The sequence below is a fragment of the Pseudomonas sp. D2002 genome (genome assembly GCF_013385735.1).
In the GTDB taxonomy this organism is placed as follows: Bacteria; Pseudomonadota; Gammaproteobacteria; order Pseudomonadales; family Pseudomonadaceae; genus Aquipseudomonas.
Map to the genome: position 1 here is coordinate 249,127 of NZ_JACAPL010000011.1, position 48,903 is coordinate 298,029.

Below are 48,903 nucleotides of genomic sequence, written 5' to 3' on the forward strand. Positions count from 1 at the left end.
CGCTGTAAGAGCGGAACCATAAGCCGCCGTTACCGCAGCAACGGATATGCCCCCAACCAAAACCCAACGGAACTTTGCCAACAAATAACCGCCTGAATCCGGTAGGCTCACCCTTTTTATTCAAGGAGTTATTCCCCATGGCCAAAGCCACCGCCCGTCACATCCTCGTTTCCACTGAAGACAAGTGCAACGAACTCAAAGCCCAGATCGAAGGCGGCGCCGATTTCGCAGAAGTCGCCAAAGCCAACTCCAGCTGCCCTTCCAGCCGTCAAGGCGGCGACCTCGGTTCGTTCGGCCCAGGCCAGATGGTTAAAGAATTCGACACCGTCGTCTTCAGCGCCCCGGTCAACACCGTACAAGGCCCGGTGAAAACCCAGTTCGGCTACCACCTGCTGGAAGTCACCAGCCGCCAGGACTGATCCAGTCTGTGCTGATGCTATAAACAACGGCCCGCCTCTTGGCGGGCCGTTGTGCATGTGATGACTAGCAACGCTCAAGCCGTTAACGTACAAATCCCTAATCTTCACCCGGCGCTCAAGGCTGACAATGCGATTGGCTTTTTCCACAACATTCCTAAGCTCCGCCCTGGCCCTGCTGCTGGCCAGCACCGCCGTGAGCGCGGCCCCGCAGACCTACCTCACGGTCTACGGCGAACCGGCCAAATACCCCGCCGGCTTCACCCATTTCGACTACGCCAACCCCAACGCCCCCAAAGGCGGCAGCCTGCGCCGCTCGGCCATCGAGATCGGGCGTTTCGACCATGTGCTGCCCTATATCGACAAAGGCATCGGCGTCTCCCAGGTCGACGGCTGGCTCTATGCCCCGCTGGCCCAGCGTTCCCTGGATGAGCCCTATACCGTCTACGGCCTGGTCGCGGAAAAAATGGAACGCGCCGACGACGGCCTGTCGTTGCGCTTCTACCTGAACCCCAAGGCGCGCTTCGCCGACGGCACGCCAATCACCGCCGAAGACGTGCGCTACAGTTTCGACCTGCTGATGACCCAAGGCAGCCTGCGCTTTCGCACCCTGTTCGCCGACGTCAAGCACGTCGAAGTCGAAGGCGAGCGCCAGGTGCGCTTTGATTTCTCCAGCAATGAAAACCGTACCCTGCCCCTGGATATCGCCACCCTGCCGGTGTTCCCCGAGCACTGGTGGAAAACCCGCGACTTCGCCAACGGCGGCGGCTACGAAGCCCCGCTGGGCAGCGGCCCGTACAAGATCAGCAAGATCGACTCCGGCAGCACCATCACCTTTACCCGCGACCCCGACTGGTGGGGCAAGGACTTGCCCGTCAGCCGTGGCCTGTACAACTTCAATCACCTGAGCCTTGAGTACTTCGGCGACACCGAAGTGGCCCGCCAGGTGCTGCGCGGCGGCGCCTATGACTTCAACCGCGAGTTCTCCGCCACCGGCTATTCCATCGGCTACAACGGCCCGGCCCTCGACGATGGCCGCCTGCAACGTGCACACCTGGCCAAAGAGATGCCGCAACCGGCCCAGGGCTATGTGTTCAACGTGCAAAAGCCGATGTTCAAGGACCGCCGTGTGCGCCAGGCCCTGGCGATGCTGTGGGACTTCGAGTGGGCCAACCGGCAGATGATGCGCAATCTGTACATCCGCCAGCAGAGCTACTTCTCCAACAGCCCGCTGGCGGCGAGCCAGTTGCCGACGAAAGAGGAACTGGCGATTCTGGAGCCTCTGCGCGGGCAAATCCCCGATGAAGTCTTCACCCAGGTGTTCAAGGCCCCGGTCACCGACGGCAGCGGCATGATCCGCGACAAGCAGTTGCAAGCCCTGGCCCTGCTGGAAGAAGCCGGCTGGAAACCGGACGGCGACAAGCTGGTGAATGCCCAGGGCGAACCGCTGGAGTTCACCTTCCTCAACGCCCAGGCGGGCCTGGAGCGGCTGTTACTGCCGTACAAGCGCAACCTGGCGCAAATCGGCATCACCTTGAATATCCGCCGCATCGACTCCTCCCAGTACGTCAACCGCCTGATGACCCGTGACTACGACATGATCGTCACCGGCTTCCCGGTCACCACCTCGCCAGGCATGGAGCTGTACAACTATTTCGGCTCCGCCGCCGCGTTCGACTCGGGCGCCAACAACTACATGGTGCTGCGGGACCCGGCCGTCGACACGCTGATCAAGGGCCTGGTCAAGGCCGACACCCAGGCACAGATGCTCACCTACGCCCACGCCCTCGACCGCGTGCTGCAATGGAATTACCTGTGGATTCCCAACTACTACCCGCCCGGTACCTCCGCCGCGTGGTGGAACCGCTTCGGCCGCCCGGCCATTGAGGCCAAGAACGACGAAGCGCTGGAAACCTGGTGGGAAATCAGCCCTACGCCCCTGACCAATGAGCAAATGAACGCCGAGTTGAAAAAACGCGGAGGTACGCGCTGATGTTTGCCTATATCGTGCGGCGCCTGCTGCTGATCATCCCGACACTGGTGATCATCCTGCTGGTCAATTTCGTCATCGTCCAGGCCGCGCCTGGCGGCCCGGTCGAGCAAGCCATTGCCCACCTGCAAGGCATCGGCGGCGGTGGCGTCGGCGGTTCATCCGGCGAAGGCATCAGCAGCGGCTCGCGGGCCAGCCGTGGCCTGGACCCGAAGCTGATCAAGGACATCGAAAAACAATACGGCTTCGACAAGCCCGCCCCGGAACGCCTGTGGCTGATGCTCAAGAGCTATGCGCAACTGGATTTCGGCAACAGCTTCTTCCGCGGCAAAAGCGTGATCGACCTGATCCTGGAAAAGATGCCGGTGACCATTTCCCTCGGTTTATGGGCCACCTTGATTACCTACCTGGTGTCGATCCCGCTGGGCATTCGCAAGGCGGTGCGCCATGGCAGCAGCTTTGATGTGTGGAGCAGCACCGCCATCGTCATCGGCTACGCAATGCCGGCGTTCCTGTTTGCGATGTTCCTGATTGTGGTATTCGCCGGTGGCACCTCGTTGAACTGGTTCCCGGTGCGCGGGCTGGTCTCGGAGAACTTCGACGAGCTGAGCACCGTGGGCAAGGTTGCCGATTACTTCTGGCACCTGGTGCTGCCGGTTACGGCGTTGGTGATCGGCGGGTTCGCCACGCTGACCATCCTCACCAAAAACTCGTTCTTGAATGAAATCACTCGCCAATACGTGGTCACCGCCCGCGCCAAGGGCTTGAGCGAACGCCGCGTGCTTTACGGCCATGTGTTCCGCAACGCGATGCTGCTGGTGATTTCGGGAATTCCCCAGGCCTTTATCAGCGTGTTTTTCGCCGGTTCCCTGCTGATCGAAGTGATCTTCTCCCTCGATGGCCTGGGCCGCATGAGCTATGAAGCCGCTGTGTCCCGCGACTATCCGGTGGTGTTCGGCTCGCTGTTTATCTTCACCTTGTTCGGCCTGCTGATAAAACTCATCGGTGACTTGTGCTACACCCTGGTGGACCCGCGTATCGACTTCGCCGCGAGGAACGCCTGATGCTTAACTTGTCTCCGGTGGCACGTCGGCGTTTCGAGCGCTTCAAGAAGAACCGTCGCGGCTGGTGGTCGCTGTGGTTGTTTATCGGCCTGTTTATCCTGACCCTGGGCGGCGAGTTGATCGCCAATGACAAGCCCTTGGTGCTCAGCTTCAAGAACGAGCTGTATTTCCCGGTGTTCAAGCGTTACACCGAGCAGCAGTTCGGCGGGCAGTTGCCGTTCCAGGCCGACTACCGCAGTGACTACGTGCAGAAGCTGATCAAGCAGGACGGCGGCTGGATGCTGTTCCCGCCGATTCCGTTCAGCGATGACACGCCCAATTACGAACTGACCCGCCCTGCCCCCAGCCCGCCCTCGGCGGTGAACTGGCTGGGCACCGACGACCAGTCACGGGATGTGCTGGCGCGGGTGATCTTTGGCGCGCGGGTGTCGATCCTGTTCGCCCTGGCCCTTACCGCGATCAGCGCCGCCATCGGCATTGCCGCAGGCGCCTTGCAGGGTTACTACGGCGGCTGGGTGGATTTGCTCGGCCAGCGCATTCTGGAAGTGTGGTCCGGGTTGCCGGTGTTGTACCTGCTGATCATCTTGTCGGGCTTTGTCGAGCCAAACTTCTGGTGGCTGCTGGGGATCATGGCGCTGTTTTCCTGGCTGGCGCTGGTGGACGTGGTGCGCGCCGAGTTCCTGCGCGGGCGCAACCTGGAATACGTCAAGGCCGCGCGTGCCCTGGGCCTGGGCGACGGCAAGATCATTCGCCGGCATATCCTGCCGAACGCGATGACCGCCACATTGAGTTACCTGCCGTTTATTTTGACCGGGGCGATTTCCACCTTGAGCGCCCTGGATTTCCTCGGTTTCGGCATGCCCGCCGGCAGCGCGTCGCTGGGCGAACTGATCGCCCAGGGCAAGCAGAACCTGCAAGCGCCATGGCTCGGCCTGACGGCGTTTTTCACCCTGGCGCTGATCCTGTCGCTGCTGGTCTTTATCGGCGAGGCATTACGTGATGCCTTCGACCCACGTTCATGAGTGACTGCAGATGAACCTGATCGAAATCCGCGACCTCAGTGTCGCCTTCAGCGGCCAGACCGTGGTGCGCAACCTGAGCCTGGACGTGCGCCCTGGCGAATGCCTGGCGCTGGTCGGCGAGTCGGGCTCGGGCAAGTCGGTGACGGCCCATTCGATTCTGCAACTGCTGCCCGAAGCCGGCACGCAAACCACGGGCTCGGTGAAGTACCGCGGCCAGGAGTTGATCGGCGCGTCTGCCGCCACGTTGCAGAAGCTACGTGGCAACCGCATTGCGATGATCTTCCAGGAGCCGATGACCTCGCTCAACCCGCTGCACAGCATCGAAAAGCAGATCGGCGAAACCCTGCTGTTGCACAAGGGCCTGGGCGGCAAAGCGGCGCAGGCGCGCATCCTCGAATTGCTCGAATTGGTAGGCATTCAGAAACCCCAGGAGCGGCTCAAGGCCTATCCGCACCAACTCTCCGGCGGCCAGCGCCAACGGGTGATGATCGCCATGGCCCTGGCCTGTGAGCCGGAATTGTTGATCGCCGACGAGCCAACTACCGCGCTGGACGTGACCGTGCAGCGCAAGATCCTGTTGCTGCTCAAATCCTTGCAACAGCGCCTGGGCATGTCGCTGCTGCTGATCAGCCACGACCTCAACCTGGTGCGCAGTATCGCCCAACGCGTGTGCGTAATGCGTGCCGGGGAAATTGTCGAGCAGGCTGACTGCCAGACGCTGTTCAACGCACCGCAACACCCTTACAGCCGCCTGCTGTTGGACGCCGAACCGGCCGGTGATGTGCTGTGCAGCGATGAGCGCGAGACGGTATTGCAGGTGGACGACCTGACTGTGCAATTCCCCCTCAGTGGCGGCCTGTTCCGGCGTAAAACCTACTTGCGCGCCGTCGACGGCATCAGCCTCAGCGTGCAGCGCGGCAAGACCTTGGGGATTGTCGGCGAGTCCGGCTCGGGCAAGTCGACCCTAGGCCAGGCGATCCTGCGCCTGCTCGACTCCACCGGCAGCATTCGCTTTCAGGGCGAAGCCCTCGACCCGCTCAACAACCAGCAAATGCGCCCATGGCGCAAGCAGATGCAGGTGGTGTTCCAGGACCCTTATGGCAGCCTTAGCCCGCGCATGTCGGTCGAACAGATCATCAGCGAAGGCCTGGAAGTGCACGCGCCGTGCAGCCTGGCTGACCGCGACGCGCAAGTGATCCAGGTGCTCAAGGACGTGGGCCTCGACCCCGACAGCCGCCACCGTTACCCCCATGAGTTTTCCGGTGGGCAACGCCAACGCATCGCCATCGCCCGCGCCCTGGTGCTCAAGCCGGCGCTGATGCTGCTGGATGAACCGACCTCGGCCCTGGATCGCACGGTGCAGAAACAAGTGGTGGCGCTGTTGCGTGAGTTGCAGGAAAAGTACGGCCTGACCTACCTGTTTATCAGCCATGACCTGGCGGTGGTGCGGGCCATGGCCCACGACATGATCGTGATCAAGGACGGCAAGGTGGTGGAACGCGGCGCGAGCCATGAGGTGTTTGAAGCGCCGCAGCATCCCTACACCAAAGAACTGCTGGCGGCGGTGCACCTCCCTTTGTAGGAGCACTCTCTCCCCTGTGGGAGCGGGCTTGCTCGCGAAGGCGGCGTGTCAGCCAATACCTCCGGCACTGATACACCGCTTTCGCGAGCAAGCCCGCTCCCACAGGATTGCGACTCCACCCTCCATTTGTGTTGACGGCATAAATATGAACATCAGCGAAAGCCTCAAGGACTACCAACAGGTTCGCGGCCTGGCCATCCAGTCGCTGTTCGAGATTATCGAGCAGTCCAGCGAAGGCACGGTGATTGTCGACCGTGACGCCAATATCGTGTGGATGAACGAACGCTACGCCAAGCGTTTTGGCCTCAAGAGCGCCGATGAAGCCATCGGCCAGCCTTGCGAACAGGTGATCGCCAACAGCCTGTTGCGCCAGGTGGTGCGTAACGACCAGCCGATCCTGCTGGATATCCAGGACACGCCCAAAGGCCCGTTGGTGGTGATGCGCCTGCCGATCCACGACGACGCAGGCTTGGTGATCGGCGCGATCGGGTTTGCGCTGTTCGATGAGTTGCGCAACCTCTCGCCGTTGATTGAGCGCTACCTGAGCATGCAACAGGAGTTGGCCTCCACGCGCTCGCTGTTGCGGTCGCGGCAGAGCAAATACAATTTTGCGCATTTTATCGGCACCAGCGCGGCCAGCCTGGAAGTCAAACGCCGGGCGCGGCGCAGTGCGAGCGCCGAGTCGCCGGTGTTGCTGCTGGGCGAAACCGGCACCGGTAAAGAGTTGCTGGCCCAGGCCATCCACGGCGCTTCGCCCCGAGCGCACAAAGCCTTTGTCAGCATCAACAGCGCGGCAATTCCCCATGACCTGCTCGAAGCCGAGTTCTTCGGCACCGCGCCGGGCGCGTTTACTGGCGCCGACCGCAAGGGCCGTCCGGGCAAATTACAGATCGCCCAGGGCGGCACGCTGTTCCTCGACGAGATCGGCGACATGCCGTTGCCGCTGCAAAGCAAACTGCTGCGGGTGTTGCAGGAAAAGGAATACGAGCCCGTAGGCTCCAATGAAATGCTCCACAGCGATGTGCGGGTGATTGCCGCCACGTCGATGGACCTGGAAGCGGCGATCAAGCGCGGCGAGTTTCGCGCGGATTTGTATTACCGCCTGAATGTGTTGCCGATCCAGGTGCCGCCGCTGCGGGAGCGCCTGGACGATATTCCGGCGTTGAGCGAGGCGATTCTGGAAGAGCTGCGCAGCCAGCATGAACTGGCGCCTGAGGCACTGGCGCTGCTGGCCCGGCATGCGTGGCCGGGAAATATCCGCGAGCTGCGCAATGTGCTGGAGCGCGCGGCGTTGTTGAGTGATGACCTGGTGTTGGATGCCCAGGAGATTCGCGCGGCGATTGGCACGTTCAGCCCAGTGGCGCGTGGCGCGGTGGAGACGGTTGCGGGCGAGACGTTTGCGGCGGCGCGGGAGCGCTTTGATCGGCAGGTGATTGGCGCAGCGTTGGCGGCGTGTGAAGGCAATGTGGTGGAGGCAGCCAAGCGGTTGGGGCTGGGCAGGTCGACGCTGTACAAGAAGATGGTGGCTTTGGGCATTGCCTAATCTCTATAAAGAGACACAAATCTCAATACCAAGACACTCTAATGTGGGAGCGGGCTTGCTCGCGAATGCGGTGTGTCAGCCAGCAAATTTGCTACTGGACCACCGCATTCGCGAGCAAGCCCGCTCCCACATTGGATCGTCATCAGTCTCAAAATTGAGATAAAACTCAGCACCCCTGTCTAAAAATACAAGAATATCTATATATATCAATTGGTTAACCAGTTGGCACAGATCTCGCTACAGCCCTCTCCAAAGCCTCACCCCACAAAAATAACAATTCGATCTGGAGACACACCATGAGTGTGATCATCGCCCTGGCAGCTCTCGCGCTGCTGATGTTGGCTGCCTACCGTGGCTACAGCGTCATCCTGTTTGCCCCCATCGCCGCCCTCGGCGCTGTCCTGTTGACCGACCCGTCCGCCGTCGCGCCTGCGTTTACCGGGGTGTTCATGGAGAAAATGGTCGGCTTTATCAAACTGTATTTCCCGGTGTTCCTGCTCGGCGCAGTGTTCGGCAAGCTGATTGAGTTGTCGGGCTTTTCGCGCTCGATTGTGGCGGCGGCGATCCGTTTGCTCGGCACGCGCCAGGCGATGCTGGTGATCGTGCTGGTCTGCGCCCTGCTCACCTACGGCGGCGTGTCGCTGTTTGTGGTGGTGTTTGCGGTGTATCCGTTTGCGGCGGAGATGTTCCGCCAGAGCAATATCCCCAAGCGCCTGATCCCGGCGACCATCGCCCTCGGTGCGTTTTCGTTCACCATGGACGCCCTGCCCGGCACGCCGCAGATCCAGAACATCATCCCCAGCACCTTCTTCAACACCACCGCCTGGGCCGCGCCATGGCTGGGCCTGATCGGCACAATCTTCGTGTTCTGCACCGGCATGCTCTACCTGGCGCGCCAGCGCAACAAGGCCCAGCGAGCCGGTGAAGGCTATGGCACCGAGCTGCGCAATGAGCCGGAAACCGCTGACAACCTCGCCCTGCCCAACCCATGGATCGCGCTGTCGCCGCTGATTCTGGTCGGCGTGATGAACCTGCTGTTCACCCACTGGATCCCGCAGTGGTACGGCAAGACCCACAGCCTCAGCCTGCCCGGCATGAGCGCGCCGGTGACCACCGAAATCGCCAAGCTCACGGCAATCTGGGCGGTGCAGGCGGCGTTGCTGGTGGGCATCGTCATGGTGCTGGTGTTTGGCTGGTCGGCGATCAAAAGCAAACTCGCCGAAGGCAGTAAAAGCGCGGTCAGCGGTGCGCTGCTGGCGGCGATGAATACCGCGTCGGAATACGGCTTTGGTGCGGTCATCGCCTCGCTGCCGGGCTTTCTGGTGCTGGCGGACTGGCTCAAGGGCATTCCCAACCCGCTGGTCAACGAAGCGATTACCGTGACCCTGCTGGCCGGCATCACCGGTTCGGCGTCCGGCGGCATGAGCATCGCCCTGGCGGCAATGTCCGAGAGCTTTATTTCGGCGGCGCATGCGGCCAATATTCCCCTTGAAGTGCTGCACCGCGTCGCGGCCATGGCCAGCGGCGGCATGGACACCCTGCCCCACAACGGCGCGGTGATCACGCTGCTGGCGGTGACCGGGCTGACCCACCGCGAAGCCTACAAGGACATTTTCGGCATCACGATCATCAAGACCCTCGCGGTGTTCGTGGTGATCGGTACTTTCTACGCCACCGGCATTGTGTGAGGTTTTCATGACGACATTGAACGGCAAGACCGCCCTGGTTACCGGCTCCACCAGCGGCATCGGCTTGGGGATAGCCCTGAGCCTGGCAAAGGCCGGCGCCAACCTGATCCTCAACGGCTTCGGCGACGCCAGCGCGGTGATCGCCCAAGTGCAGGCGTTCGGCGGCAAGGTCGGCCATCACCCGGCGGACGTCAGCGACCCGGCGCAGATCGCCGACATGATCGCCTACGCCGAGCGTGAGTTCGGTGGCGTGGATATCCTGGTCAACAACGCCGGCATTCAGCATGTGTCGGCGGTGGAAGACTTTCCGGCCGAGCGTTGGGACTCGATTATCGCGATCAATCTGTCGTCAGTGTTCCACAGCACGCGCTTGAGCCTGCCGGGCATGAAGGCCAAGGGTTGGGGGCGTATCGTCAATATTGCCTCGGTGCATGGCCTGGTCGGTTCGGTGGGCAAGGCTGCGTATGTGGCGGCCAAGCATGGCGTGATCGGTTTGACCAAGGTGGTTGGCCTGGAAACTGCGACCAGTAACGTCACCTGCAACGCCATCTGCCCGGGCTGGGTGCTGACGCCGCTGGTGCAGAAGCAGATTGATGACCGCGCAGCCAAAGGCGTCGATCCGCAGCAGGCGCAGCATGACTTGCTCGCGGAGAAGCAGCCGTCGCTGGAGTTTGTGACGCCGCCGCAGCTGGGTGAGTTGGTGTTGTTTTTGTGCAGTGAGGCGGGTGCGCAGGTGCGCGGGGCGGCGTGGAATATTGATGGCGGCTGGCTGGCGCAATAAACCCCAGACCTCCCAAACACAGGAGATCAAAATGTGGGAGCGGGCTTGCTCGCGAAGGCGGAGTGTCAGCCAGAAAGTTTGTACCTGACCCACCGCATTCGCGAGCAAGTCGAATCGTCGCACCGCCGCTCCCACATTGGCTCAGTGTTGTTTGGTAGATTTCACCTAAGAACAAGAGACTCCCGCATGTCCGAAATCCTCTGGCAACCCTCCCCCGAACGCATCCGCAACACGCGGATGGACCAGTTCCGGCGCTTCGTCAACCGGCGCTACAGCCTGCAGCTCAGCGACTACCCGGCCCTGCACCAGTGGAGCATCGACCAGCGCCCCGACTTCTGGCAGGCCATCGTTGCGTACTTCGAGGTGCAATTTCGCAGCCCGCCCACCGCGACGTTGATCGAAGAGGCCGAAATGCCCAGCGCCCAGTGGTTTCCCGGCGCCACCCTGAACTTTGCCGAACACCTGCTGCGCCGTCGCGATGACCACACGGCGGTGGTCGCGATCAGCGAGGACGGCCAGCGCGAACAACTCAGCTACGCCGAACTGGCTGCACATGTCGCGGGCCTGCAAAACAGCCTGCGCGCGGCCGGTGTCGGGGTGGGCGACCGCGTCGCCGCGTGCATGCCCAATACCTGGCAAACCCTGGTCGGCATGCTCGCTACCACCAGCCTGGGCGCGATCTGGTCGTGTTCATCGCCGGACTTCGGCACCCAAGGCGTGATCGACCGGTTCGGCCAGATCGAGCCCAAGGTGCTGATCACCTGCGCGGGTTATCGCTACGCCGGCAAAGACATCGACCAGACGGCCAAGCTGAATGAAATCCTCGAACGCCTGCCGTCCCTCGAACAGTTGATCATCGTGCCTTACGCGCGGCCTCAAGCGCGTGTCGAGGACTACCAGACTCACGCCAGGGTCGCGCTGTGGAACGGCGTTTACCAACCCGGCGGCGAGCCTGAGTTCGTCGCGGTGCCGTTCGATCACCCGCTGTACATTCTCTATTCCAGCGGCACCACCGGCGTGCCCAAGTGCATCATCCACGGCACCGGCGGCGTGCTGCTCACCCACCTCAAGGAACACGGCCTGCACGCCGACCTGTCGCGCGACGACTGCCTGTTCTACTACACCACCTGCGGCTGGATGATGTGGAACTGGCTGGTGTCGGTGCTCGCGCTCGGCGCCACGGCGGTGCTGTATGACGGCTCGCCGTTTCACCCCGGGCCTGCGCGCTTGATCGACCTGATCGACGCGGAACGGATCAGCGTGTTCGGCACCAGCCCCAAGTTCCTCGCCACCCTGGAAAAGGCCGGGCTGCAGCCACGCCTGAGCCACGCTCTGGGTAGCCTCAAAGGCCTGATCTCCACCGGCTCGCCCCTGTCACCGCAGAGCTACGACTACGTGTACCGCGAGATCAAGGCCGAGCTGTGCCTGTCGTCGATGTCCGGCGGCACCGATATCGTCTCCTGCTTTGTGATCGGCAACCCGGTGCTGCCGGTGCGCCGCGGCGAAATGCAGTGCAAGAGCCTGGCGATGGCCATCGAAGTGTGGGACGACCAGGGCCAGCCGTTGGTCGGCGAAAAAGGCGAGCTGGTGTGCACCCGGCACTTTCCGGCGATGCCGATTGGTCTGTGGAACGACCCGGATCAGACCAGGCTGCGCGCCTCGTATTTCAGCCAGTTTCCCGGCGTATGGGCCCAGGGCGACTACGCCGAACAGCGCCCGAATGGCAGCCTGCTGATTCACGGGCGCTCCGACGCGGTGCTCAACCCAGGCGGCGTGCGCATCGGCACGGCGGAGATTTATCGCCAAGTGGAAAAAGTCCCGCAGGTGCTGGAAAGCCTGGCCATCGGCCAACGCTGGCAAGGCGATGTGCGCGTGGTGCTGTTTGTGCGCCTGGCTGACGGCATCGAACTGGATGAGGCGCTTGAACAACAGATTCGCCAGGTGATCCGCGCCAATACCACGCCACGTCATGTGCCGGCGAAGATCCTCGCCGTCACGGACATTCCACGCACCATCAGCGGCAAGATCGTTGAATTGGCGGTGCGTAATGTGGTGCATGGCGAGCCGGTCAAAAACACTGACGCACTGGCCAACCCGCAGGCCCTGGAGCAATTTCGCGACCGCCCTGAACTGGCGTAAAGATGAAAGGTTTCAGCTCCCAAGCACTCATTTGAAGACAAAACCCCAATGCATGCTATTTTTCGAGGGGTAGTCAGCCGCTCCCGTCTCGCGGGATAATCGGATTTTGTTGTACTTAAAAGTGTCAGGTGTAGGGCTTTTTCATGAATGGAACATCCACCGGTAGCGAAGCCGCTGCATTGATTGCGCGGCTGGACTGGGCGCAAAGCCCCCTCGGTGAGGCCAATGAATGGCCGCAAAGCCTGCGCACAGCCGTCGATATCGTGGTGCACTCACCGATGCCGATGCTGTTGCTGTGGGGCAGCCAACTCACGCAGCTCTATAACGACGGCTTCGCCAAGCTCGCGGGCAACAAGCACCCCGCCGCGCTCGGCCAACCGGCGCATGAGAGCTGGCCGGAACTGGCGAGCTTCACTGCGCCGGTCTACGACGCGGTCCTCGGCGGCGAGGTGCGCACGTTCAGCGAGCAGCGCTTCGTGCTGCAACGCAACCATCGCGACACCGAGATCTGGCTCGACCTGACCTACAGCCCGGTCCGCGACGAAAGCGGCACGGTGGCCGGCATCCTGGTCACCGCCATCGAAACCAACGAACGCCGCAGCAAAGCCCTGGAACTGCAGCAGCGCTCCGAAGACAGCCTCAAAGCCCAGCACAACAGCGAGCAGCGCCTGCAACTGGCACTGGCGGCGACGGACGCAGTCGGCACCTGGGACTGGGATATCGGCGAAGACCGCTTTATTGCCGACGCCCACTTCGCCTACCTGCACGGCGTTGACCCGAGTGACGCCGGCCTCTTGCCGATCAGCGAGTACCTGCAAGGCGTGCATCCTGAAGACCGTGGCATGGTGGCGCGCAGCATCAAGCATTGCATCACCTTCGGCACCGAATACGCCGAGGAATACCGCCTGCTGCAAGCCGATGGCCAGGTGCGCTGGGTGTTTGCCCGGGGCCGTTGCTACAAGGACCAGCATGGCCGCCCGGCACGCTTTTTAGGCGCCGCGCTGGACCTGACCGAGCGCAAGCACACCGAGCAGGCCCTGCGCCAAAGCCAGACCGAGCTGCAGTTGATCATCAACGCCATGCCGGTGCTGATCGGCTATGTCGATCACGAACAGCGTTTTCGCCTGAACAACAGCGCGTACCTGGAGTGGTACGGCATGACGCCGCAAGAGCTGTACGGCAAGAGCATCCGCGAAGTGCTCGGTGATGAGGTGTATGCCGGTCGCGCCGACAAGATCGCCGCCGCGCTGCGCGGCAAGGCCTGCAGCTTTATGACCATCACGCCGCACCACGACGGCCGCCCGCGCCATGCGTTGATGAAGTACCTGCCGCGCTTCAGCAATGACGGCTCGGTGAACGGTTTCTACATCTTTGTGATCGATGAAACCGAACGCAAACTCACCGAAGAAGCCCTGCGCCACCTCAATGAAAACCTCGAAGAACGCGTGGCCCAGCGCACCCAGGCGCTGGCCGAGGCCAACCAGCGCCTGCAAAACGAGATGTTCGAACGCGAGCGCGCCGAAGACGCGCTCCGCCATGCGCAGAAGATGGAAGCGGTGGGCCAGCTCACCGGCGGCATCGCCCATGACTTCAACAATATGCTCACCGGGATTATCGGCAGCCTGGACCTGATGCAGCGCTACATCGCGGCCGGGCGCAGCGACGAAATCGGCCGGTTTACCGATGCGGCGGTGTCTTCCGCCCACCGCGCGGCCGCCCTCACCCACCGGCTGCTGGCGTTCTCGCGGCGCCAGTCGCTGGACCGGCGCCCGCTGGACCCCAACCAGTTGGTGGCGTCGCTGGAAGAATTGTTCCGGCGTACCAAGGGCGCGCACATCACGCTCAAAGTGGAACTGGGCCGCGATATCTGGGCGGTGAACACCGACGCCAGCCAATTGGAAAACGCCCTGTTGAACCTGGTGATCAACGCGCGCGACGCCATGCCCGACGGCGGCGAATTGCTCATCGAAACCGCCAACAGTTACCTGGACGGCACCGACATCACCACGCTGGAACCGGTCAAGGCCGGCGATTATGTGATGCTCGGCGTGAGTGACAACGGCAGCGGCATGGCGCCGAAGATTCTGGCCAAGGCGTTCGACCCGTTTTTCACCACCAAGCCCATCGGCCAAGGCACTGGCCTTGGGTTGTCGATGATCTACGGGTTTGCCCAGCAATCCGGTGGCCACGTGACCATTCAAAGTGAGCCCGGCAAAGGTACCAGCGTGCGCCTGTACCTGCCGCGCCTGCATGGCACTGCGCTGGAAAGCAGCCTGCCGGCGCACATGAGTGAAGCCCCGCTGGCGCTGGCTGGCGAAGCCGTGGTGGTGGTCGAGGACGACCCCGCCGTGCGCATGCTGGTGGTCAATGTGCTGGATGAATTGGGCTACACCGCACACCAGGCGGCGGATGCACGCACGGCACTGCCGTTGCTGGAGTCGGATTTGCGTGTGGACCTGCTGGTGACCGATGTCGGCCTGCCGGGCATGAACGGCCGCCAATTGGCAGAAATCGCCCGCCAGCACCGGCCCGGCCTGCAAGTGTTGTTCATGACCGGTTACGCCGAAAAGGCCGCCGAACGCCAGGGTTTCCTTGAAGACGGAATGGACATGGTGGCCAAGCCGTTCTCCATCGACCTACTGGCGACGAAAATCCGCAGCATGATCAACGTTGACGAATGAGTTCAGGCATAATCGCGCGCCCTTCCGTTTGACCGTTGCAAGGTAACAACATGAAAGCCCAAGCCCGTCACATCCTGGTCAAGACCAGTGAAGAAGCCGAACAGCTCAAGCAGCGCATTGCCAAGGGCGAAGCGTTTGATGTGCTGGCCAAGAAATACTCGACCTGCCCGTCCGGCAAGCGCGGCGGTGATTTGGGTGAAGTGCGGCCGGGGCAGATGGTCGGGGCGATTGATGCGGTGATCTTCAAGAAGCCGGTGAAGGTGGTGCATGGGCCGATCAAGAGCAAGTTTGGGTATCACTTGGTGCAGGTGTTTTACCGCGACTGACCAGAGAGCGGACGCGGAGCGTCCGGTGAGGCATTCCCACGCGGAACGTGGGAACGATCAAGCCAGTTCCCACAGTTGAGCGCATTTCAACTGGAGGAATGCGGTCAAATGTGGGAGCTGGCTTGCCTGCGAACCGCCGCAGGCGGCCATTTACCGCGCAATTAAAGCCCCTGGCACCTGAATCACCCGGCTCGCCAACCGATGCCCAGCCAAGGCCGCCTCCTCAGGTGACTGACCTTTCAGCCGACTGGCCAGATACGCCGCACTGAACGAATCCCCCGCCGCCGTGGTGTCCACCACCTTCTCGACCTTCAACGCCGGCACGGCAAAGCGCTCGCCGTCACAGCGGATCAAGCAGTCATCCGCGCCGCGCTTGAGCACCACTTCGGCAATCGCCGGGTACGCCGCAAACACCTGTTCGCTGTCGGCATAGCCAAACAACGCACGTTCGTCGTCTTCGGTCAGCAAGGCGATATCCACCTCGGCCAACACCGCGTGATACGCCGCGCGCGCCGCTTCGACGCTGGCCCATAAACGCGGGCGGTAGTTATTGTCGAACACCACCTTGCCGCCGCGCCGGCGGGTTTCGATCAGGGTGTGCAGTAAACGCGCGCGCCCGACTTCACCGAGTACCGCCAGGGTGATGCCGCTGAAATACACCACGTCGTAACCCGGCAAAGCCGCCAGGATCGGCTCGGCGGCCGGGGTGGTGAAGCAGTCGCGCACGGCGGCTTCGTTGCGCCAGTAGAGGAATTTGCGCTCGCCGTTGGCGTCGGTCTGGATGCAGTACAAACCGGGTAGACGGCCGGGCAAGCGTTGGACCATGCCCAGGCCGAGGCCTTCGTCGGTCCATTGTTGGCACATGGCATCGCTGAAGCTGTCATCGCCCAGGGCGGTGACGTAGTCGACCGTGCCGACGCTGCCCAATTCGCGGCGCAGGTAGACGGCTGCGTTGAGGGTGTCGCCGCCGAAGCTCTGCTGCAGGCTGCCGTCGGCGCGGTGTTGGAGTTCGATCATGCATTCGCCGATGAGGGCGATGCGCGGTTGTGTGTTCATAGCCAGTGTCTCTCGGTGTTCTGGAGGGCCTCTTCGCGAGCAAGCCCGCTCCCACATTTGATTGCATTTCAACTGAAGGAACTCGGTCGAATGTGGGAGCGGGCTTGCCTGCGATGGGCGCGACGCGGTTTAGAAGCAGGTATGCAAGGACTCGATCACCTGCAACTGCTCATCCACCAGGCAGCCCACTTGCCATTTGTCGAAGGTCAGGCACGGGTGCGAGGTGCCGAAGGAGATGATGTCGCCGATACGCAGTTCAACCCCCGGCGCCACGCTCATGAACGCGTGCTGGTCCATCACTGCCGTGACCTTGCACGCAGTGACGTCATCGCCTTCGGCCGGCAAAATACCGGCCTTGTAGCGCTTGAGCGGCACCGGCAGGCCAGCGTCGTAGGCGACGTCGCGCTTGCCCAAGGCAATCACCGCAAAGCCCGGCTCTGGCAACGATTGCACATGCGCCCAGACTTCCAGCGCCGGGCGCAGGCCTTCGTTGAGGTCGCTGCGGCGGTCGAGCACGCAGCATTGCGCTTCTTTGTAGATGCCGTGGTCGTGGGCCACGTAGCTGCCAGGTCGCAGCACGCTGAGGAAGCGGCCAGCGGCGTTTTGTGCTTCAAACGACTCGGCAATCAGGTCATACCAGGCCGAGCCCGAGGCGGTGATGATCGGCTTGGGCAGGTCGAAAGAGCCGTTGTTTTGCAGGTCCACTGCCAGGCGCACCAGGCTGGCGGCAAAGTCGCGGATGCCGCTGACGGCATGTTCGCCGTGGATTACGCCTTCGTAGCCTTCAATACCGGTGAGGGCCAGGGCTGGCTGGGCCTTGATCGCCTTGGCCAGCTCGCGCACTTCCTGCTCGCTGCGGCAACCGCAACGGCCGCCGACCACGCCGTACTCGATCATCACGTTCAGGCGCAGGCCGCGGGCGGCGAAGAACAGGCCGAGGTCGGCGACGTTGTCCGGGTGATCGACCATGCAGTGGAAGTCAAAATCCTTGTCGGCCAACAAGTCGGCAATCAACGCCATGTTCGGCGCGCCGACCAGTTGGTTGGCCATCAATACGCGGCGCACGCCACCGGCATAAGCGGCGCGGGTTTGCACCGCGTTAGCCAGGGTGATGCCCCAGGCGCCGGCTTCGATCTGGCGTTGGAACAATGCCGGCATCATGCTGGTTTTGCCGTGGGGCGCGAGTTCTGCGCCGCTGTTGCTGACAAATGCCTGCATCCAGCGAATGTTGTGTTCCAGGGCGTCGCGGTGCAGCACCAGGGCCGGCAGGCTGACGTCGCGGACCAGGTGGGCGCCAACGGCGGCGGCGCCTTTTTCAACGGCATTGAGGGCAGACATAAAAACTCCTATTCGTTGATGCGACGGGCCAGGTTGTTGGCGCTGTCGATCAACACCCGGCGATAGTCGTTGTAATTTTTAATCGCGTCGGCCCGTGGGGCGACGATGCACAAAGTTGCGATGCTGATGCCTTGCGCGTCCCGCACCGGGGCGGCGAAGCAATGGGTAAAGGTGTCGGCCACACTGTCGAAAGAGAAGAACCCGTCGAGGGTGGCCTGACGGATTTGCGCCAGGAACGTTTCCAACGGCAGGCGCTGGCCGTCCGGCAGGATGAAGTCGTCGTAGTCGATCAGGTCGATGATTTGCTGGTCACTCAAGTGCCCCAGCAGCAGGCGCCCGGAGGCGGTCCACGGGATCGGTGCGTTTTCGCCGATGTCCGACGAAATGCGGAAATGCCGCTCGCCTTCGCGCATCAGCGCCACCGTGTATTTGCGCCCGTTGAGCAGGCACATCTGCGCGGTTTCGTGGGTTTGGCTGACGATTTCCTGCAAGGCGTGGTCGGCCTCGCGGGTCAGGTCGAAATGGCGCAGGTGCGCCTGGCCGAGGAAGTACAGCTGGCGGCCGAGGTAGACGTGGCCGTCCTTGCCCACCGTTTCGAGGATGCGCCGTTCAAGCAACGAGGCGACCAGTTCGTAGACGGTGGATTTGGGGCTGCCGATGCCGCTGGCAATATCATTCGGGCGCAGGGGCTGGCCGATTTCCTTGAGAAAATCGAGGATATCGAATGCACGGTCCAGTCCTTTGGCGCGGCGTTTGATGGTGTCTTCGGTCATGGCAGTAGTCGGTCCGGTCAAAGTGGTAATGCCGCACAGTGAACCCCTGTGGGAGCGGGCTTGCTCGCGAATGCGGTGTGTCAGTGAATGCATCTGTTACTGACCCACCGCATTCGCGAGCAAGCCCGCTCCCACATTGGATCTCCTATGGCTTTAAGAATGGGGCATTTAGCCTTTTTTCTTGTAGGCCACGCAATCGATCTCGACCTTGCAGTCCACCATCATGTTGGCCTGCACACAGGCGCGCGCCGGGGCGTGTTCGGGGGTGAAGTATTCGCCGAAGACTTTGTTGAAACTCCAGAAGTCCCGTGGGTCTTCCAGCCATACGCCGACGCGCACCACGTCTTTGAGTTCGTAGCCGGCCTCTTCCAAAATCGCCACCACGTTGCGCATGGTCTGGCGGGTTTGCTCGACGATGCCGCCGTTGATGATTTCACCGTCGACTGCCGGCACCTGGCCCGAGACGTAGAGCCAGCCGTCCGCTTCCACCGCGCGGGCGAAAGGACGAGGTTGGCCACCGCCGGCGGTGCTGCCGGTGCCGTAACGAGTAATGCTCATAAAGTTGCTCCTGATTAAAAACGAATGTTCTTCAAAAATTCCGCCAGGCGCGGCGATTGTGGGCGTTCGAAGATGTCTTTCGACGTGCCCTGCTCTTCAATGCGGCCCTGGTTCATGAATACGATCTTGTCCGACACTTCGTAGGCAAAACGCATTTCGTGGGTGACCAGCAACATGGTCATGCCCTCTTCCGCCAGGCCCTTTATCACGCTGAGCACTTCACCCACCAACTCGGGGTCGAGGGCCGAGGTGACTTCGTCGAACAGCATGAGGCTGGGGTTCATCGCAATCGCACGGGCAATCGCCACGCGCTGTTGCTGGCCGCCGGAGAGCTGGCCCGGAAAGTGGTTGCGTCGCTCCAGCAGGCCGACGCGGTCCAGCCATTTTTCCGCCAGGGCCACCGCTTCGTCCTTGCCCATCTTCTTGACCTTGAGCAAGCCAAGGGTGACGTTTTGCAACGCGGTAAGGTGCGGGAACAGGTTGAATTGCTGGAACGCCATGCCGGTCATCGCGCGGTGCTGGGCAATCACGCGCTCGGGGTGACGCACGCGTTTGCCGGCGATTTCGCTGTAGCCGATGGACTCGCCGTCCAGGGTGATCTGGCCGCCCTGGAATTCTTCCAGCAGGTTGACGCAACGCAGCAGCGTGGTCTTGCCCGAGCCGCTGGAGCCGATCAACGTCACCACGTTGCCGCGCTGCATGGACAGGTCGACGCCCTTGAGCACTTCTACCTGGCCGTACTGTTTACGCAGGCCGCGAATGTTCAGCAGCGGTTGGTTAGTTTGAGGTTGGTTCATGGCAAGGCCACCCGCTTTTCAATGTAGCGCCCGAATAACTCGATGGCGTAGTTGATGACAAAGAACAGAAACCCGGCGAACAGGTAGAACTCCAGGGTCATGAAGGTACGCGCGATCACTTGCTGGGTGCTCAGCAGCAATTCAGCCACGCCGATCACCGAGAGCAAGGTCGAGGCCTTGACGATTTCCGTGGAGGAATTGACCCAGGTCGGCAGGATCTGGCGCAACGCTTGAGGCAACAGCACGTAGCCCAGGGATTGGTAGAACGTCAGGCCAATCGCCTTGCCCGCTTCCAATTGCCCACGGGGAATGGCTTGCAGCGCACCGCGCACGATTTCCGAGACGTGGGAGCCGCAAAACAGCGTCAGCCCGACGGCGCCAGCCTGGAACGCGGTGATCTGCCAACCCAGCGCCGGCAGCATGTAGAAACACGCCAACACCAGCACAAACACCGGCGTGCCACGGATCAGGTCGACATACAGACGAAACGGCGCGCGCATCCAGAACCTGCCGTAGGTCAGGATCAAACCGGCGACAATGCCGATCAGCGTACCGAAAATAATCGCCAGCGCAGACACATACACGCTGGCTTGAAAGCCCGCCCAGAGGGTATCCCGGGCGATCCACAACTCATGCAACCAGCTGGGGGATTCGTACATGGAAACCTTCCTTAACGACGGATCGCCAGACGCTGTTCCAGGTAACGGAGCAGCATGGCAATGAGGTAACAGGCAGCCACGTAGAGCGCAGTCGTGACCAGCCAGGTTTCAATCACCCGGTAGCTTTCGACGTTGATCTTGCGGGCGTAGTAGGTCAGCTCCGGCACGGCAATCGCAGCCGCCAGCGAGGTGTCCTTGAACAGCGAGATAAAGTTGTTCGACAGCGCCGGCAACACATTGCGCAGCATCACCGGCACGGTGATGTAGGCGCGGATCCGCCACTCACCCAAGCCAATCGCCAAACCCGCTTCACGCAAGCCTTTGGGGATATTCAACAGCCCGGCGCGGAACACTTCGGTGAGGTAGGCACCGGCGTACAGCGACAAGGTGATGATGAACGAGGGAATTTTGTCGAGACGAATCCCCAATGACGGCAGTGCAAAGTAGATCAACAGGATCAGCACGAGGATCGGCGTATTGCGGATCACCGTCACATACACCGAGGCGAAGACTCGCAACGCGCGGTGTTTGGACAGCATGGCAAACGCCATCATCAGGCCGATCACGCAGCCAATCGCGATCGACAGCAGCGCCAGCTCAAGGCCCAGGCCGAGCCCCGCCAGCAAGCTGGGGAAATCACGCCACACGGCGGCAAAGTTCAACTGATAGTTCATGGTCGGCAGTACCTGATTGGGGCGCCGTCAGGGGCGCCCCAGGGTTTACGATTTACTTGAACTCAACCGGGAAACCGATCGCTGGTTCTGGCAAATCCACGCCGAACCATTGCTTGAACGAGGCCTTGTAGGTGGGGAATTCCACACCGGTCATGGCTTCATGCAACGCGGTGTTGACGAAGTTCAGCCAGTCCTGATCGCCACGCTTGACCGCGCACGCGTAGGTTTGCGGGCTCCAGGCGTAGGTCGGGCTGCGGTAGCGGCCGGGGTTCTGCACCATCAGGTACTTGACCGAGGATTGGTCGGTGGCGGCGGCATCGGCGCGGCCGGAGTTCACGGCCTGGTACATCAGGTCGACGCTGTCGTATTGGTCGACCTTGGCTTTGGGCAATGCCTGGTGCACCAGCTCTTCGGCGTAGACGTTTTGCAGCACGGCCACGGTGACGCTGTCGCCTGCGGCTTGCAGGTCTTCGATTTCCTTGTACTTGCTGTTGTTCGGCAACAGCAGGCCCACGCCTTCGCGGTAGTACGGCAAGGTAAATTCAACTTGCTGCGCACGGCTGGCCGTGACGGTGATGAACTGGCAACTCATGTCGACCTTGTCGGTCAGCAGGTTGGGAATACGTGCGTCGGACGACTGCACCACAAACTCGACTTTGCTCGGGTCGTTGAACAGACCTTTGGCGACGATACGGCCGATGTCGATATCAAAACCCTGCAACTTGCCATCCGCTCCCTGGAAGTGCCACGGCGCATTGGTACTGCCTGTACCCACGATGAGATGCCCACGCTTGAGCACATCATCGAGCTTGCTGTCCGCCGCCTGCACTACGCTTGCGAGGGAAGCCGATGCGGCGAAGAGAAAAACACACGCTTTGAACACGGAAGGTCGGTGATGCATGACAAGCACTCCAGGAGTTGTGTATTCCGCTATACCGGAACTTAGTATGTAACAACGGAATAGACAGCAGAAAGTGTGCCACACGCGGTAACAGAAAAATATGATTGGGGTAAATTCGTTTTGAATCATAGGGATAATGGTTTGTGCTGGGTGAGGTGCTTGGCCAGCGGCTGGAGGCAGTCTGCTACTCAGGGACACACAGTGACAGGTGGCGCACCAGGGTGGCGTTACCTTGCACCGTAGCGGGGCTGATATTGAACACCTGTGGGGGTGGGTTTGCCTGGGATGGCGGTGGGTCAGTCAACATTGATGGTGGCTGAGCTGACGCATTCGCGGGCAAGCCCGCTCCCACAGGGGATTTGCCACAGGGGATTTTCGTTGCTTTTGAGCTTTGTGTGGGTGTGGCTGATTTTTTGGGTTGGGCTAGGCTGGGGGTATCTGTGTGCAGGAGCCGGGCGTGATGAAGGTAAGAATTTTGGTGGTTGTGCTGTGTTGGTGGGTGGCCGGTACGGCCCTGGCCAGTAATGATCGGCGTGAATGCAAGGAGGAATTAACCAAGCTGAAAGAGGCTTTCAGCACCGATTACACCAGCCAGAACCATCATGGCTATCGCAAGGCGAAGGCGTCGCGGGACAATGAGGAATACAAGAAATGCGCGAGTCAGGCGCGCAAGGCCCGTGAACGCGTGGAACGTGACGCAGATGTTTAAGCGTGTCTACCTGTGAAGGTTGACAGTAGACGGGGGTGATCTCTCGGCTTAGCGTTGGCAGAAACCGCAAGCCGAGAGGGATTTCATCATGGCAACCACTAACGACGTCATTACCAGCCAGGCGGGCTATGAGTCCGCACTGAAACAGGGTCGAATCGTATTCACGCTATTTGTTTCAAAAAGCTGCCCGGCATGCGAGTACTACAGACCATTTTTTGAAAGCGCCGCCAAAGAGCATGACAGGTTTGTGGATAGCTATGTCATCGAGCCGACCGTTGCGCCTGAGCTGGGCAAGCCTGAACGCCGCAGTACTGAGAGGGTTACCGGCACACCTACGCTGGTAACGCATATCGACGGCGAGGTTCAGGAAGTCATCAGAGGGTTTGAAGACGAGAAAACCCTGACGCAAGAACTGAACAATATATTCAGCCGCTATGCCTAGCTGTAGGCTCCAGACGAACTTGCGTCACCCGCCGCTCCTCCACCGCTGCCACGGTAAGGCGCCAGCCTTGATGCTCAAGGCTGTCGCCGACCATCGGCAGGCGGTCCAGCAGGCTCATCACTAAACCTGCGAGGGTCTGATAATCGTCGGTGGCCACGGCCTTGAAGCCGGTGCGCTGGCGAATCTGGTTCAGGTTCACGGCGCCATTGGCACGAAAACCCTCGCCGTCCTCGACAATATCCGGCCCTTCAATCTCGCTGGCATCCGGCAATTCACCGGCGATGGACTCGAGAATGTCGGTCATGCTCAACACCCCCATAAAATCGCCGAATTCGTTGATCACGAACGCAATGTGGGTGGATTCCTGGCGCATCTGCTCCAGGGCGTTGAGGATCGAAAAACTCTCCAGCAGGTTGATCGCGCGGCGCGCCAAGTGCTCCAGGTTCGGCTCGTTGCCGGCCAGGTATTCCTTGAGCAACTCCTTCTTGTGCACGAAACCTAATGGCTCATCGATAGCGCCGTGGCGGATCAACGGCAGGCGCGAGTAGGACGAATGCATCAATTTCAGGCGAATAGTGTCGCGATCGTCCGACAGATCAATACAGTCGACCTTGGCCCGTGGCGTCATCAAGGTGCGAATCGGCCGCTCGGCCAATTGCAGCACGCCGCTGATCATCACGCGCTCGCGTCGATCAAACAACGGGCCTTGCGCTGCATCCGGCTCGCCCATCAGGTCAGCAACGTCGTCATCCATGCCTTCGACGGCCAGGCTGCGACCGCCGAGCAAACGCATCACCGCATGCGCGGTGCGCTGGCGCACCGGCAACGTGCCTTGCGCCGACTTCTTGCGGCGGGCGCGGGCAATCTGGTTGAACACCTCGATCAGGATCGAGAAACCAATCGCCGCATACAGATAGCCCTTGGGAATATGGAAGCCCAAGCCTTCGGCCGTCAGGGCGAAACCGATCATCATCAAGAAGCCCAGGCACAGCATGATCACCGTAGGGTGCGCGTTGACGAAGCGGGTCAGCGGTTTACTCGCCACGATCATCAAGCCGATGGACACGATCACCGCGATCATCATCACCGCCAGTTCATCCACCATGCCCACGGCCGTAATCACCGCGTCGAGGGAGAACACCGCGTCGAGCACCACGATCTGCGCCACGATCGGCCAGAACATCGCATACGCCACATTGCCCGAGCGCTGGGCCACATGGCCTTCCAGGCGCTCATGCAATTCCATGGTGGCCTTGAACAACAGGAACACACCGCCAAACAGCATGATCAGGTCACGGCCGGAGAAGCTCTTGTCGAACACCTCGAACAAAGGCTGGGTCAGCGTCACCAACCAGGAAATACTCGCCAGCAAGCCCAGGCGCATCAGCAACGCCAGGGACAAACCAATCAACCGCGCCCGGTCGCGCTGCTCCGGCGGCAACTTGTCCGCCAGGATCGCGATAAACACCAGGTTGTCGATGCCCAGCACCAGTTCCAGCACAATCAAGGTCAACAGGCCGAGCCAGGCCGTTGGATCCGCTAACCATTCCATTTATAGAGTCTCGTAATAGATTTCAGAATGCCGGACACGGCAAAGCGCGGTCAGTGGACCGGGACAAGGTTAGCAGTCGGAATACGGGGTGCTTTAACGGGAACAGCAGCAAATGTCTTGGGGAAAGACGACTGGGAGGCTCCAAGAGGGTGTTCATGCAAGTCCTGAAATAACAAAAGGACTTGGATCGTACAGGCGAAACCAAAATTTCCCACAACGCAAAACTATTACAAGATCTGTCCTTCAAGCACACAAAACCAATGTGAGAGCGGGCTTGCTCGCGAAAGCGGAGTGTCAGTCAGCACATGCATCAACTGAAACACCACATTCGCGAGCAAGCCCGCTCCCACATTTTTGATCTATGTTTAATCAGGTTTTGCGCGTCGCGTCGTCAAGCGCCAAAATCGTGTGCGCATTCGTCACCGTCGTCGCCAGCGTATTAATCACCCCCGAGCGCAACGCCCCCAAGGTCGCCGCCGCCTTGGTGTTCTCACTGGCAATCGCCACCACATCCGGGATGCGAAACAACTCCTGCACCGTCAGCCCGATCACCCGCCCCTGAATAGCGTTGACCGCCGGCTGCCCGTGTATGTCGATAAAGTCATAGCCCATCATGTCGCCCACCGTACCGGACAACCGCGCCTGGGCAATTTCCTGCGGCGAAAACCAGCCCATGCGCACCATGTTGCTGTTCTCGCTCATGTCACCAATGCCGATCAGCGCAATGTCCGCCCGCCGCGCCCGATCCAGGGTCGAGCGCACCGTGTCATTGTTGATCAACACCCCACGCAATTCCGGGTTTGCCACCAGCGCCGGGGCGTACAGGCTTTCACTCTCGCCACCAAAGCGCAGGGCCAGGCGCCGGCAGATATGGTCGGGGTTCATGTACTCGCCAGCCTTGAGCGAACCGCCGATAGCACAGACAAAGGTACAATTGCGCGTTACCGGCAAAAACACGTTATCCGCTACCGCCCCGACGTTACGCCCCATGCCGACAGCGACGATCATGCCGTCACTCAGGGTTTTATTCAGGTAGTTGGCCACCAGGCTGGCCACCGCCGAGCGCTGCGTGTCGGGGTCGCTGTGGTCGACGGCAATCAACGCGCGGTCAAGTTTGAAACGCTGCACCAGCGCCTGCTCAAGCTCGTTGTTCATCGCCGGGTGCTGCAACACGCGCACCTCGACGATCCCTTCATCGCGCGCACGTTTGAGCAGGCGGCTGACTTTCGCGCGTGACAGGTCGAAGCGTTTGGCAATGGCCTCCTGAGTGACGTTCTCGAGGTAATAGAGCATCGCCACTTCGGTCATCTGATCGATATCGCTGGCGATGCGCTGGGTACTGTCACTCATGGGGACGGGCTTCCGTTTCGGCGTCAAAGGCGCATTCTCCCGACTCTTGCCCCGTTCCGTCCACTATTGATGCCCATCGCGTTCGATCGCATTGATACGCGCCACCTTGGCCCCGGAACGCGCCGCCTCGAACTCAGAGGCCAGAAACGCGGTGACGATGCTTTTGGCCAGCTCGGCGCCAACCACCCGCGCGCCGATGGACAGGATCTGCGCATCGTTACTCTTGCGCGCGCGCTCCGCAGAATAGGTGTCATGCGCCTGCGCGGCGCGAATACCCAGCACTTTGTTGGCCGAGATGGCCATGCCAATCCCGGTGCCGCACACCAGCACGCCCAGGCGTTGCTGCCCGGCGTTAATGGCAGTGGCCACGGCCAGGGCGATATCCGGGTACAGCACCGGCGCCGTGGAGTGGGTGCCGAAGTCGGTCACCGGATAACCCAACGCCTCGATATGGCGCTTCAACAGCTCTTTGAGCTCAAAACCCGCTTCATCGCATCCGATAGCCACCGGGAAAGGTGTGTTCATGGCGTCTGGCTCCGCTGCCGTGATCCTACTTTACGACTGATCAATTGATCATTCAGTGAAATTTCGCTCAGTCATTTCGCGTGCATTAACACCCTCCTGTCAAGCGAGTTTTAACTGACCCCACAGTCAAAGCCCTTTAAAAGGGCATTCACTGCAAGCAAGGCGACATTTACAGCTTTTCATTGAAAGAGATTGACTGATCAGAATTTCATTTGGTACACATATGATCACAGCAAAACATGACTGTGCGACCTAATAAGAATTCACAGCACGAGGACACGCCGATGGCCACGCCATTACTGCTCCAGGCTGAACACGTCGCCAAGGCTTACGCCGGGGTCCCTGCCCTGCGTGACGGGCGCCTCTCTCTGCGGGCCGGCAGCGTCCACGCGTTGTGCGGCGGCAATGGCGCCGGCAAGTCGACCTTCCTGAGCATCCTGATGGGCATCACTCAACGTGACGCCGGGACCCTCCTGCTCAACGGCACCCCCGTTCAATTCAACCGACCAAGTGAAGCCTTGGCGGCGGGGATCGCGATGATCACCCAGGAGCTGGAACCCATCCCTTACATGACCGTCGCCGAAAATATCTGGCTGGGTCGCGAACCGCGCCGTGCCGGTTGCATCGTCGACAGCAAGACCCTTAACCGCCGCACCCGCGAGTTGCTCGAAAGCCTGGAATTCGACGTCGACGCCACCAGCCCCATGCACCGCCTGAGCGTGGCGCAGATTCAACTGGTGGAAATCGCCAAGGCCTTCAGCCATGACTGCCAAGTGATGATCATGGACGAACCCACCTCTGCCATCGGCGAGCGCGAGGCAGAAACCCTGTTCAAGGCGATCCGACGCCTTACTGCGCGCGGCGCCGGCATCGTCTATGTGTCGCACCGCTTGAGCGAACTGGCGCAGATCGCCGATGACTACAGCATCTTTCGCGATGGCACCTTTGTCGAAAGCGGGCGCATGGCCGATATCGACCGCAACCACCTGGTGCGCGGGATTGTCGGCCAGGAGCTGACGCGCATCGACCACAAGGTCGGCCGCGAATGCGCCGCCACCACTTGCCTGCAAGTCGACAACCTGAGCCGCACCGGCGAGTTCCACGACATCAGCCTGCAACTGCGCCAGGGCGAAATCCTCGGCATTTATGGCCTTATGGGCTCAGGGCGCAGCGAGTTTCTCAACTGCATCTACGGCCTGACCGTGGCGGACTCCGGCAGCGTGACCCTGCAAGGCAAACCCATGCCCATCGGCCTGCCCAAAGCCACGATCAACGCTGGCATGTCACTGGTCACCGAAGACCGCAAAGACAGCGGCCTGGTGCTGACCGGCAGCATTCTTTCCAATATTGCGTTGTCGGCCTACAAGCGCCTGTCGAGTTGGTCGCTGATCAACGCTCGCAAGGAAACCCAACTGGCCGAGGACATGGTCAAGCGCCTGCAGATCAAGACCTCGTCGCTGGAGCTGCCGGTGGCCTCCATGAGTGGTGGCAACCAACAGAAAGTGGTACTCGCCAAATGTCTGTCGACCGAGCCGGTGTGCCTGCTCTGCGATGAGCCGACCCGTGGCATCGACGAGGGCGCCAAGCAAGAGATCTACCACTTGCTCGACCAGTTCGTGCGCGCCGGTGGCGCGGCCATTGTGGTCTCGTCGGAAGCCCCGGAACTGCTGCATTTGAGTGATCGCATCGCTGTATTCAAAGGCGGCCGGCTGGTGACCATCAGCACCGACACCGCCCTTTCCCAGGAAGCCTTGTTGAGTCTTGCCTCATGAATGCCAAAACCATTGCCCCACCCCTGACTGCCGCGCCGCGCAATCGCCTGCGCGTGTCCCTCGACCGTTTCGGCCTGCCGCTGGTGTTTATTCTGCTGTGCGTGGTGATGGCGTTTTCCAGCGAATACTTTATGACCTGGCGCAATTGGATGGACATCCTGCGCCAGACCTCCATCAACGGCATCCTTGCCGTGGGCATGACTTACGTGATCCTGACCAAGGGCATCGACCTGTCGGTGGGCTCGATCCTGGCGTTTGCCGGGCTGTGCAGCGCCATGGTCGCGACCCAGGGTTACGGCCTGCTGGCGGCGGTCAGTGCCGGGATGTTCGCCGGGGCGATGCTCGGCGTGGTCAACGGCTTTATGGTCGCCAACCTGTCAATCCCACCGTTCGTGGCCACCCTGGGCATGCTCAGCATCGCGCGAGGCATGACCTTTATTCTCAACGACGGTAGCCCGATCACCGACCTGCCCGACGCTTATCTGGCGCTGGGCATCGGCAAGATCGGCCCGATTGGCGTGCCGATTGTCATCTTCGCGGTGGTCGCGCTGATCTTCTGGATGGTGCTGCGCTACACCACCTACGGCCGTTACGTGTACGCCGTGGGCGGCAATGAAAAGAGCGCGCGCACCTCCGGCATTGGCGTACGCAAGGTAATGTTTTCGGTGTACGTGGTCTCGGGCCTGCTCGCCGGTCTGGCCGGCGTGGTGCTGTCGGCGCGCACCACCTCTGCCCTGCCCCAGGCCGGGGTTTCCTACGAGCTGGACGCGATTGCCGCCGTGGTGATCGGCGGCACCAGCCTGTCGGGCGGCACCGGCAGCATTGTCGGCACGCTGTTCGGCGCGCTGCTGATCGGCGTGATCAACAACGGCCTGAACCTGCTCGGCGTGTCCTCCTATTACCAGCAAGTCGCCAAGGGCTTGATCATCGTGTTTGCGGTACTGATCGACGTGTGGCGCAAGAAAAAACGCTAGTCGCTGTCCCTCGAAAAAATGCACTGAACGACCCACAACAATAAGCGGAGTTCTCACCATGAAACCTGGAATGTCTTTGGCTGCCGTCGCGGCCCTCTCCCTGCTCGCCAGCAGTATTGCGTTTGCTGCCGACGGCAAGACCTACAAAGTCGGCGCCGCCGTCTACGGCCTCAAGGGCCAGTTCATGCAGAACTGGGTGCGCGAGCTCAAGGAACACCCGGCGGTCAAGGACGGCACCGTGCAATTGACCGTTTTCGACGGCAACTACGACGCCCTGACCCAGAACAACCAGATCGAAAACATGGTGACCCAACACTACGACGCCATCCTGTTCGTTCCCATCGACACCAAGGCCGGTGTCGGCACGGTCAAGCAAGCCATGAGCAACGACGTGGTGGTCATCGCCTCCAATACGAAAGTAGCCGATGCCTCCGTGCCCTATGTGGGCAATGACGACGTAGAAGGCGGCCGCCTGCAGGCCCAGGCGATGGTCGACAAGCTCAACGGCAAAGGCAACGTGGTGATCATCCAGGGCCCGATTGGCCAGTCGGCGCAGATCGACCGGGAAAAAGGCGAGCTGGAAGTGCTGAGCAAACACCCGGACATCAGGATCATCGAGAAGAAGACCGCCAACTGGGACCGCGCCCAGGCCCTGACGCTCACCGAAGACTGGCTGAACGCGCACCCCAAAGGCATTAACGGGGTGATCGCGCAAAACGACGACATGGCCCTCGGCGCCGTGCAGGCGCTCAAATCCCACGGGCTGAGCTCCAAGGACGTGCCGGTGACCTCCATCGACGGCATGCCGGACGCGATCCAGGCGGCGAAAAAAGACGAAGTCACCACTTTCCTGCAAGACGCCCAGGCCCAATCCCAAGGCGCGCTCGACGTAGCGCTGCGCGCACTGGCGGGCAAGGACTACAAACCGCAGTCGGTGATTTGGGAGCGTTACGGCAAGGACGTGAAATGGGGTGACGGCACGGCCAGGAACTACATCCTGCCGTGGGTGCCAGTGACGAATGCCAACGCCGATGCGCTGTACAAACAAGTCAGCGGCGGTAAGTAGCGGTTTCGACCTGTGGATGCATTCCAACTGTGGGAGCGGGCTTGCTCGCGAAGGCGGTGTGTCAGTCAGCACATCCGTCAGCTGATCCACCGCTTTCGCGAGCAAGCCCACTCCCACATTGGATCTCCACCGTTTTCAAAAATGGAGTTAATCGTATGTCTGGATTCTGGAACCAAGCCTTCGACCTCACCGGCCGTTGCGCGGTGATCACCGGCGGCGCCGCCGGGATTGGCCTGGCCTGCGCCACCTTGCTGGCAGAACGCGGCGCGCGCGTGGCCTTGCTCGACCGTGACCCCGCCGTAGTAGACGTCGCTGCCAGCCTGGGCGCCGAGCACCTGGGCATTGCCGTCGACCTCGGCCAGATCGGTCAAATACAGCACACCATCGACAGCGTCTTCGAATACTTCCAGCGCCTCGACTACCTGATCAACAGCGCCGGGGTTGTATTGCTGGACAAGGCCATTGATGTCAGCGAAAGCGCTTGGGACACCACCCTGGACATCAACCTCAAGGCCAGTTTCTTCGTGGCCCAGGCTTGCGCCAGGCACATGCTCGCCAACGGCGGTGGGCGCATCGTCAACCTCGCCTCGCAAGCCGCCGTGATCGGCCTGGACCGTCACGTCGCTTACTGCGCGAGCAAGGCCGCGATTGTCGGCATGACCAAAGTGCTGGCCATGGAATGGGCGCCACAGATCAACGTCAACGCCATCTCCCCGACCATTGTCGAAACTGCGCTGGGCAAGAAAGCCTGGGCTGGTGAAGTGGGCGAACGGGCCAAATTGCAGATCCCGGCGGGTCGTTTTGCCCAGCCGGAAGAAATCGCCGGGCTGGCGTTGTACCTGCTCAGCGATGCCGCGCAGATGATCACCGGCGCCAACATGGTGATTGACGGCGGCTACAGCATTCAGTAATTCATTTTTTGTCGTGAGGTTTTGTCATGTCCACCGTCACCGAACGCACACCTGAATACCTGTCCCCGGTCATCCCGAAAACCATGCAGGCGGTGGTCTGCCATGGCCCGGAAGACTACCGCCTGGAAACCGTCGACGTGCCCACACCCGGCCCCGATGAGATCCTGACCAAAGTCGAGCTGTGCGGCATCTGCATGGGCGACATCAAGACCTACCGCGGCGCGCCGTCGTTCTGGGGCGACGCCGAACAACCGCGCTACGTGAAGCCGCCGATGATCCCCGGGCATGAATTCGTCTGCCGCGTAGTTGCGCTCGGCCCAGGCGCGGAAAAACGTGGCGTGGCGGTCGGTGACCGGGTGATCTCCGAACAGATCGTGCCGTGCTGGGGCTGCCGTTTCTGCAACCACGGCCAGTACTGGATGTGCCAGAAGCATGACCTGTATGGCTTCCAGAACAATGTGCAGGGCGCCATGGCCCAGTACATGATCTTCACCAAGGAAGGCATTATTCACAAAGTGCCGGAATCCATCGCCCCCGATGAAGCCATCCTCATCGAACCGCTGGCCTGCTCACTGCATGCCGCCGAGCGTGCAAATGTCGACCATGACGACGTGGTGGTGGTGGCCGGTGCGGGCACGCTGGGCCTGGGCATCATCGGCGCGGTGCGCCTGCGCAACCCGAAAAAACTGATCGTGCTGGACATGAAACCCGAACGCGCCGCGCTCGCCCTGCGCATGGGCGCCGACGAAGTTTGGAACCCGGCCGAAGTCGACGTCATGGCCAAAATCCGCGCGATCACCGACGGCTACGGCTGCGACATCTACATCGAAGCCACCGGCCACCACAAGGCGGTGAACCAGGGCCTGGCGATGCTGCGCAAGCTGGGGCGCTTCGTCGAATTCAGCGTATTCAATGACGAAGCCACGGTAGATTGGTCGATCATCGGCGACCGCAAGGAATTGGACATTCTGGGCTCGCACCTGGGGCCATACATGTACCCGCGCGCCATCGATTTCATCGGCAACCGCAAGATCGACATGCGCGACGTGGTAACCCACAAGTTTGCCTTGGCGGACTTCAAGGAAGCGTTTGCGGTGATGGAGCGCGGGGATAAATCACTGAAAGTGGTATTGGAACCCTGACCTCAGCAACATCACATAACCTTGTGGGAACTGGCTTGCCGGCTCCCACAGTTGATCTTCGTTGCCCTTAAGAATAAGAACACAGGAACCCGCGTTATGAATCGAGTCATCAACGATCCGGACCACGTGGTCGAAGACATGCTGCGCGGCATCCTGGTCGCGCACCCCGAGCTGCGCCAATACGAGGCGAACCCACGGGTCATCACCAAGGCCAAACCGTCGGCATCAGGCCGCGTCGGCATCGTCACCGGCGGCGGCTCCGGCCATGAACCGGCCTTTCTCGGCTACGTCGGCCCGGGCCTGGTAGACGCCGTAGCCGTCGGCGAAATCTTCTCCTCTCCCACCGCCAAGAGCTTTTTCGACGCCTTCCGCGCCGCCGACCACAGCGCGGGCGTGGCCTGCCTGTACGGTAACTACGCCGGCGACAACATGAACGTGAAGCTGGCAATGAAAATGGCCGCCAGCAAAGACATGCGCATCCGCACCGTGGTCGCCAACGACGACGTGGCATCGGCACCCAAGGCCGATATCGCCAAGCGCCGTGGCGTGGCAGGCGAAATTTTCATGTGGAAGGTCGGCGGCGCCGCTGCCGCCCAGCATTACGACCTGGACGGGGTGATTCGCGTCGCGCAGAAAACCGTCGACCACTGCCGCTCAATCGGCATCGGCCTCACGCCGTGCACCATTGCGGCAGTGGGCAAGCCGAACTTCCAGATTCCCGACGGCCAGATGGAGCTGGGCATCGGCCATCACGGTGAACCGGGCATTGAAGTCATCCCCATCGAATCCGCCGCCGCCATGGCCGAACGCATGCTCGCGCCGATCCTCGCCGACCGCGATTTCAGCCAGGACGAGAGCGTGGTCGTACTGGTGTCCGGCCTCGGCGCCACGCCGGTGATGGAGTTGTATATTTTCTACGCCGAGGTGGAACGCCAGCTCAAGGCCAAGGGCTTGAAGATTCACCGTTGCTACGTCGGCAACTACTTCACCTCCCTGGAAATGATGGGCGTAACCCTGACCCTGCTGGGCCTCGACGCCGAGCTGAAAACCCTGATCGACCAACCCTGCCGTTCCATCGGCATGACCCAGGCGGAGTGAGCCATGAGCCAGCATTTTTCCACCCGTGACGGCAGCGCCATCGTCGCCGACCTGGTCAGCGTGATCGTGGCCAACCGTGAATACCTCAGCGAAGTCGACGGCGCGATTGGCGACGGCGACCATGGCATCAACATGGCCAAGGGTTTCGCCCATTGCGGGCGCACGATCGAAGGCCGTCAACTGACCCTGGCCGAAGCCCTGGATGAACTGACCCTGAGCCTGATGGAAGGTATCGGCGGCTCCATGGGGCCGCTGTACGGCAGCCTGTTTATCGGCATGGCCGACGAAGTGCGCAACAGTGAAGAGATTGACGCCGCGACCTTTGCCCACTTGTTGCGAGGCGGTTTGACCTCGTTGCAAGACATCACGGAAGCGGGCGTGGGCGACAAGTGTTTGATGGACACGCTGATCCCGGCGGTGGAGGCGTTTGAGCGTGCACATGCAGACGGTGCGTGCTTCAACGATGCGCTGGAGGCAATGAAAACCGCCGCATCGCAGGGGCGCGACTCGACCAAGGATTTGGTCGCGAAAATCGGCCGGGCGAGCCGGCTGGGTGAGCGTTCGCTAGGGGTGCTGGATGCGGGAGCGGTGTCGTGCTGCTTGATACTGACGCGGTTGGCGGATTCGGTTCAACCGCGGTTGGTGTAGCGCCCCTGGTGGCCCCTTCGCGAGCAAGCCCGCTCCCACATGTGATCGAGTTCCAGCGGCTGGAATGCGGTCGAATGTGGGAGCGGGCTTGCTCGCGAAGGTAGCCACACAATTAACCCGCAAAGCCCCCAACCCGCCGCGCTCAAACCTGCAACTTAGCGCCCTGCTTGACCTGCTGGATATACCGCGCCACCGCCGGCGCTTTCTCAAAACGCCGGTGAATCAGCGACAGCCACGACGACGCCTCACTGCCCTGAATAGCGCGATACACCACGCCCGGCAAACTCACATGCCCAACCATCGACGCCGGCACCACCGCCACGCCCTGCCCTAACGACACCAGCGCCACCACCGCCACCAACCCACCCGGTTGCGGCCCCAGGCGCGGCGCGAAACCGCCCTGGGCCGCGACGTGCAGCGTGCCGCTGATTTGTTCCGGCAGGATAAACGTCTCGTTTTGCAGGTGTTCACAACCGATGGCTTTGAGCTCCAGCAGCCAGGAAGCCTGCGGCAACGCCAACACAAACCCTTCGCTGCTCAGGCGCAGCGCTTCGATGCCATCGGGCAAGGTCATGGGCGAGCGAACATAGCCAATATCATAACGACCGTCCGCCACGGCGCTGGGCAGTGTCGCCATCGCGCATTCGCGCACATTCACGCTCACATCGGGATTGGCCTGGCTGAACGCCTGCATCTGCCGCTGCAACACACCGGAGTACACCGCCGAGGCCACATAGCCCAACTCGATATGGCCGATCTCGCCCCGCCCGGCGCGCTGGGCATTGCGCTGGGCGAATTCGAATTGGCGCACGGTGGCTTCGGCCTCGATCAGCAAGGCCGCGCCGGCCTCGGTCAGGCTGACTTCGCGTTGCTGGCGGATAAACAAGCGCGTACCCAGGCTGGCTTCCATGTCCTGGATTTGCCGGCTTAACGTCGGCGGCGCAATGCCCAGTTGCTCGGCGGCGCGGGTGAAGTTGCGCTGACGGGCAACGGCCAGGAAATAGCGAAAATGGCGGATTTCCATCGTGACATTAGCTCAAAGGTAATGAAGTGCTTCAGCCCAGCTAATAAAAACCGCACCAGTTGGGAATACGCTAGCGAGACCTCAACAATAGAGAGCCCTTGCGATGGCCGTCAAGCGTATTCCCCACATTACCTGCAAGGTAATTAAATCATGAACCGTGTCAGCCCTCGTCTCACGCTGCTCACCGCCTCCGGCGTGTGCTCACTGATCGTGCTCGACACCAATATCGTCGCCGTGACCCTGCCCAGCATCGCCCGCGACCTGGGCGCCAATTTCGCCGACATCGAGTGGGTCGTCAGCGCCTATATGCTCGCGTTCGCCGCGTTGTTATTACCGGCCGGCAGCATCGCCGACCGTTTTGGACGCAAGAAAACGCTGATCTGGGGCTTGAGCATTTTCATCCTGGCGTCCCTGGGGTGCGGGGCCGCGCCGAATGCGTTGTTCCTCGACATCGCGCGCGCCGTCAAAGGGGTCGGCGCGGCGTTGCTGCTGACCTCGGCGCTGGCGTCCATCGGCCACACCTTCCACGATGAAGCCGAGCGCGCAAAAGCCTGGGCGTTCTGGGGGGCATGCATGGGCGTGGCGATGACCGCCGCGCCGACGCTGGGCGGCTTGATCACGCAGTACCTGGGCTGGCGTTGGATTTTCTATCTCAACCTGCCCGTGGGCCTGGGGTTGATGGCGCTGGTGCTGCGGGCGATTCCTGAGTCCCGCGACACTCAGTCTGCACGCCTGGATCCATGGGGCAGCCTGGCCTTCAGCGCCAGCCTGTTGTGCCTGATCTGGGGGCTGATCGAGGCCAATCGTATCGGTTGGGGCCACCCACTGACTTACGCGCGACTGATCGGCGGCGCACTGTTGCTGGGCGTGTTCGTGATGGCCGAGCGCGTCCAACAGCGACCAATGGTGGACCTGCAGCTGTTCCGGCACCCGCGCTTTATCGGTGTGCTGCTGGGCATGTTTGCCTACGCCGGCTGCGCCCAAGTGATGATGACGCTGCTGCCGTTTTATCTGCAAAACGGCCTGGAGTTTTCGGCGATTGCCTCGGGCCTGGGCATGCTGCCGTTTGCGCTGACCATGCTGATTTGCCCAAGGATCGGGGCGCGCCTGGCCGGACGATTTGCACCGGCGACGATGATGGCGACCGGCTTGACCCTGGTCGGCTGCGGCAACCTGTTAAGCGCCTGGGCGGTGAATATCGGCGGCTACCTGCCCTTCGCCCTGGCGATTGCGGTGACAGGCGCCGGTGCAGGCTTGCTCAATGGTGATACGCAGAAAAACATCATGGCGTGCGTGCCACGGGACCGGGCGGGCATGGCGTCGGGCATGAGTACGACGATGCGCTTCAGCGCGATCATGTTGGCCATCGGCGTGTACGGGGCGTTGTTGAGCAGCCATAGCGAGCAGCTGCTGCGCGCGACTATCGAGCCGCAGTGGCAGGCACAGGCGGCGGGGATTGCATCGCGGGTGGTGGCCGGTGATATGCCGGCGGCCATGACATTATTGCCGGAGACGGCACGCACGGTGGTGCAACCGCTGGCGCGGCAAGCGTTTGTGAGTGGGTTCGGCGGGGTATTGTGGGTGGCGGGTTTGTTGGCGTTGCTGGGAGCGTTGGTGGTGGGAGCTTTGATGCGAAAACCAATTCCTGTAGTGCTAACGCAGAACTAAATGTGGGAGCGGGCTTGCTCGCGAATACGGTGTGTCAGTCAACAGATGTATCCACTGAACCACCGCATTCGCGAGCAAGCCCGCTCCCACAAGGGGCTTACCTTCATTCTGATCGTTTCTGATCGTTCCCACGCTCTGCGTGGGAATGCCGCCCCGGACGCTCCGCGTCCAACCTCGCCAGACTCAAGCCCTTCGCAAGGGTGACGCGGAGCGTCACAGCATGCGTTCCCACGCAGAGCGTGGGAACGATCAGCACATTCTGGTATTACCAGAACCGCTGCTGAGTCAACCGGCTCCACCAGGTCAGCAGCACCCGGTCCACCGAACCGCTGGCCGCCAGACCCACACGCTCCTGCAGGCTTTTGCGCTCGGCATAGTGCAGGTGGAACACGTCGGCGGTCTTGGCCTTGGTGGCCAGGTATTCGTCGCTGGTTTGCAGCTCGTCGACCAGTCTCTTGTCGAGCGCTGCAACACCCAGCCACACTTCCCCGGTCGCCACATCATCGATTGCCAGCTGTGGGCGGTAGCGCGACACGAAGTTCTTGAACAGTTGATGGGTAATGTCCAGGTCTTCCTGGAACTTCTCGCGACCCTTCTCGGTGTTTTCGCCAAACACGGTGAGGGTGCGCTTGTACTCACCGGCCGTCAGCACTTCGAAGTCGATGTCGTGCTTTTTCAGCAGGCGGTTGACGTTAGGCAACTGCGCCACCACGCCAATCGAGCCGAGGATGGCGAACGGGGCACTGATAATCTTCTCGCCGATACACGCCATCATGTAGCCGCCGCTGGCCGCGACCTTGTCGATGCACACGGTCAACGGCACGCCGGCCTGGCGGATACGCGCCAGTTGCGAGGACGCCAAACCATAGCTGTGCACCATGCCGCCGCCGCTTTCCAGGCGCAGCACCACTTCGTCTTCAGGGGTGGCCAGGCTCAGCAGCGCGGTGATTTCATGGCGCAGGCTCTCGGTGGCCGAGGCCTTGATGTCGCCGTCGAAATCCAGCACGAACACCCGTGGCTTGGCCTCAGGCTTCTTCTTGCTGTTTTTCTTTTCGGTTTTGCTTTCGGACTTGCGCAGGGCCTTGAGCTGGTCCTTGTCGAGCAGGCTCGACTCCAGGCGCTCACGCAGGCCTTTGTAGAAATCATTCAGTTTGCTGACCTGCAATTGGCCGGCGGACTTGCGACGGCCTTTGCTGCGCAGCGCCGCGAAGCTGATCAATACCACCAGAATAGCGACCACCAGAGTGACGGTCTTCGCTAGAAAGCTCGCGTATTCAGCCAAAAAATCCATGTGTCCCCTTAAAAATGCACGGCGCCAGGCGCGGATTGCCCAAGCATACCGAGGCTATCGCCGGGCGACCAGTGCTCAAACCGCCAGCAGCCAAGCTGCTCTAACGCGCTTTTAAAACAAGCGTATGTTTTTTCATTGACAGCTCGCAGGCATCCTCATAACCTCGCCAGACTTTCAACGTACCGGGAAAACGGACGTGGGCAGCATTTATCTGATACGACATGGCCAGGCCTCCTTCGGTGCAGACGACTATGACGTCCTGTCGCCCGTCGGCGTGGAACAGGCGCAAGTGCTCGGCCGCCATCTGGCCGACCTGGGCCTGACGTTTGACCGCTGCATCGCCGGCGACCTGCGTCGCCAGCAGCACACCGCCACCGCCGCCTTCGATCAATACCGTGCCCTTGGCCTGCCGGTGCCGACACTTGAAGTCGACAGCGCCTTCAACGAGTTCGACGCCGACGCAATCATCCGCGCCCTGCTCCCCGACCTGTTGAGCGCCGAGCCCGACGCGCTGGAGATCCTGCGCAATGCGGCGCAGAACCGCGGCGAATTCCAGCGCATTTTTGCCCTGATCGTCGAGCGCTGGCTGGCCGGCACCTTCGACCCGCCCGGCCTGGAAAGCTGGCTGGGGTTCGTCGAGCGTGTCCAGGGTGGTTTGCAGCGCGTGCTTGAAGCGGCTGAGAACTCACACAAAATCGCCGTGTTTACCTCCGGCGGCACCATCACCGCCCTGCTCCACCTGATTACCCGGATGCCTGCGGCGCAGGCCTTCGAACTGAACTGGCAAATTGTTAACACCTCGCTCAACCAGCTGAAATTCCGCGGTCGCGAGGTGGCACTGGCTTCCTTCAACAGTCATACCCACTTGCAACTGTTGAAGGCGCCGCAGCTCATCACCTTCCGATGAATTGCGGCCAACCGTGACCCCAAGGTCACTGGACTCTACCTTAAAGGATCGAAACCATGACTGACGTAGCCAAAGCTGTAGAAGCAATGAAAGCCAAATTCAACCCAGCCGCTGCCGACGGCCTGGACCTGGTGTTCGGTTTCCGTATCGACGACACCCAAAACTTCTCGCTGGTGGTGAAGAACAACACCTGCGAACTGCTCGAAGGCGAAAACCCGGACGCCCAAGTGACACTGGTGACCGACGGCGAAACCATGGAAGGCATCGTCAGCGGCGACACCGACGGCATGCAGGCCTTCATGAGTGGCAAGCTGCGCACCGAAGGCGACATGATGCTGGCCATGAAGCTGAGCGAACTGTTCCCGGCTTGATAAGGCCGCGCTCAAAAAAATCCCGCCTTTCGGCGGGATTTTTCGTTCAGCCAGCCTCCCGGTCAGCGGGTGTTGGCGTTATCCATTTCTTCGAACGTATCCATGTACGCAGGGTCATTACCATCGTTTTCACGAATCACACGCCCTTCATACTCGGCGGTGATTTCACCGGTATTGACGTCAAGCCCAACCACGATCACCAGCTTGTATTTGCCCACTTGCAAGTACATGTCATAGAGGTCCCGGGGTTCATCGGGCGCCACAAAAAAGCTGTAGCTGTAACGTACGCGCTTGGTTAACACGGGCCACTGTGCTTCAAACGTGCGGGAATCGAAGGATGGGAGCACATTGTTGATTCCACGCAGCGCGGCCTCGACCAGTTGGTCATTGTCCTTGGCTTTGAAGACCACCGGATGAGTGCGAGTCATCGACCGCATCGGGTTGGGAACAATATCCGTTTCAAGGCGGTACATGCCGCTGCTGAACCATTTTGTTGCATCGAAGGTGTCGTCACCTTTCTCGCATTCGCTGCAATGCATCATCAGCGGGGCCGCAGCGCTTTCTCGGGAATACAGTGAAGTGATCAACACTGCGCAGGTGATCAGCAGTGCCCCAAATAGGCCTGCACTGCCAACCCGCGCGATAACATTCGCCATCGTCTACATCCTTGTCTGAAGGGGTGGCGAATTTACCTGATTCAGACCTTTTGGTGGCGGTAATTTTTTGCCTGCCATTTCGCAAGCACTGTAGTTTTAATGAAAAGCAGATCAGTGGTGTTGCTTAGGTTTTTGGTTGCAGCAACAACGCCACCAACGCACTCCACCCGGTCTGATGCGACGCCCCCAACCCACGCCCGGTTTCGCCATGGAAATACTCATGGAACAACACCAGATCGCGACTGGCCGGGTCTGCTTCCAGCTGCGCATAGCCCGCCATCGACGGGCGCTGGCCATCTTCATCGCGCAAAAACAATCGCGTGAGACGTTGGCTGAGGCTGTCGGCCACTTCTTCAAGGGACGCCAGATAACCACTCCCCGTCGGGTACTCCACCGAGAAGTTATCCGCGTAGTACCGATGAAATTCGCGCAGTGATTCAATCAGCATGTAGTTCACCGGCATCCATAACGGCCCGCGCCAATTGGAGTTGCCGCCGTACAACCGCGAGTCGGACTCGCCTGGCTGATAACGCGCGCACAGTGTGTCGCCATTCATCTTCAACCCCAGCGGCTGTTCGGCAAACGCCTTGGACAAGGAGCGCACGCCAAAAGCCGACAGGAACTCGGTGTCATCGAGCATGCGCCGCAGCAGGTCCTTGGTCCGCTCGCCACGCAACAGCGCCAGTAGCAGGCGATTGCCCTGCCCCGGTTCGTTCCAGCGTGACACCAACTTGGCCAAATCCGGCCGGTGGTGCATGAAACCCAACAGCCGCTCACGCAAGCCTTCCAGGCCTTCATGCTCGCGCTGCTCCAGCACCAGCACGGCAAACAACGGCATCAGGCCGACGATGGAGCGCAGGCGCACCGGCTCATTTTGGCCGTCGGGGCGGTGCAGCACGTCGTAGAAGAACAGGTCCTGCTCATCCCACAAGCCTTCGGCGCTGTCGTCGACGCGGTTGATGGCGCCGGCGATGTAGAGGAAATGCTCGAAAAACTTCACCGCAATATCGACGTAGACGGCATTGCGCTTGGCCAGCTCCAAGCCGATTCGCATCAAGTCCAGTGCATAGGCAGCCACCCAGGCCGTGCCGTCGGCCTGGTCCAGCTGATAACCCGGCGGCAAGGTGGCCGAGCGGTCGAACAGCGCGATGTTGTCCAGCCCGAGAAAGCCACCCTGGAACAGGTTGCGGCCTTCGGCGTCCTTGCGGTTGACCCACCAGGAAAAATTCAACAGCAGCTTGTGGAAGATCCGCTCGAGGAAATCCATGTCGCCGACACCGGTCAGCGCCTTGTCCTGCTGATACACCCGCCAACTGGCCCAGGCATGCACGGGCGGGTTGGCGTCGTCGAAACGCCATTCATACGCAGGCAACTGGCCGTTGGGGTGCATGAAACGGTCTTTCACCAGCAGCAACAGCTGCTGCTTGGCGTAGCCCGGGTCAATCAGCGCAATCGCCACCGCCTGGAAGCCTTGGTCCCAGGAGGCGTACCACGGGTATTCCCAGGTGTCGGGCATGGAAAGGATGTCGAAGTTGGACAGGTGCCGCCAATGGGTATTGCGAATATGCAAACGCTCGGGCGGTGGCGCGGGTTGGGCCGGGTCGCCGTCGAGCCATTGGTTCACGTCAAAATAGTAGAGCTGCTTGGACCACAGCAGCCCGGCCAGGGCCTGGCGCTGCACATTGCGCGCGTCTGCATCGCTAATACCGTGTTGCAGGGCCGCGTAGAAGTCATCGGCTTCTTCGCGACGCTGTTCAAACAGCTTGCGCGCATTCACCTCGGGCGCATTCGTGGGCGCAAATCGCAGGTACAGGGTTTTGCTTTCCTGGCCTGCCAGTTCGAGGACGAAGCGCGCGGCGACTTTGGTGCCTGTATCGCGGCGAATCGCCGATTGCACACCGCCCACCACGTAATCGTTGATGCCGTCCTTGAACGGCCCCGGTGCCGGTTGCCCGTCCAGCCGGGGAAAATTGCTTTCGTTTTCGCAGAACAACCACTCCACGCCGTCCTGGCCCCAAGCGCTGAGGTGGCGATCAGAAATTTCATGATGACGAGCCAGCACGTGGGCGCCGTCGAGCCGCAACTGCGGCTTGGGGGCATCAACGGTCCAACTCCAGTCATTGCGCGCCCACACCTGGGGCAGTACCTGCAGGCGAGTCGGCTGGTCCGAGCGGTTATGCACGGTGACGCGCATGAAAATATCGTCGGGCTGGTGCTTGGCGTATTCGACGCTGACATCGCAGTAGCGGTTATCTTCGAACACGCCGGTGTCGAGGATCTCGTACTCGGCATCCTCGAGCCCACGCCGCGCGTTTTCGGTGGTCAGGTCGGCGTAGGGAAAAGCCGCATGCGGGTATTTGTAGAGCATGCGCATGTAGGCATGGCTCGGCACGCCATCGACGAAAAAGTACAGTTCCTTGACGTCTTCGCCGTGGTTGCCCTCGGCGTTGTTCAGGCCGAACAAGCGCTCCTTGATGATCGTGTCGCGCTCGTTCCACAGCGCCAGCCCCAGGCACCAGCGTTGCGCCTTGTCGCTGAACCCGGCCAGGCCGTCTTCGCCCCAACGGTAAGCGCGACTGCGCGCGTGTTCATGCGGGAAGTACGCCCAGGCATCGCCGTCGGCGCTGTAGTCTTCGCGCACGGTGCCCCATTGGCGTTCACTCAGGTACGGGCCCCACTCGCGCCAGCGCTCGGCGTCTTGGGCGGCCAGGCGCTGGCCTTCAGTTGTTGCAAGGATGTTGGTCTCGGGCGTGGCCGTCATTGGTTCCTCCATCACTGACACAGTGAGGCGCAGTGTAGAACCCATCTACGCGCGGATGCACATGAAGTCTGATCCACTCGCGCAAAAAAAGAGGCCGCTGATTAGGCGGCCTCGATTTTTTCGGCGGTAAAACCCTGCGGGTTTTCTTAGAAGATCGCGTAGGTGTAGTTGAAGATCAGGCGAGTTTGATCCTGGTCCGCGGTGCCCGTGTTGTGGCCTTTGTAAGTACCGGTACGGAACGTAGTGCCAAAGCCTTTGAGCGGGCCTTGCTGCACGACGTAATCCAGGCGGAAGTCGGTTTCGTTCTCTTTCTGATCGGAACCGCCAGCCACTTTGGACTTGATGTCCGTACCGTCCAGGTAAGCAATGGAGGCTTTCAGGCCAGGCACATAGGCTTTGAAGTCATACGTGTACTGACCGAAATTGACCTGCTCGCCCGCGCGGGAGAACTGGCCGACCACGGCGTCGGTGAACAGGTAGAAGTCGCTGCCGCCCGCGCCTTGTTGTTGCGGGTCGGCGAGGCTGCCCTGGTTGACCCAGACGAAGCCGCCATCGTCGCTCACGCCGATATGGCCGAGCATCAGGCTGCTGCCGCCCAACTGGTAGGTGAACGCGGCGCTGTAGGTTTTGTTATCCACTTCGCCAGCGTGTTTGGCATAGCCACCGTTGTTGTTGAACTGGTAGCCGGCTTCACCGTTTTTGCCGTCGCTGGTGCTGTCGAAGTAGCGCAGGTCAGTCTTGAACGACTGGTCATTGCCCAGCGGCAGTACGTGGACCAGGCCGAAGTAGTTCTGTTTGTAGAAGTCCTGCAGGTTGGCGTAGTAGTACTGCAACGTCAGGTTTTTAGCGATGGCGTTGTCAGACGAGCCAAACGGTTTGTAGTCCACACCGCCAAACTTGAAGCTGTCGCTGTCGCGCGTACCGCCGGCGACGCTCAGGCCTGTGGAGTTGCTGGACGCACGGCCTTCGGCCTTGTTCAGCTCACCGCCGGTGAACGTTACGTTGGGAATGTCGCTGGAGGTGAGGATGCCGCCGTCAAAGGTCTGCGGCGCCACACGGCTGTCGTTGGAAACCAGGATAGGCAACACCGGGGCCAAACCACCGCCGACGTGTAACTCAGTCTGGGAAATACGGAACTTCACGTTGCCGGCGGCGCGACCAAAGCTGTCGGCAGGTTCAGTGCCGTTGTTCTTGGTCGGGAAGAAGCTGTTGCCGTTACCCGCCAGGCCCGGGCCTGCTGCGTGGCCATCGCCACCGTCCAGGCGCAAGGCGCCGAACGCCATCACGTCGAAACCGACGCCAAGGGTGCCTTGGGTGAAGCCGGATTTGTAGTCGAAGCGCAGCAGGGTCGCGGCTTCGCGCAGATCGTTGTTGGTCCCCGAGCGGTTGTCCGCACTGTAGTACATGGTCCGCGAACTGATCGCAGCATGGCTGTCTTCAAGAAAGCCACTGTGACCTGTGCCCGTGCCCAGAGAGCCGAGCCCAAAATCATCAGCGCTCGCTTGTTGCGCGAGCAATGCGGCGGTGATGGATAACGCCAGTGTAGAAATTTTCATGTGTAACGGCCCCTAAACATATTTTTATGTGCGTTGTGTGCGAAACGGCGTTTTCATCCCTACAAACGTGACGATTGTTTCATGAGGCCCGGGGCGCACCTCGTGAAGAATTTGTTAGAAAACTCGGCTCGAAAATGAAATTTTCCCGTCGCGGCTTTTTGTCATATTTTCGTCATTTCATTCATTTGCAGAATGAAGTCCTGAGGATTCTTCGTTTGCCAGACCGGCTCCAGCCCAACAAAATCCAGAGAAAGGCCGATCCCTTTTCACCGTGTTCAGGAATTTTTCTATGCCAAGCGCCGCACATGTCAGCCCCGATGAGATTCGCAGAGACTTTTCCAAGGCCATGTCCGACATGTACCGAGATGAAGTTCCACTCTACGGCGCGCTGATGGCGCTGGTGGCCGAGACCAACGCGCGGGTGCTGGCGAGTGAATCGGGCCTGGCCCAGCAGTTGCAACGCACCGGTGAAATTGATCGACTGGACATGGAGCGCCACGGTGCCATTCGCCTGGGCACCGCCCATGAGTTGGCAACTATCAGCCGTTTGTTTGCGGTGATGGGCATGCAACCGGTGGGCTATTACGACCTGACGCCAGCCGGCGTGCCGGTGCATTCCACCGCCTTTCGCGCGGTGCATGAGCGCTCACTGCAAACCAGCCCGTTCCGCGTGTTCACCTCGCTGCTACGCCTGGAACTGATCGAAAACCTTGAACTGCGCACCTTCGCCGAAAGTGCCCTGTCCAAGCGCAACATCTTTACCGCACGCGCTTTGGCGTTGATCGAACAAGCGGAGCGCGACGGCGGCCTCAACGCCCGTGACGCCGACGAATTCGTGCGCCAGGCCCTGGAGACCTTCCGCTGGCACCACACCGCAACCGTCACAGGCGCGCAATACCAGCAACTGAGCGACCAGCACCGCCTGATCGCCGATGTGGTCGCGTTCAAAGGCCCGCACATTAACCACCTGACCCCGCGCACCCTGGACATCGACCAGGTGCAGGCCGCCATGCCCGGCAAAGGCATCACCCCCAAAGCCGTGATCGAGGGGCCGCCGCGCCGCCAGTGCCCGATCCTGCTGCGCCAGACCAGCTTCAAGGCCCTCGACGAGCCCATCGCCTTCACCGACGCCAAAGGCAGCCACAGCGCGCGCTTCGGCGAAATCGAACAGCGCGGTGTCGCGCTGACACCCAAAGGCCGCGCCCTGTACGACCAACTGCTGAACGCTGCACGCAACGCATTGGGCGCTTTCCCGAATGAGGCCAACGCCGCGCGTTATGTGCAATTGATGGAGGAGCACTTCGAAGCGTTCCCCGACAACCACACCCAGATGCGTGAACAGGCGCTCGCGTACTTCCGCTACTTCGCCACCGAACAAGGCCTGGCGGCGCGCGGCCAAGTCAATCAGCCGCGCACGCTCGACGCGCTGATTGCGGCCGGCCATGTGGCGGTGGAACCGTTGGTGTATGAGGATTTTCTGCCGGTGAGTGCGGCGGGGATATTTCAGTCGAACCTGGGCGATGCGGCGCAGAGTCACTATGCGGCGAATTCAAACCAGGCAGAATTCGAAAGGGCGCTGGGCCGTCGGACGATTGATGAGTTGAAGCTGTATGGCGAAACGCAGCAGCGCTCCATCGATGAATGCACTCAGGCACTGCTGGGGTGAAATGCTGAGGTGAAATCAGAGTGCCCGCCCGGCTCACCAGCGCAATCCTTGCGCCGCAACAGTCCCCAGAGCCGGGTGGACGGGGCGCATCTTAAACAGTGAAAAGCGCCCTGTCCCTCAGACAATTCTGAACAAATGTGTCCGCGCTTTTGTAGGAGCGCGGACGTTCAATTACGCCAAAAGCTGCCTGATCTCGTCCTTAACAGACAAGCGAGTCTCCTTGAGCTTCTTCAGTTCCTCATCACTGCCAGCTGCCTTTTCAGCAGTCACTACCAAGTCATCGACGGTTTTGTATTTATCAAACAGCGCGTTCAGGTGGGGATTTTTCGCCCGGCGCTCGTCGACTTTTTCTTTGCTCAGACCCAGGTCCTGTAGCAGGTCGTGTTTCACTGGCATGGAGTACCTCCGCAAGTTGATCAATGGCCTACGCTTTGAAGCTAGCCCATTCCAAGGGGTGTTGTCATGTCCTGGGTCACTGCATCCCCGTTCGTCGCCAGGCGGGCGATGGGATCAAACCTTTGCCGCGCCCTGCCCTCCACTGTAGATCGCCACCTGAGGGAGAACGGTTTCATGACTCGCGCCGCCACCGCTGTCGACACCCAATGCATCAACACTATTCGCACCCTGGCCATGGACGCCGTGCAGAAGGCCAACTCCGGCCACCCCGGCACACCCATGGGCCTGGCGCCGGTGGGTTACACGCTGTGGAGCCGGTTCCTGCGTTATCACCCACAGCATCCCGACTGGCCCAACCGTGACCGCTTCGTATTGTCGGTAGGGCACGCATCGATGCTGCTCTATTCGCTGCTGCACCTGGCTGGCGTGGTGGAGATCGATGCCCACGGCAAGCGCTCCGGCCAACCGGCGATCAGCCTGGACGACATCAAGCAGTTCCGGCAAATCAGCTCCAAGACCCCGGGCCACCCCGAGTACCGCATGACCACCGGCGTTGAAACCACCACCGGCCCGTTGGGCCAGGGCTGTGCCAACAGTGTGGGCATGGCCATGGCTGAGCGTTGGCTGGGGCAGCGGTTCAATCGCGACGACAAGGTGCTGTTCGACTACAACGTCTACACCCTGTGCGGCGACGGCGACATGATGGAAGGCATCAGCAGCGAAGCGGCGTCGATGGCCGGGCACTTGAAGCTGGACAACCTGTGCTGGATCTACGACAACAACACCATCAGCATCGAGGGCCACACCGAGCTGGCGTTCAGTGAGGATGTGATCAAGCGTTTCCAGGCCTACGGCTGGCACACCTTGCATGTCACCGATGCGAATGACCTGCAGGCCTTGAGCACCGCCCTGGAAACGTTCAAGACCAATACCGGCGCGCCGACCCTGATTGTGGTCGACAGCGTGATCGGCTATGGCTCACCGCACAAACACAACACCGCCGCCGCCCATGGCGAGCCGTTGGGTGCGGATGAAATCCGCCTGACCAAGGCCGCGTACGGCTGGCCCGAAGATTCCAGTTTCCTGGTGCCCGATGAGGCCCGCACCGTACTGCGTGACGCACTGCTTGAACGCAGTCAGCCACTCTACGAAGAATGGACGCGCCACCTGTCGCAGCTGGAACAGTACGAACCGGAACTGGCAGACGAACTGCGCCGCATGCGCGCCGGTGAAATGCCCGAGCATTGGCAAGATGAGTTGCCCCACTTCGACACCGACGCCAAAGGCGTGGCCAGCCGTGCCGCCGGTGGTGAAGTGCTGAATGCCTTTGCCCAGCACATCCCCTGGCTGCTCGGCGGCTCGGCAGACTTGTCTCCGTCGACCAAGACCAACCTCACCTTCGACGGCGCCGGGCGTTTCAGCGCCGAAGACTACAGCGGGCGCAACCTGCATTTCGGTATCCGCGAACATGCAATGGGCGCGATTGCCAACGGCATGGCGCTGTCGTACCTGCGGCCGTACACCTCGACGTTCCTGGTGTTCAGCGACTATATGAAGCCGCCGATTCGGCTGGCGGCGATCATGGAGTTGCCGGTGGTGTTTGTGTTTACCCATGACTCGATTGGCGTGGGTGAAGATGGGCCGACGCACCAGCCTGTCGAGCACCTGACGCAATTGCGCGCGACGCCGGGGCTGCTGACTTTGCGGCCGGGTGATGCCAATGAAACCCTGGAACTGTGGAAGGTTGCGCTGGCGCAAACCCATCGGCCGAGCTGCGTGGTGTTGTCGCGTCAGGCGTTGCCGACGCTGGACCGTACGAAGTATGCCGCAGCGTCGGGCGCGGCCAAGGGCGCTTACGTGTTGGCGGGCGCCGAGAATCCCGAGGTTCTATTGTTGGCGAGCGGCAGTGAAGTCAGCCTGGTGGTGGCCGCTTATGAACAGTTGACAAACGAAGGCATTGCCGCACAAGTGGTGTCGATGCCGAGCTGGGAGCTGTTTGAAGATCAGGACCAGGCATACCGCGACAGCGTACTCCCGCCGTCGGTTAAAGCCCGTGTGGTGGTGGAACAGGCTGGCCCGCTGGGCTGGGACCGCTATGTCGGGCAGACCGGCGCCAAGGTGGTGATGAACAGCTTTGGCGCGTCGGCGCCGCTGCCGAAGTTGCAGGAGAAGTTTGGGTTTACCCTTGAGAATGTGGTGAAGCTGGCGAAGGAGCAGATTCAACTGACCCAACACTGATCAAAACCTGTGGGAGCTGGCTTGCCTGCGATAGCGGGCTGTCAGCCAATACTGTGTTGACTGATGTACCGTCATCGCAGCATAGGTATCTATACATCTTCTTTCAGGGGTTAAGTGCCGTGTTTGTCGAGGGGCGCTGAGTACATATCCGTTGTTTGGGTCAAGGCTAACATTGGTTCCGCCCTTACGGCG

Annotated in this window: 42 protein-coding genes; 25 read left to right on the forward strand and 17 right to left on the reverse strand. The window is 61.0% G+C overall.

Going from position 1 to position 48,903, the window contains the following annotated elements:
- Nucleotides 1-137: 137 nt before the first annotated feature.
- The 11 genes from HX783_RS22400 (at nucleotide 138) to HX783_RS22450 (ending at nucleotide 15,232) form a co-directional block, all read left to right on the forward strand.
- On the forward strand, nucleotides 138-419 hold the full coding sequence (locus HX783_RS22400) for a peptidylprolyl isomerase (protein ID WP_003174386.1): 282 nt from the start codon (nucleotides 138-140) through the stop codon (nucleotides 417-419).
- 127 nt (nucleotides 420-546) lie between these two features.
- Nucleotides 547-2,409: an extracellular solute-binding protein gene (locus HX783_RS22405; protein WP_177018276.1), complete on the forward strand. Its 1,863-nt coding sequence runs from the start codon at nucleotides 547-549 to the stop codon at nucleotides 2,407-2,409.
- Complete coding sequence (locus tag HX783_RS22410; RefSeq protein WP_159957460.1) at nucleotides 2,409-3,470, forward strand: microcin C ABC transporter permease YejB; 1,062 nt, start codon at nucleotides 2,409-2,411, stop codon at nucleotides 3,468-3,470. Before HX783_RS22405 ends, HX783_RS22410 begins: the two co-directional genes overlap by 1 nt.
- Nucleotides 3,470-4,492 carry an ABC transporter permease gene (locus tag HX783_RS22415; RefSeq protein ID WP_043050504.1) on the forward strand — a complete coding sequence of 341 codons (1,023 nt, stop codon included), beginning with the start codon at nucleotides 3,470-3,472 and terminating at the stop codon, nucleotides 4,490-4,492. The genes HX783_RS22410 and HX783_RS22415 overlap by 1 nt, the downstream gene beginning before the upstream one ends.
- 10 nt (nucleotides 4,493-4,502) lie before the next feature.
- Nucleotides 4,503-6,074: an ABC transporter ATP-binding protein gene (locus tag HX783_RS22420; protein WP_177018277.1), complete on the forward strand. Its 1,572-nt coding sequence runs from the start codon at nucleotides 4,503-4,505 to the stop codon at nucleotides 6,072-6,074.
- A gap of 145 nt (nucleotides 6,075-6,219) precedes the next feature.
- On the forward strand, nucleotides 6,220-7,617 hold the full coding sequence (locus HX783_RS22425; RefSeq protein ID WP_177018278.1) for a sigma-54-dependent Fis family transcriptional regulator: 1,398 nt from the start codon (nucleotides 6,220-6,222) through the stop codon (nucleotides 7,615-7,617).
- Nucleotides 7,618-7,913: 296 nt separating this feature from the next.
- Complete coding sequence (locus HX783_RS22430) at nucleotides 7,914-9,305, forward strand: GntP family permease (RefSeq protein ID WP_159957466.1); 1,392 nt, start codon at nucleotides 7,914-7,916, stop codon at nucleotides 9,303-9,305.
- 7 nt (nucleotides 9,306-9,312) lie between these two features.
- Nucleotides 9,313-10,086, forward strand: a complete 774-nt coding sequence (locus tag HX783_RS22435) for a 3-hydroxybutyrate dehydrogenase (RefSeq protein WP_159957468.1) — start codon at nucleotides 9,313-9,315, stop codon at nucleotides 10,084-10,086.
- 186 nt (nucleotides 10,087-10,272) lie between these two features.
- Nucleotides 10,273-12,225, forward strand: a complete 1,953-nt coding sequence (locus HX783_RS22440) for an acetoacetate--CoA ligase (protein WP_177018279.1) — start codon at nucleotides 10,273-10,275, stop codon at nucleotides 12,223-12,225.
- Between the two features lie 143 nt (nucleotides 12,226-12,368).
- Nucleotides 12,369-14,906: a PAS domain-containing sensor histidine kinase gene (locus HX783_RS22445; RefSeq protein WP_177018280.1), complete on the forward strand. Its 2,538-nt coding sequence runs from the start codon at nucleotides 12,369-12,371 to the stop codon at nucleotides 14,904-14,906.
- Nucleotides 14,907-14,956: 50 nt separating this feature from the next.
- Nucleotides 14,957-15,232 carry a peptidylprolyl isomerase gene (locus tag HX783_RS22450; RefSeq protein WP_003174397.1) on the forward strand — a complete coding sequence of 92 codons (276 nt, stop codon included), beginning with the start codon at nucleotides 14,957-14,959 and terminating at the stop codon, nucleotides 15,230-15,232.
- 150 nt (nucleotides 15,233-15,382) lie between these two features.
- On the opposite strand, the gene HX783_RS22455 is transcribed toward HX783_RS22450, so the two are convergent.
- The 8 genes from HX783_RS22455 to HX783_RS22490 form a co-directional block, all read right to left on the reverse strand.
- A complete protein-coding gene (locus HX783_RS22455; protein WP_177018281.1) occupies nucleotides 15,383-16,288 on the reverse strand; it encodes a sugar kinase in 906 nt (301 codons plus the stop codon).
- 129 nt (nucleotides 16,289-16,417) lie between these two features.
- Entirely contained in the window at nucleotides 16,418-17,626 is a 1,209-nt protein-coding gene (locus HX783_RS22460) for an amino acid deaminase (protein ID WP_159957477.1), read from the reverse strand.
- Nucleotides 17,627-17,634: 8 nt separating this feature from the next.
- A complete protein-coding gene (locus HX783_RS22465; RefSeq protein WP_106580124.1) occupies nucleotides 17,635-18,399 on the reverse strand; it encodes an IclR family transcriptional regulator in 765 nt (254 codons plus the stop codon).
- Nucleotides 18,400-18,567: 168 nt separating this feature from the next.
- Nucleotides 18,568-18,957 carry a RidA family protein gene (locus tag HX783_RS22470; RefSeq protein WP_078742925.1) on the reverse strand — a complete coding sequence of 130 codons (390 nt, stop codon included), beginning with the start codon at nucleotides 18,955-18,957 and terminating at the stop codon, nucleotides 18,568-18,570.
- Nucleotides 18,958-18,971: 14 nt separating this feature from the next.
- Nucleotides 18,972-19,754, reverse strand: coding sequence for an amino acid ABC transporter ATP-binding protein (locus HX783_RS22475; protein ID WP_065907741.1), 783 nt, complete (start codon nucleotides 19,752-19,754; stop codon nucleotides 18,972-18,974).
- Complete coding sequence (locus HX783_RS22480) at nucleotides 19,751-20,413, reverse strand: amino acid ABC transporter permease (protein WP_177018282.1); 663 nt, start codon at nucleotides 20,411-20,413, stop codon at nucleotides 19,751-19,753. The genes HX783_RS22475 and HX783_RS22480 overlap by 4 nt, the downstream gene beginning before the upstream one ends.
- Before the next feature lie 11 nt (nucleotides 20,414-20,424).
- Nucleotides 20,425-21,087: an amino acid ABC transporter permease gene (locus HX783_RS22485; protein ID WP_159957481.1), complete on the reverse strand. Its 663-nt coding sequence runs from the start codon at nucleotides 21,085-21,087 to the stop codon at nucleotides 20,425-20,427.
- Nucleotides 21,088-21,139: 52 nt separating this feature from the next.
- Complete coding sequence (locus tag HX783_RS22490) at nucleotides 21,140-21,988, reverse strand: transporter substrate-binding domain-containing protein (protein ID WP_177018283.1); 849 nt, start codon at nucleotides 21,986-21,988, stop codon at nucleotides 21,140-21,142.
- Nucleotides 21,989-22,448: 460 nt separating this feature from the next.
- Here HX783_RS22490 and HX783_RS22495 point away from each other — a divergent pair, with 460 nt between their 5' ends.
- Nucleotides 22,449-22,697: a hypothetical protein gene (locus tag HX783_RS22495; protein ID WP_177018284.1), complete on the forward strand. Its 249-nt coding sequence runs from the start codon at nucleotides 22,449-22,451 to the stop codon at nucleotides 22,695-22,697.
- A gap of 88 nt (nucleotides 22,698-22,785) precedes the next feature.
- Nucleotides 22,786-23,139 (forward strand): thioredoxin family protein, encoded by a 354-nt coding sequence (locus tag HX783_RS22500; protein ID WP_177018285.1) that lies wholly within the window; start codon nucleotides 22,786-22,788, stop codon nucleotides 23,137-23,139.
- Here the strand turns inward: HX783_RS22500 and HX783_RS22505 are convergent.
- The 3 genes from HX783_RS22505 to rpiB all read right to left on the reverse strand — a co-directional run bounded on the left by HX783_RS22505 (nucleotide 23,123) and on the right by rpiB (nucleotide 26,566).
- Nucleotides 23,123-24,691, reverse strand: a complete 1,569-nt coding sequence (locus HX783_RS22505; protein ID WP_177018286.1) for a TerC family protein — start codon at nucleotides 24,689-24,691, stop codon at nucleotides 23,123-23,125. The two genes, HX783_RS22500 and HX783_RS22505, sit on opposite strands and share 17 nt — an antisense overlap.
- 369 nt (nucleotides 24,692-25,060) lie before the next feature.
- Nucleotides 25,061-26,041, reverse strand: coding sequence for a sugar-binding transcriptional regulator (locus tag HX783_RS22510; RefSeq protein ID WP_177018287.1), 981 nt, complete (start codon nucleotides 26,039-26,041; stop codon nucleotides 25,061-25,063).
- A 63-nt stretch (nucleotides 26,042-26,104) separates the two neighbouring features.
- Complete coding sequence (rpiB, locus tag HX783_RS22515) at nucleotides 26,105-26,566, reverse strand: ribose 5-phosphate isomerase B (RefSeq protein WP_159957491.1); 462 nt, start codon at nucleotides 26,564-26,566, stop codon at nucleotides 26,105-26,107.
- Nucleotides 26,567-26,850: 284 nt separating this feature from the next.
- Here rpiB and HX783_RS22520 point away from each other — a divergent pair, with 284 nt between their 5' ends.
- The 7 genes from HX783_RS22520 to dhaL all read left to right on the forward strand — a co-directional run bounded on the left by HX783_RS22520 (nucleotide 26,851) and on the right by dhaL (nucleotide 34,177).
- Nucleotides 26,851-28,338, forward strand: coding sequence for a sugar ABC transporter ATP-binding protein (locus HX783_RS22520; protein ID WP_177018288.1), 1,488 nt, complete (start codon nucleotides 26,851-26,853; stop codon nucleotides 28,336-28,338).
- Complete coding sequence (locus HX783_RS22525; protein WP_159957495.1) at nucleotides 28,335-29,312, forward strand: ABC transporter permease; 978 nt, start codon at nucleotides 28,335-28,337, stop codon at nucleotides 29,310-29,312. The genes HX783_RS22520 and HX783_RS22525 overlap by 4 nt, the downstream gene beginning before the upstream one ends.
- 58 nt (nucleotides 29,313-29,370) lie before the next feature.
- Nucleotides 29,371-30,378 (forward strand): substrate-binding domain-containing protein, encoded by a 1,008-nt coding sequence (locus HX783_RS22530; RefSeq protein WP_177018289.1) that lies wholly within the window; start codon nucleotides 29,371-29,373, stop codon nucleotides 30,376-30,378.
- Between the two features lie 155 nt (nucleotides 30,379-30,533).
- Entirely contained in the window at nucleotides 30,534-31,289 is a 756-nt protein-coding gene (locus tag HX783_RS22535) for an SDR family oxidoreductase (RefSeq protein ID WP_177018290.1), read from the forward strand.
- 26 nt (nucleotides 31,290-31,315) lie between these two features.
- Nucleotides 31,316-32,431, forward strand: a complete 1,116-nt coding sequence (locus tag HX783_RS22540; protein ID WP_159957501.1) for an alcohol dehydrogenase catalytic domain-containing protein — start codon at nucleotides 31,316-31,318, stop codon at nucleotides 32,429-32,431.
- Between the two features lie 96 nt (nucleotides 32,432-32,527).
- Nucleotides 32,528-33,529 (forward strand): dihydroxyacetone kinase subunit DhaK, encoded by a 1,002-nt coding sequence (locus HX783_RS22545; RefSeq protein WP_177018291.1) that lies wholly within the window; start codon nucleotides 32,528-32,530, stop codon nucleotides 33,527-33,529.
- Nucleotides 33,530-33,532: 3 nt separating this feature from the next.
- Nucleotides 33,533-34,177: a dihydroxyacetone kinase subunit DhaL gene (gene dhaL, locus HX783_RS22550; RefSeq protein WP_159957505.1), complete on the forward strand. Its 645-nt coding sequence runs from the start codon at nucleotides 33,533-33,535 to the stop codon at nucleotides 34,175-34,177.
- 142 nt (nucleotides 34,178-34,319) lie between these two features.
- On the opposite strand, the gene HX783_RS22555 is transcribed toward dhaL, so the two are convergent.
- A complete protein-coding gene (locus tag HX783_RS22555) occupies nucleotides 34,320-35,201 on the reverse strand; it encodes a LysR family transcriptional regulator (RefSeq protein ID WP_177018292.1) in 882 nt (293 codons plus the stop codon).
- Nucleotides 35,202-35,351: 150 nt separating this feature from the next.
- On the opposite strand from HX783_RS22555, the gene HX783_RS22560 reads away from it, so the two are divergent.
- Nucleotides 35,352-36,869, forward strand: a complete 1,518-nt coding sequence (locus tag HX783_RS22560) for an MFS transporter (protein ID WP_177018293.1) — start codon at nucleotides 35,352-35,354, stop codon at nucleotides 36,867-36,869.
- 265 nt (nucleotides 36,870-37,134) lie between these two features.
- On the opposite strand, the gene sohB is transcribed toward HX783_RS22560, so the two are convergent.
- Nucleotides 37,135-38,160 (reverse strand): protease SohB, encoded by a 1,026-nt coding sequence (gene sohB, locus HX783_RS22565; protein ID WP_159957511.1) that lies wholly within the window; start codon nucleotides 38,158-38,160, stop codon nucleotides 37,135-37,137.
- Between the two features lie 196 nt (nucleotides 38,161-38,356).
- Between sohB and HX783_RS22570 the strand changes: the two genes are divergently transcribed.
- Together HX783_RS22570 and HX783_RS22575 are read left to right on the forward strand one after the other, a co-directional pair.
- Nucleotides 38,357-39,067 carry a histidine phosphatase family protein gene (locus HX783_RS22570; RefSeq protein WP_177018294.1) on the forward strand — a complete coding sequence of 237 codons (711 nt, stop codon included), beginning with the start codon at nucleotides 38,357-38,359 and terminating at the stop codon, nucleotides 39,065-39,067.
- A 56-nt stretch (nucleotides 39,068-39,123) separates the two neighbouring features.
- Nucleotides 39,124-39,438 (forward strand): SCP2 sterol-binding domain-containing protein, encoded by a 315-nt coding sequence (locus HX783_RS22575; RefSeq protein WP_016969749.1) that lies wholly within the window; start codon nucleotides 39,124-39,126, stop codon nucleotides 39,436-39,438.
- Between the two features lie 62 nt (nucleotides 39,439-39,500).
- Here HX783_RS22575 and HX783_RS22580 read toward each other — a convergent pair whose 3' ends face one another.
- The 3 genes from HX783_RS22580 to HX783_RS22590 all read right to left on the reverse strand — a co-directional run bounded on the left by HX783_RS22580 (nucleotide 39,501) and on the right by HX783_RS22590 (nucleotide 44,411).
- Nucleotides 39,501-40,094: a hypothetical protein gene (locus HX783_RS22580; protein ID WP_177018295.1), complete on the reverse strand. Its 594-nt coding sequence runs from the start codon at nucleotides 40,092-40,094 to the stop codon at nucleotides 39,501-39,503.
- Between the two features lie 124 nt (nucleotides 40,095-40,218).
- Entirely contained in the window at nucleotides 40,219-42,855 is a 2,637-nt protein-coding gene (locus HX783_RS22585; protein ID WP_177018296.1) for a glucosidase, read from the reverse strand.
- A 146-nt stretch (nucleotides 42,856-43,001) separates the two neighbouring features.
- Nucleotides 43,002-44,411 carry an OprD family outer membrane porin gene (locus tag HX783_RS22590; protein ID WP_159957519.1) on the reverse strand — a complete coding sequence of 470 codons (1,410 nt, stop codon included), beginning with the start codon at nucleotides 44,409-44,411 and terminating at the stop codon, nucleotides 43,002-43,004.
- Nucleotides 44,412-44,700: 289 nt separating this feature from the next.
- On the opposite strand from HX783_RS22590, the gene HX783_RS22595 reads away from it, so the two are divergent.
- Nucleotides 44,701-46,077 carry a VOC family protein gene (locus tag HX783_RS22595; RefSeq protein WP_177018297.1) on the forward strand — a complete coding sequence of 459 codons (1,377 nt, stop codon included), beginning with the start codon at nucleotides 44,701-44,703 and terminating at the stop codon, nucleotides 46,075-46,077.
- A gap of 171 nt (nucleotides 46,078-46,248) precedes the next feature.
- Here the strand turns inward: HX783_RS22595 and HX783_RS22600 are convergent, their stop codons facing one another.
- A complete protein-coding gene (locus HX783_RS22600) occupies nucleotides 46,249-46,473 on the reverse strand; it encodes a YdcH family protein (RefSeq protein ID WP_177018298.1) in 225 nt (74 codons plus the stop codon).
- A 174-nt stretch (nucleotides 46,474-46,647) separates the two neighbouring features.
- Between HX783_RS22600 and tkt the strand changes: the two genes are divergently transcribed.
- Nucleotides 46,648-48,711 (forward strand): transketolase, encoded by a 2,064-nt coding sequence (tkt, locus tag HX783_RS22605; protein WP_177018299.1) that lies wholly within the window; start codon nucleotides 46,648-46,650, stop codon nucleotides 48,709-48,711.
- Nucleotides 48,712-48,903: the final 192 nt, after the last annotated feature.

Bases quoted from the DNA above. Each gene is read 5' to 3' on its own strand.
- HX783_RS22460 (WP_159957477.1), bottom strand. From the start codon at position 17,626: ATGTCTGCCCTCAATGCCGTTGAAAAAGGCGCCGCCGCCGTTGGCGCC.
- HX783_RS22415 (WP_043050504.1), top strand. From the start codon at position 3,470: ATGCTTAACTTGTCTCCGGTGGCACGTCGGCGTTTCGAGCGCTTCAAG.
- HX783_RS22490 (WP_177018283.1), bottom strand. From the start codon at position 21,988: ATGCATCACCGACCTTCCGTGTTCAAAGCGTGTGTTTTTCTCTTCGCC.
- HX783_RS22560 (WP_177018293.1), top strand. From the start codon at position 35,352: ATGAACCGTGTCAGCCCTCGTCTCACGCTGCTCACCGCCTCCGGCGTG.
- HX783_RS22470 (WP_078742925.1), bottom strand. From the start codon at position 18,957: ATGAGCATTACTCGTTACGGCACCGGCAGCACCGCCGGCGGTGGCCAA.
- HX783_RS22495 (WP_177018284.1), top strand. From the start codon at position 22,449: ATGAAGGTAAGAATTTTGGTGGTTGTGCTGTGTTGGTGGGTGGCCGGT.
- HX783_RS22420 (WP_177018277.1), top strand. From the start codon at position 4,503: ATGAACCTGATCGAAATCCGCGACCTCAGTGTCGCCTTCAGCGGCCAG.
- HX783_RS22555 (WP_177018292.1), bottom strand. From the start codon at position 35,201: ATGGAAATCCGCCATTTTCGCTATTTCCTGGCCGTTGCCCGTCAGCGC.
- HX783_RS22400 (WP_003174386.1), top strand. From the start codon at position 138: ATGGCCAAAGCCACCGCCCGTCACATCCTCGTTTCCACTGAAGACAAG.
- HX783_RS22595 (WP_177018297.1), top strand. From the start codon at position 44,701: ATGCCAAGCGCCGCACATGTCAGCCCCGATGAGATTCGCAGAGACTTT.
- rpiB (WP_159957491.1), bottom strand. From the start codon at position 26,566: ATGAACACACCTTTCCCGGTGGCTATCGGATGCGATGAAGCGGGTTTT.
- tkt (WP_177018299.1), top strand. From the start codon at position 46,648: ATGACTCGCGCCGCCACCGCTGTCGACACCCAATGCATCAACACTATT.
- HX783_RS22485 (WP_159957481.1), bottom strand. From the start codon at position 21,087: ATGAACTATCAGTTGAACTTTGCCGCCGTGTGGCGTGATTTCCCCAGC.
- dhaL (WP_159957505.1), top strand. From the start codon at position 33,533: ATGAGCCAGCATTTTTCCACCCGTGACGGCAGCGCCATCGTCGCCGAC.
- HX783_RS22540 (WP_159957501.1), top strand. From the start codon at position 31,316: ATGTCCACCGTCACCGAACGCACACCTGAATACCTGTCCCCGGTCATC.
- HX783_RS22505 (WP_177018286.1), bottom strand. From the start codon at position 24,691: ATGGAATGGTTAGCGGATCCAACGGCCTGGCTCGGCCTGTTGACCTTG.
- sohB (WP_159957511.1), bottom strand. From the start codon at position 38,160: ATGGATTTTTTGGCTGAATACGCGAGCTTTCTAGCGAAGACCGTCACT.
- HX783_RS22525 (WP_159957495.1), top strand. From the start codon at position 28,335: ATGAATGCCAAAACCATTGCCCCACCCCTGACTGCCGCGCCGCGCAAT.
- HX783_RS22530 (WP_177018289.1), top strand. From the start codon at position 29,371: ATGAAACCTGGAATGTCTTTGGCTGCCGTCGCGGCCCTCTCCCTGCTC.
- HX783_RS22600 (WP_177018298.1), bottom strand. From the start codon at position 46,473: ATGCCAGTGAAACACGACCTGCTACAGGACCTGGGTCTGAGCAAAGAA.
- HX783_RS22585 (WP_177018296.1), bottom strand. From the start codon at position 42,855: ATGACGGCCACGCCCGAGACCAACATCCTTGCAACAACTGAAGGCCAG.
- HX783_RS22500 (WP_177018285.1), top strand. From the start codon at position 22,786: ATGGCAACCACTAACGACGTCATTACCAGCCAGGCGGGCTATGAGTCC.
- HX783_RS22580 (WP_177018295.1), bottom strand. From the start codon at position 40,094: ATGGCGAATGTTATCGCGCGGGTTGGCAGTGCAGGCCTATTTGGGGCA.
- HX783_RS22545 (WP_177018291.1), top strand. From the start codon at position 32,528: ATGAATCGAGTCATCAACGATCCGGACCACGTGGTCGAAGACATGCTG.
- HX783_RS22445 (WP_177018280.1), top strand. From the start codon at position 12,369: ATGAATGGAACATCCACCGGTAGCGAAGCCGCTGCATTGATTGCGCGG.
- HX783_RS22405 (WP_177018276.1), top strand. From the start codon at position 547: ATGCGATTGGCTTTTTCCACAACATTCCTAAGCTCCGCCCTGGCCCTG.
- HX783_RS22510 (WP_177018287.1), bottom strand. From the start codon at position 26,041: ATGAGTGACAGTACCCAGCGCATCGCCAGCGATATCGATCAGATGACC.
- HX783_RS22590 (WP_159957519.1), bottom strand. From the start codon at position 44,411: ATGAAAATTTCTACACTGGCGTTATCCATCACCGCCGCATTGCTCGCG.
- HX783_RS22465 (WP_106580124.1), bottom strand. From the start codon at position 18,399: ATGACCGAAGACACCATCAAACGCCGCGCCAAAGGACTGGACCGTGCA.
- HX783_RS22575 (WP_016969749.1), top strand. From the start codon at position 39,124: ATGACTGACGTAGCCAAAGCTGTAGAAGCAATGAAAGCCAAATTCAAC.
- HX783_RS22430 (WP_159957466.1), top strand. From the start codon at position 7,914: ATGAGTGTGATCATCGCCCTGGCAGCTCTCGCGCTGCTGATGTTGGCT.
- HX783_RS22520 (WP_177018288.1), top strand. From the start codon at position 26,851: ATGGCCACGCCATTACTGCTCCAGGCTGAACACGTCGCCAAGGCTTAC.
- HX783_RS22535 (WP_177018290.1), top strand. From the start codon at position 30,534: ATGTCTGGATTCTGGAACCAAGCCTTCGACCTCACCGGCCGTTGCGCG.
- HX783_RS22455 (WP_177018281.1), bottom strand. From the start codon at position 16,288: ATGAACACACAACCGCGCATCGCCCTCATCGGCGAATGCATGATCGAA.
- HX783_RS22410 (WP_159957460.1), top strand. From the start codon at position 2,409: ATGTTTGCCTATATCGTGCGGCGCCTGCTGCTGATCATCCCGACACTG.
- HX783_RS22450 (WP_003174397.1), top strand. From the start codon at position 14,957: ATGAAAGCCCAAGCCCGTCACATCCTGGTCAAGACCAGTGAAGAAGCC.
- HX783_RS22440 (WP_177018279.1), top strand. From the start codon at position 10,273: ATGTCCGAAATCCTCTGGCAACCCTCCCCCGAACGCATCCGCAACACG.
- HX783_RS22435 (WP_159957468.1), top strand. From the start codon at position 9,313: ATGACGACATTGAACGGCAAGACCGCCCTGGTTACCGGCTCCACCAGC.
- HX783_RS22480 (WP_177018282.1), bottom strand. From the start codon at position 20,413: ATGTACGAATCCCCCAGCTGGTTGCATGAGTTGTGGATCGCCCGGGAT.
- HX783_RS22425 (WP_177018278.1), top strand. From the start codon at position 6,220: ATGAACATCAGCGAAAGCCTCAAGGACTACCAACAGGTTCGCGGCCTG.
- HX783_RS22475 (WP_065907741.1), bottom strand. From the start codon at position 19,754: ATGAACCAACCTCAAACTAACCAACCGCTGCTGAACATTCGCGGCCTG.